59 protein-coding genes (2 of these 59 only partly in view) are annotated in these 54,289 nt (G+C 66.9%); 36 read left to right on the forward strand and 23 right to left on the reverse strand.

The window, feature by feature from the left end; genetic code table 11:
- Positions 1-2,202 carry the 5' portion of a Hint domain-containing protein gene (locus K1Y73_RS02405; protein ID WP_225026319.1) on the reverse strand. It extends 342 nt beyond the left edge of the window, so 2,202 of the gene's 2,544 nt are visible here — the first part of the coding sequence; its start codon is at positions 2,200-2,202; its stop codon lies off the left edge, out of view.
- A gap of 108 nt (positions 2,203-2,310) precedes the next feature.
- Between K1Y73_RS02405 and K1Y73_RS02410 the strand changes: the two genes are divergently transcribed.
- The 9 genes from K1Y73_RS02410 (at position 2,311) to K1Y73_RS02450 (ending at position 12,851) form a co-directional block, all read left to right on the forward strand.
- The gene (locus K1Y73_RS02410) at positions 2,311-3,339 is read left to right on the forward strand and encodes a LacI family DNA-binding transcriptional regulator (protein WP_225026320.1); all 1,029 of its coding nucleotides are present in this window, start codon (positions 2,311-2,313) and stop codon (positions 3,337-3,339) included.
- Between the two features lie 215 nt (positions 3,340-3,554).
- Positions 3,555-4,871 carry an ABC transporter substrate-binding protein gene (locus tag K1Y73_RS02415; RefSeq protein ID WP_225026321.1) on the forward strand — a complete coding sequence of 439 codons (1,317 nt, stop codon included), beginning with the start codon at positions 3,555-3,557 and terminating at the stop codon, positions 4,869-4,871.
- A 68-nt stretch (positions 4,872-4,939) separates the two neighbouring features.
- Positions 4,940-5,887, forward strand: coding sequence for a carbohydrate ABC transporter permease (locus K1Y73_RS02420; RefSeq protein ID WP_225026322.1), 948 nt, complete (start codon positions 4,940-4,942; stop codon positions 5,885-5,887).
- Positions 5,884-6,837 (forward strand): carbohydrate ABC transporter permease, encoded by a 954-nt coding sequence (locus K1Y73_RS02425; protein ID WP_225026323.1) that lies wholly within the window; start codon positions 5,884-5,886, stop codon positions 6,835-6,837. The genes K1Y73_RS02420 and K1Y73_RS02425 overlap by 4 nt, the downstream gene beginning before the upstream one ends.
- Positions 6,838-6,883: 46 nt before the next feature.
- Positions 6,884-7,072: a hypothetical protein gene (locus K1Y73_RS02430; protein WP_225026324.1), complete on the forward strand. Its 189-nt coding sequence runs from the start codon at positions 6,884-6,886 to the stop codon at positions 7,070-7,072.
- Positions 7,073-7,075: 3 nt separating this feature from the next.
- Entirely contained in the window at positions 7,076-8,173 is a 1,098-nt protein-coding gene (locus K1Y73_RS02435; protein WP_225026325.1) for an ABC transporter ATP-binding protein, read from the forward strand.
- Positions 8,166-9,173, forward strand: coding sequence for an ABC transporter ATP-binding protein (locus K1Y73_RS02440; RefSeq protein ID WP_225026326.1), 1,008 nt, complete (start codon positions 8,166-8,168; stop codon positions 9,171-9,173). The genes K1Y73_RS02435 and K1Y73_RS02440 overlap by 8 nt, the downstream gene beginning before the upstream one ends.
- Before the next feature lie 12 nt (positions 9,174-9,185).
- Positions 9,186-10,829 (forward strand): dihydroxyacetone kinase subunit DhaK, encoded by a 1,644-nt coding sequence (locus K1Y73_RS02445; RefSeq protein ID WP_225026327.1) that lies wholly within the window; start codon positions 9,186-9,188, stop codon positions 10,827-10,829.
- Positions 10,830-10,895: 66 nt separating this feature from the next.
- Positions 10,896-12,851: an AI-2E family transporter gene (locus tag K1Y73_RS02450; protein WP_225026328.1), complete on the forward strand. Its 1,956-nt coding sequence runs from the start codon at positions 10,896-10,898 to the stop codon at positions 12,849-12,851.
- An 8-nt stretch (positions 12,852-12,859) separates the two neighbouring features.
- Here K1Y73_RS02450 and K1Y73_RS02455 read toward each other — a convergent pair whose 3' ends face one another.
- Positions 12,860-13,951 (reverse strand): sensor histidine kinase, encoded by a 1,092-nt coding sequence (locus K1Y73_RS02455; protein WP_225026329.1) that lies wholly within the window; start codon positions 13,949-13,951, stop codon positions 12,860-12,862.
- Positions 13,952-14,141: 190 nt separating this feature from the next.
- Here K1Y73_RS02455 and K1Y73_RS02460 point away from each other — a divergent pair, with 190 nt between their 5' ends.
- Positions 14,142-14,708 (forward strand): hypothetical protein, encoded by a 567-nt coding sequence (locus tag K1Y73_RS02460; protein WP_225026330.1) that lies wholly within the window; start codon positions 14,142-14,144, stop codon positions 14,706-14,708.
- Positions 14,709-14,907: 199 nt separating this feature from the next.
- On the opposite strand, the gene K1Y73_RS02465 is transcribed toward K1Y73_RS02460, so the two are convergent.
- A complete protein-coding gene (locus K1Y73_RS02465; RefSeq protein WP_225026331.1) occupies positions 14,908-15,081 on the reverse strand; it encodes a DUF1328 domain-containing protein in 174 nt (57 codons plus the stop codon).
- A gap of 349 nt (positions 15,082-15,430) precedes the next feature.
- Here K1Y73_RS02465 and K1Y73_RS02470 point away from each other — a divergent pair, with 349 nt between their 5' ends.
- From K1Y73_RS02470 to K1Y73_RS02480, 3 genes are read left to right on the forward strand one after another with little or no spacing between them, the layout of a single operon-like run.
- Entirely contained in the window at positions 15,431-15,955 is a 525-nt protein-coding gene (locus K1Y73_RS02470) for an apolipoprotein A1/A4/E family protein (RefSeq protein WP_225026332.1), read from the forward strand.
- Positions 15,952-16,419, forward strand: a complete 468-nt coding sequence (locus tag K1Y73_RS02475) for a phage holin family protein (protein WP_225026333.1) — start codon at positions 15,952-15,954, stop codon at positions 16,417-16,419. Before K1Y73_RS02470 ends, K1Y73_RS02475 begins: the two co-directional genes overlap by 4 nt.
- Positions 16,394-16,990: a hypothetical protein gene (locus K1Y73_RS02480; protein WP_225026334.1), complete on the forward strand. Its 597-nt coding sequence runs from the start codon at positions 16,394-16,396 to the stop codon at positions 16,988-16,990. The genes K1Y73_RS02475 and K1Y73_RS02480 overlap by 26 nt, the downstream gene beginning before the upstream one ends.
- Positions 16,991-17,188: 198 nt before the next feature.
- Here the strand turns inward: K1Y73_RS02480 and K1Y73_RS02485 are convergent, their stop codons facing one another.
- The 4 genes from K1Y73_RS02485 to K1Y73_RS02500 form a co-directional block, all read right to left on the reverse strand.
- Positions 17,189-17,386, reverse strand: a complete 198-nt coding sequence (locus K1Y73_RS02485) for a CsbD family protein (RefSeq protein WP_225026335.1) — start codon at positions 17,384-17,386, stop codon at positions 17,189-17,191.
- Between the two features lie 97 nt (positions 17,387-17,483).
- A complete protein-coding gene (locus K1Y73_RS02490; protein WP_225026382.1) occupies positions 17,484-19,142 on the reverse strand; it encodes a sensor histidine kinase in 1,659 nt (552 codons plus the stop codon).
- A 130-nt stretch (positions 19,143-19,272) separates the two neighbouring features.
- Positions 19,273-19,857 (reverse strand): RNA polymerase sigma factor, encoded by a 585-nt coding sequence (locus tag K1Y73_RS02495; RefSeq protein WP_225026336.1) that lies wholly within the window; start codon positions 19,855-19,857, stop codon positions 19,273-19,275.
- Positions 19,854-20,000, reverse strand: a complete 147-nt coding sequence (locus tag K1Y73_RS02500; RefSeq protein WP_225026337.1) for a NepR family anti-sigma factor — start codon at positions 19,998-20,000, stop codon at positions 19,854-19,856. The genes K1Y73_RS02495 and K1Y73_RS02500 overlap by 4 nt, the downstream gene beginning before the upstream one ends.
- 193 nt (positions 20,001-20,193) lie before the next feature.
- Here K1Y73_RS02500 and K1Y73_RS02505 point away from each other — a divergent pair, with 193 nt between their 5' ends.
- Positions 20,194-20,970, forward strand: a complete 777-nt coding sequence (locus tag K1Y73_RS02505; RefSeq protein WP_318248213.1) for a response regulator — start codon at positions 20,194-20,196, stop codon at positions 20,968-20,970.
- A 95-nt stretch (positions 20,971-21,065) separates the two neighbouring features.
- Here the strand turns inward: K1Y73_RS02505 and K1Y73_RS02510 are convergent, their stop codons facing one another.
- The 8 genes from K1Y73_RS02510 to K1Y73_RS02545 all read right to left on the reverse strand — a co-directional run bounded on the left by K1Y73_RS02510 (position 21,066) and on the right by K1Y73_RS02545 (position 29,212).
- Positions 21,066-21,752, reverse strand: a complete 687-nt coding sequence (locus K1Y73_RS02510; protein WP_225026339.1) for a DUF1523 family protein — start codon at positions 21,750-21,752, stop codon at positions 21,066-21,068.
- A gap of 13 nt (positions 21,753-21,765) precedes the next feature.
- Positions 21,766-22,035: a hypothetical protein gene (locus tag K1Y73_RS02515; protein WP_225026340.1), complete on the reverse strand. Its 270-nt coding sequence runs from the start codon at positions 22,033-22,035 to the stop codon at positions 21,766-21,768.
- Positions 22,032-23,438: a DUF6638 family protein gene (locus K1Y73_RS02520; protein WP_225026341.1), complete on the reverse strand. Its 1,407-nt coding sequence runs from the start codon at positions 23,436-23,438 to the stop codon at positions 22,032-22,034. The genes K1Y73_RS02515 and K1Y73_RS02520 overlap by 4 nt, the downstream gene beginning before the upstream one ends.
- Positions 23,439-23,504: 66 nt before the next feature.
- Positions 23,505-23,858 (reverse strand): hypothetical protein, encoded by a 354-nt coding sequence (locus K1Y73_RS02525; RefSeq protein ID WP_225026342.1) that lies wholly within the window; start codon positions 23,856-23,858, stop codon positions 23,505-23,507.
- A 20-nt stretch (positions 23,859-23,878) separates the two neighbouring features.
- Positions 23,879-24,631 carry a hypothetical protein gene (locus K1Y73_RS02530; protein ID WP_225026343.1) on the reverse strand — a complete coding sequence of 251 codons (753 nt, stop codon included), beginning with the start codon at positions 24,629-24,631 and terminating at the stop codon, positions 23,879-23,881.
- Entirely contained in the window at positions 24,628-26,556 is a 1,929-nt protein-coding gene (locus K1Y73_RS02535; RefSeq protein WP_225026344.1) for an ATP-binding protein, read from the reverse strand. Before K1Y73_RS02535 ends, K1Y73_RS02530 begins: the two co-directional genes overlap by 4 nt.
- Positions 26,557-26,710: 154 nt before the next feature.
- Positions 26,711-27,838 (reverse strand): hypothetical protein, encoded by a 1,128-nt coding sequence (locus K1Y73_RS02540; protein ID WP_225026345.1) that lies wholly within the window; start codon positions 27,836-27,838, stop codon positions 26,711-26,713.
- A gap of 303 nt (positions 27,839-28,141) precedes the next feature.
- Positions 28,142-29,212, reverse strand: coding sequence for a coiled-coil domain-containing protein (locus tag K1Y73_RS02545; RefSeq protein ID WP_225026346.1), 1,071 nt, complete (start codon positions 29,210-29,212; stop codon positions 28,142-28,144).
- A 121-nt stretch (positions 29,213-29,333) separates the two neighbouring features.
- On the opposite strand from K1Y73_RS02545, the gene K1Y73_RS02550 reads away from it, so the two are divergent.
- Complete coding sequence (locus K1Y73_RS02550; RefSeq protein WP_225026347.1) at positions 29,334-30,614, forward strand: acetylornithine deacetylase/succinyl-diaminopimelate desuccinylase family protein; 1,281 nt, start codon at positions 29,334-29,336, stop codon at positions 30,612-30,614.
- A gap of 7 nt (positions 30,615-30,621) precedes the next feature.
- Here the strand turns inward: K1Y73_RS02550 and ribA are convergent, their stop codons facing one another.
- Positions 30,622-31,710: a GTP cyclohydrolase II gene (gene ribA, locus K1Y73_RS02555; RefSeq protein WP_225026348.1), complete on the reverse strand. Its 1,089-nt coding sequence runs from the start codon at positions 31,708-31,710 to the stop codon at positions 30,622-30,624.
- A gap of 251 nt (positions 31,711-31,961) precedes the next feature.
- Between ribA and K1Y73_RS02560 the strand changes: the two genes are divergently transcribed.
- The gene (locus K1Y73_RS02560) at positions 31,962-32,648 is read left to right on the forward strand and encodes a response regulator transcription factor (RefSeq protein ID WP_225026349.1); all 687 of its coding nucleotides are present in this window, start codon (positions 31,962-31,964) and stop codon (positions 32,646-32,648) included.
- Positions 32,649-33,099: 451 nt separating this feature from the next.
- Positions 33,100-33,888, forward strand: coding sequence for an exodeoxyribonuclease III (locus K1Y73_RS02565; protein ID WP_225026350.1), 789 nt, complete (start codon positions 33,100-33,102; stop codon positions 33,886-33,888).
- An 18-nt stretch (positions 33,889-33,906) separates the two neighbouring features.
- Here the strand turns inward: K1Y73_RS02565 and K1Y73_RS02570 are convergent, their stop codons facing one another.
- Entirely contained in the window at positions 33,907-34,458 is a 552-nt protein-coding gene (locus K1Y73_RS02570; RefSeq protein ID WP_225026351.1) for a TlpA family protein disulfide reductase, read from the reverse strand.
- A gap of 26 nt (positions 34,459-34,484) precedes the next feature.
- Between K1Y73_RS02570 and argH the strand changes: the two genes are divergently transcribed.
- The 5 genes from argH (at position 34,485) to K1Y73_RS02590 (ending at position 40,102) form a co-directional block, all read left to right on the forward strand.
- A complete protein-coding gene (gene argH, locus K1Y73_RS02575) occupies positions 34,485-35,888 on the forward strand; it encodes an argininosuccinate lyase (protein ID WP_225026352.1) in 1,404 nt (467 codons plus the stop codon).
- A gap of 32 nt (positions 35,889-35,920) precedes the next feature.
- Positions 35,921-36,046 carry a hypothetical protein gene (locus tag K1Y73_RS21975; protein WP_263626485.1) on the forward strand — a complete coding sequence of 42 codons (126 nt, stop codon included), beginning with the start codon at positions 35,921-35,923 and terminating at the stop codon, positions 36,044-36,046.
- Positions 36,047-36,053: 7 nt separating this feature from the next.
- Positions 36,054-36,203 (forward strand): argininosuccinate lyase, encoded by a 150-nt coding sequence (locus K1Y73_RS02580; protein WP_225026383.1) that lies wholly within the window; start codon positions 36,054-36,056, stop codon positions 36,201-36,203.
- A 144-nt stretch (positions 36,204-36,347) separates the two neighbouring features.
- Positions 36,348-37,616: a diaminopimelate decarboxylase gene (gene lysA, locus K1Y73_RS02585; protein ID WP_225026353.1), complete on the forward strand. Its 1,269-nt coding sequence runs from the start codon at positions 36,348-36,350 to the stop codon at positions 37,614-37,616.
- Positions 37,607-40,102 (forward strand): DUF4175 domain-containing protein, encoded by a 2,496-nt coding sequence (locus K1Y73_RS02590; RefSeq protein WP_225026354.1) that lies wholly within the window; start codon positions 37,607-37,609, stop codon positions 40,100-40,102. The genes lysA and K1Y73_RS02590 overlap by 10 nt, the downstream gene beginning before the upstream one ends.
- 54 nt (positions 40,103-40,156) lie before the next feature.
- Here K1Y73_RS02590 and K1Y73_RS02595 read toward each other — a convergent pair whose 3' ends face one another.
- On the reverse strand, positions 40,157-41,185 hold the full coding sequence (locus tag K1Y73_RS02595; protein WP_225026355.1) for a zinc-ribbon domain-containing protein: 1,029 nt from the start codon (positions 41,183-41,185) through the stop codon (positions 40,157-40,159).
- A gap of 168 nt (positions 41,186-41,353) precedes the next feature.
- On the opposite strand from K1Y73_RS02595, the gene K1Y73_RS02600 reads away from it, so the two are divergent.
- Genes K1Y73_RS02600 through K1Y73_RS02625 form a run of 6 tightly spaced genes read left to right on the forward strand, consistent with a single transcriptional unit; the run spans position 41,354 to position 45,168 of the window.
- The gene (locus K1Y73_RS02600) at positions 41,354-42,025 is read left to right on the forward strand and encodes a cell division ATP-binding protein FtsE (protein ID WP_225026356.1); all 672 of its coding nucleotides are present in this window, start codon (positions 41,354-41,356) and stop codon (positions 42,023-42,025) included.
- The gene (locus K1Y73_RS02605; protein ID WP_225026357.1) at positions 42,022-42,924 is read left to right on the forward strand and encodes a cell division protein FtsX; all 903 of its coding nucleotides are present in this window, start codon (positions 42,022-42,024) and stop codon (positions 42,922-42,924) included. The genes K1Y73_RS02600 and K1Y73_RS02605 overlap by 4 nt, the downstream gene beginning before the upstream one ends.
- 1 nt (position 42,925) lies before the next feature.
- On the forward strand, positions 42,926-43,651 hold the full coding sequence (locus tag K1Y73_RS02610) for a lysophospholipid acyltransferase family protein (RefSeq protein ID WP_225026358.1): 726 nt from the start codon (positions 42,926-42,928) through the stop codon (positions 43,649-43,651).
- A 22-nt stretch (positions 43,652-43,673) separates the two neighbouring features.
- A complete protein-coding gene (locus K1Y73_RS02615; protein WP_225026359.1) occupies positions 43,674-43,997 on the forward strand; it encodes a TfoX/Sxy family protein in 324 nt (107 codons plus the stop codon).
- On the forward strand, positions 43,997-44,602 hold the full coding sequence (locus tag K1Y73_RS02620; protein WP_225026360.1) for a pyridoxamine 5'-phosphate oxidase family protein: 606 nt from the start codon (positions 43,997-43,999) through the stop codon (positions 44,600-44,602). Before K1Y73_RS02615 ends, K1Y73_RS02620 begins: the two co-directional genes overlap by 1 nt.
- Positions 44,602-45,168 carry a hypothetical protein gene (locus K1Y73_RS02625; protein ID WP_225026361.1) on the forward strand — a complete coding sequence of 189 codons (567 nt, stop codon included), beginning with the start codon at positions 44,602-44,604 and terminating at the stop codon, positions 45,166-45,168. Before K1Y73_RS02620 ends, K1Y73_RS02625 begins: the two co-directional genes overlap by 1 nt.
- Here K1Y73_RS02625 and K1Y73_RS02630 read toward each other — a convergent pair.
- From K1Y73_RS02630 to K1Y73_RS02640, 3 genes are all read right to left on the reverse strand, one after another.
- Positions 45,165-45,662 carry a hypothetical protein gene (locus K1Y73_RS02630; protein WP_225026362.1) on the reverse strand — a complete coding sequence of 166 codons (498 nt, stop codon included), beginning with the start codon at positions 45,660-45,662 and terminating at the stop codon, positions 45,165-45,167. The two genes, K1Y73_RS02625 and K1Y73_RS02630, sit on opposite strands and share 4 nt — an antisense overlap.
- On the reverse strand, positions 45,659-46,618 hold the full coding sequence (locus K1Y73_RS02635) for an acetyl-CoA carboxylase carboxyltransferase subunit alpha (protein WP_225026363.1): 960 nt from the start codon (positions 46,616-46,618) through the stop codon (positions 45,659-45,661). The genes K1Y73_RS02630 and K1Y73_RS02635 overlap by 4 nt, the downstream gene beginning before the upstream one ends.
- Before the next feature lie 341 nt (positions 46,619-46,959).
- Positions 46,960-47,919, reverse strand: coding sequence for an L-malyl-CoA/beta-methylmalyl-CoA lyase (locus tag K1Y73_RS02640; RefSeq protein ID WP_225026364.1), 960 nt, complete (start codon positions 47,917-47,919; stop codon positions 46,960-46,962).
- Between the two features lie 157 nt (positions 47,920-48,076).
- On the opposite strand from K1Y73_RS02640, the gene dgcA reads away from it, so the two are divergent.
- From dgcA to K1Y73_RS02660, 4 genes are read left to right on the forward strand one after another with little or no spacing between them, the layout of a single operon-like run.
- Positions 48,077-49,039, forward strand: a complete 963-nt coding sequence (gene dgcA / locus K1Y73_RS02645; protein ID WP_225026365.1) for an N-acetyl-D-Glu racemase DgcA — start codon at positions 48,077-48,079, stop codon at positions 49,037-49,039.
- 3 nt (positions 49,040-49,042) lie between these two features.
- A complete protein-coding gene (locus K1Y73_RS02650; protein ID WP_225026366.1) occupies positions 49,043-49,900 on the forward strand; it encodes a D-amino-acid transaminase in 858 nt (285 codons plus the stop codon).
- 6 nt (positions 49,901-49,906) lie between these two features.
- Positions 49,907-50,608, forward strand: coding sequence for an AzlC family ABC transporter permease (locus K1Y73_RS02655; protein ID WP_263626487.1), 702 nt, complete (start codon positions 49,907-49,909; stop codon positions 50,606-50,608).
- On the forward strand, positions 50,608-50,904 hold the full coding sequence (locus K1Y73_RS02660; protein WP_225026367.1) for an AzlD domain-containing protein: 297 nt from the start codon (positions 50,608-50,610) through the stop codon (positions 50,902-50,904). The genes K1Y73_RS02655 and K1Y73_RS02660 overlap by 1 nt, the downstream gene beginning before the upstream one ends.
- Before the next feature lie 21 nt (positions 50,905-50,925).
- On the opposite strand, the gene K1Y73_RS02665 is transcribed toward K1Y73_RS02660, so the two are convergent.
- Together K1Y73_RS02665 and K1Y73_RS02670 are read right to left on the reverse strand one after the other, a co-directional pair.
- Positions 50,926-51,255, reverse strand: coding sequence for a DUF1244 domain-containing protein (locus K1Y73_RS02665; protein WP_225026368.1), 330 nt, complete (start codon positions 51,253-51,255; stop codon positions 50,926-50,928).
- Positions 51,252-52,025 (reverse strand): N-formylglutamate amidohydrolase, encoded by a 774-nt coding sequence (locus K1Y73_RS02670; RefSeq protein ID WP_225026369.1) that lies wholly within the window; start codon positions 52,023-52,025, stop codon positions 51,252-51,254. Before K1Y73_RS02670 ends, K1Y73_RS02665 begins: the two co-directional genes overlap by 4 nt.
- A gap of 166 nt (positions 52,026-52,191) precedes the next feature.
- On the opposite strand from K1Y73_RS02670, the gene pyk reads away from it, so the two are divergent.
- From pyk to rplT, 4 genes are all read left to right on the forward strand, one after another.
- Positions 52,192-53,637, forward strand: coding sequence for a pyruvate kinase (gene pyk / locus K1Y73_RS02675; protein WP_225026370.1), 1,446 nt, complete (start codon positions 52,192-52,194; stop codon positions 53,635-53,637).
- A 52-nt stretch (positions 53,638-53,689) separates the two neighbouring features.
- Positions 53,690-53,914, forward strand: a complete 225-nt coding sequence (locus K1Y73_RS02680; protein ID WP_225026371.1) for a hypothetical protein — start codon at positions 53,690-53,692, stop codon at positions 53,912-53,914.
- A gap of 110 nt (positions 53,915-54,024) precedes the next feature.
- Positions 54,025-54,225: a 50S ribosomal protein L35 gene (rpmI, locus tag K1Y73_RS02685; RefSeq protein ID WP_225026372.1), complete on the forward strand. Its 201-nt coding sequence runs from the start codon at positions 54,025-54,027 to the stop codon at positions 54,223-54,225.
- A gap of 13 nt (positions 54,226-54,238) precedes the next feature.
- Positions 54,239-54,289 carry the 5' portion of a 50S ribosomal protein L20 gene (gene rplT, locus K1Y73_RS02690; RefSeq protein ID WP_225026373.1) on the forward strand. Its footprint extends 312 nt past the window's final position, so 51 of the gene's 363 nt are visible here — the first part of the coding sequence; its start codon is at positions 54,239-54,241; the stop codon falls past the right edge of the window.

Here is a 54,289-nt window from a genome sequence, read left to right on the forward strand (position 1 = left end):
CTGGCGCGACACCTGCATCGCCCGCAGCGGCAGGCCGCCGCCCAGGGCCCCCGCCGCGATCCGCACCGGCTGCAGCCGCGGATCGGCGGCCAGATCGGCCGCGCCCAGCCGCTTGCGCCCGACCCAGCGGATCGGCTGCAGCCCATGGTCGCGCGTCATTACCCGGTCGCCCGCCCGCAGATCCTCGACCCGCCTTTCGCCCCCCTCGCAGGCGATCCGCGCGCCCGGGGTGAAACAGGCGATCACCTGCTCGATATTGACGAAGTTCATCGTGCCGGTCGGCTGGCCCAGACCGTTATAGAAGGTGACCGTGCCGTTTTCCGGGTTCTGCGGATCGTACAGCACCCGCAAGGGGCCCAGCCCGGTCAGATCCAGCACGTCCATGTCATCGACGTCTTCCGACCCGTCGACCACCAGCCCGGCCCCGCCAAGAAGCGTATCCGACCCGTCGCCGCCGATCAGCGTCGCAGCACCCGATCCCGTCAGCAGATCGTCGCCCGCGCCGCCATACAGCCGGTCGCCGGCGTCGCCGGTCAGCGTGTCATTGCCATCGCCGCCATACAGCGTGTCGGCCCCCGCGCCGCCCAGCAGCCGGTCATCGCCCGCCCCGCCCTCAAGCAGGTCATTCCCGGCGCCGCCCGACAGCGTGTCATTGCCCTCGCCACCGTAAAGCCGGTCATTGCCCTCGCCGCCGTCCAGACTGTCGCGCCCGGCACCGCCATACAGGCTGTCATCGCCGGCCCCGCCAGAGACCGTGTCATTGCCAGCGCCGCCCTCGGCCAGATCATTGCCGGCGCCGGCATCCAGCAGGTCATGGCCCTCATCCCCGGCCAGCGTGTCATCGCCCGCGCCGCCATAGACCGTGTCATTGCCGCTGCCGCCGTAAAGCGAGTCATTGCCGCCGCGACCATCCATCAGGTCATTGCCGGCCCCACCATAGAAGGCGTTGGTATAGACATCGCCCGACAGGCCCATCTCGTCATAGCCGATCAGCGTATCGTCGAAGGCGCTGCCGATCAGCCCGTCGATCCCCGACAGGACATCGCCCGTCGCATGGCCGCCGGTCGCGGTCCAGTCGGTCAGATTGACATTCACCGCCGCGTTCGAGCCGCTGTAATCGGCGATATCCAGGTCTTCGCCGCCGTAAAGCGTATCGGCCCCGGCCCCGCCCGCCAGCGTATCGTCGCCATCGCCGCCATACAGCAGGTCACGCCCGTCGCCGCCCGCCAGCAGGTTCTGCCCCGCATCGCCGGTCAGCGTGTCATTATAGGCGCTGCCGATCAGCGTCTCGATCCCCGACAGCGTGTCGCCCGCCGCATCCCCGCCGCTGCCCGTGCCGGTGGACAGGTTGACCGACACCCCCGCGCCCGAGCCGGAGTAATCGGCCGTGTCGCTGCCATCGCCGCCATACAGCCCGTCGCTGCCCGAGCCGCCGGTCAGCGTGTCATTGCCGGCCCCGCCATACAGCGCATCCGACCCGGACCCGCCCGACAGAAGATCGTCGCCCGCCCCGCCGTCCAGCGTATTGGCGGCGCCGTCGCCGGTCAGCGTGTCGGCAAAGTCCGTCCCGGTGACCTGCTCGATCCCCGACAGGACATCGCCCTGCGCATCGCCGCCCTGCCCGGTGCCGCTGGCCAGGTTGACAGACACCCCCGCGCCCGAGCCGGAATAATCGGCCAGATCGGTCCCCGACCCGCCATACAGCGAATCCGCCCCCGCGCCGCCGATCAGCGTGTCATCGCCGCCGCCCGCGTCGATCCGGTCATTGCCGGCCCCGCCTTCCAGCAGATTGGCCGACCCGCTGCCGGTCAGCGTGTCGGCATAGGCCGAGCCGACCAGGTTCTCGATCGAGCTCAGCTGATCGCCCTGCGCATCGCCGCCCGATCCCGTGCCCGTCGACAGGTTGACCGAAACCCCGGCGCCCGATCCGGAATAATCGGCCGTATCGGTGCCCGTGCCGCCATACAGCCGGTCATTTCCCGTGCCGCCGATCAGCGTGTCATTGCCGCTGCCGCCATAAAGTGAATCATTGCCCGCCTGGCCAGAGATAAGATCCGCGCCAGACGTGCCGGTCAGGGAATTGTTCCCCGAGTTCCCGGATAAAGTCGCCACCTGTACTGCCCCGATGACGCCGGATGCATGGCCCGGCGCCTTTTTCCCACTGTGGCAGGAAAAGGCGAAATTGTGGCAAAATTTAGTCATCCCCGTCTCATTTGGGCCCGGCCCGGGCGCCCGGGCGCGGCCCGGCGCGGGCGGGCTGTCTGATTGACGTACCTCAGATCCTGCGTCACTCTGCCGGCCGGAGGCGCCATGACCCGACCCACCGTCAACGATATCGCCCGCGAGGCCGGCGTCAGCCTGGCCACGGTGGACCGCGTGCTGAACGACCGGCCGGGGGTGCGCGCCAAGACCGTCTCGGCGGTGCAAGAGGCGGTGGCGCGGCTGGGCTATGTGCGCGACATGGCGGCGGCGAATCTGGCGCGGCAGCGCAGCTATCAGATGGTCGCCGCCCTGCCCGATGGCGACAGCCAGTTCCTGGCCGAGCTGGAACAGGCGCTGCGCGAAGCCGGATCGGGCGCCGCCCAGGCCCGGGTCGCGCTGCAGATCCTGCGCTATCCGGCCGAAGACGTGCATGCCCTGGCCGCCGCCCTGGCCGCCCTGCCCGACACCACCTCGGGCGTGGCGCTGATGGCGCCGGAAACCCCGGTGGTGCGCGACGCGCTGCGCAGCCTGCGCGCCCGCGGCATTCCGGTGATCGCTTTGGTCTCGGACCTGCCCAATACCGAACGCGACCATTTCATCGGCATCGACAGCCGCGCCGCCGGGCGCACCGCCGCGGTGCTGATGGGGCGTTTCTGTGGCGGATCAACGGGTTCGATCCTGGCCATCGCCCAATCCATGCATCTGCGCGACGCGGTCGACCGCCGGCGCGGCTTTGACGAGGTCATGCTGGCCGAGTTTCCCGGCCTGACCGTTCTGCCGACGCTGGAAACCCATGGCGCCGACAGCACCCTGCGCGCCGTGGTGACCGAGGCACTGCGCCACGCGCCCGACGTGCGCGGCATTTACCTGATGGGCGCCGGCCACCGCGCCCTGGCCGCGACGCTTGCCGATCTGGGCCTGACCGGGCGGATGGTGATCATCGGCCATGAGCTGACACCGCATACCCGCCAGGCGCTGCTGTCGGGCCATATCGACGCGGTGATCACCCAGAACATGGGCCATCTGGCCCGCTCGGCCCTGCGCGTCCTGCGCGCCCGGGCCGACCATGCCGCCATCGACGCGGCGCAGGAACAGCTGCGCATCGAAATCGTCATCCGCGAGAATCTGGCGCCCTGACAAGGGGATGCGACCCCCGCCGTCACCCCCGCGCCCGATGCTGCATTGCAGCTTGAGGTACGCACCTCAAAAAACGCTGGACAGGTCGAAAATCCCGCGCCTATCCTTCCCCCACAGAAGGCCCGGCAGCGGAGGAGGCTGCACGGGCCCGGCAGGAAGAAGCGTCCAAGACCCACTGTCCAACACGATCGCTTTTCGATCACCGGGAGGAACTCATGAAAGCTGGATACCTGGCTGCCGCGTCAGCCATGGCCCTGGTCTCTGCCGTGGCCGGCAGGGCAGACGCCGACGACCTTACCCTGTGCTGGGCCGCCTGGGACCCGGCCAATGCGCTGGTCGAGCTGTCGAAGGATTTCGAGGCGCAGACCGGCACCAAGATGAATTTCGAATTCGTGCCCTGGCCCAATTTCGCCGACCGCATGCTGAACGAGCTGAACTCGGGCGGCAAGCTGTGCGATCTGCTGATCGGCGACAGCCAATGGATCGGCGGCGCGGCCGAAAACGGCTGGTATCTGAAGCTGAACGATTTCTTCGCCAAGGAAAGCATCAGCATGGACGATTTCGCCCCGGCGACCGTCTATGCCTATTCCACCTGGCCCAAGGGCGAGCCGAACTATTACGCCCTGCCCGCCATGGGCGATGCCAATGGCTGGTTCTACCGCAAGGACTGGTTCGCCCGGCCGGAAATCCAGGCCGCCTTCAAGGAAAAATACGGCCGCGACCTGGCCGAACCCAAGACCCAGACCGAGCTTCTGGAAATCGCCCAGTTCTTCCAGGGCCGCGAGATCGACGGGAAGACCGTCTACGGCGCCTCGATCTTTACCGAGCGCGGGTCGGAAGGCATCACCATGGGCGCGACCAATGCGCTTTATGCCTTTGGCTTCAAATACGAAAACACGCCCGGCAAATATGACATGGAAGGGGCGGTGAATTCGCCCGACGCCGTGGCGGGGCTGGAATTCTACAAGGAGTTGTACAAGACCGCGACGCCGCCCGGCTATGACAATGCCTATATGGAGCAGTCGCTGGACGCGTTCAAATCGGGCCAGGTCGCCATGGCGATGAACTGGTTCGCCTTCTTCCCGGGCCTATACGCCGACCCGAATGTCGGCGGCGAGCATATCGATTTCTTCGTGAACCCGGCCCAGAAGGTTCCGGCCTCGACGCTGGGCGGTCAGGGCATCTCGGTCGTCGCCAATACCGACAACATGGATGGCGCGCTGGCCTATATCAAATGGTTCTCGCAGCCCGATGTGCAGCAGAAATGGTGGTCGATGGGCGGCTATTCCTGCCACAACGCGGTGTTGAACGATCCGGGCTTCAAGGACAGCGCCCCCTTCGCCGGCGATTTCCTTGAGGCGATGGCGAACGTCCAGGACTTCTGGCAGGAGCCGGCCTATGCCCAGCTGCTGCTGGCCATGCAGGAACGGCTGCACAATTACGTCGTCGCCGATCAGGGCACGGCGCAAGAGGCGCTGGACGGGCTGATCAAGGACTGGACCGAAGTCTTCGAAGATGAAGGCAAGCTCTGACCCTTGTGGCCCAGGGGGCGCGCCGGTTCCTTCCCCCGGCGCGCCCCTTCCCAGTCCGGAACACGCAGATGACCCCAACGCCCCTCGACCGACTTGCGCGGGCCACCCCGCCCTCCATGGCGCGCAGGGTGCGCGGCCTGTCCGACCGCACCATCGCCTGGCTGTTCGTGGCCCCCACGATCGCGCTTCTCCTGGCGATCAACATCTTCCCGCTGATCTGGACGGTGCGGCTGTCCTTCACCAATTTCGCCGCCAACAAGCCCAATGCCGAGGTGAAATGGGTCGGCCTGCGCAATTATGAACGCATCCTCACCGATGACGGCATCTGGGCGACGATGCAGACCACGGCGCATTTCCTGTTCTGGACGCTGTTCTTCCAGGTGCTGATCGGCTTCACCCTGGCCTGGCTGATCAACCGAAAGTTCAAGGGCAACGATCTGCTGACCACGCTGATCGTCCTGCCGATGATGCTGTCGCCCGCCGTCGTCGGCAATTTCTGGACCTTCCTGTATCAGCCGCAGATCGGCCTGGTGAATTACATGGTCGAACTGCTGACCGGCACCCCCGCTTCCAGCTTCTCCATGCTGGGCCCCGGCGGGCTGGCGCCCTGGTCGATCGTCATCGTCGACACCTGGATGTGGACGCCCTTCGTGATGCTGATCTGCCTCGCGGGCCTGCGCTCGATCCCCGATTACATCTATGAGGCGGCTGAAATCGACCGTGCCAGCAAGTGGCGGCAGTTCTGGACCATCACCATCCCGATGGTTCTGCCGTTCCTGATGCTGGCGGTGCTGTTCCGCGGCATCGAGAATTTCAAGATGTTCGACATGGTCACGCTGTTGACCGGCGGCGGGCCCGGCAATGAAACCCTGCTGACCTCGATCGACCTCAAGCGCGAAGCCTTCGAAAAATGGCGCACCGGCTATAGTTCGGCCTATGCGATCATCCTTTTCGTCACCGTCTTCGGCCTGGCCTCGATCTATGTGAAAGCCCTGAACAAGGTGAAGGAAAGATGAGCGGCGTTTCGTCAAGCTGGTCGGTCACCGAGCCGTCGAAACTGTCCAAATGGCTGGCTGCGACGCTGGTGCTGGCCTATACGCTGATCACCCTGCTGCCCTTGCTGTGGATCATCTCGACCGGGTTCAAATCCGGCCCGGATTCGATTTCCTACCCGCCGAAAGTGGTCTTCGAGCCGTCGCTGGAAGGCTATGTGAACCTGTTCACCACCCGCACCCGTCTGGGGGCCGAGGCCTTTGCCGCCCTGCCCCCGCCCGAAACCTGGTATGACCGGATCGTGCGCCAGTCGGGCATGGTGATCGCCGGGCCAAGCCGCTTTGGCGAACGCTTCCTGAATTCGGTGATCATCGGCTTCGGCTCGACCGCGCTGTCGATCTTTCTGGGCACGCTGGCGGCCTATGGCTTTTCGCGCTTCAAGGTGCCGCTGAAGGACGACCTGCTGTTCTTCATCCTGTCGACGCGGATGATGCCGCCCATCGCCGTCGCGATCCCGATCTATCTGATGTACCGCCAGCTGGGCCTGTCGGACACGCATCTGGGCATGATCCTTCTCTACACCGCGGTGAACATCAGCCTGGCCGTCTGGCTGCTGAAGGGCTTCATCGACGAGATCCCGCGCGAATATGAAGAAGCGGCGCTGATCGACGGCTACACCCGCTTTCAGGCCTTCCGCAAAGTCGTGCTGCCGCAGGCGGCGACCGGCATCGCCAGCACCGCGATCTTCTGCCTGATCTTCGCCTGGAACGAATACGCCTTCGCGGTGCTTCTGACCTCGGGCAAGGCGCAGACGGCGCCGCCCTTCATCCCCACGATCATCGGCGTCGGTGGCCAGGACTGGCCCGCCGTCGCGGCAGGCGCCACGATCTTCCTTTTGCCGGTGATGATCTTCACCATCCTTCTGCGCAAGCATCTGTTGCGCGGCATCACCTTCGGCGCGGTGCGGAAATGAGGAAGACGGAAGGAAGACAGACGGAAGACGAAAGGAAGGTGCCGAAATGACCCGTTTTCTGACCGGCCTTGCCACCCTGCGCCGTGGCCCCTGGGAGATGCTGGCCACGATCCTGATCGGCCTTGGCGTCTTCATGCTGATGCAGCCCTTCTTCCTCTGGGCCTTCACCTGGTCCTTCCTCGTGACCCTTGCCGGCACGGTGATGTTCATCGTCGCCAGCCACTTCCCGGAGTAGACCTTGGCCGAGATCGTCATCCAGAACCTCCGCAAGGAATTCGGCGCCTTCATCGCCGTTCAGGGCTCCAGCTTCACCATTGGCGATGGCGAGTTCTTCATGCTGCTTGGCCCCTCGGGCTGCGGCAAGACCACGACGCTGCGAATGATCGCGGGCCTTGAAATCCCCACTTCGGGCCAGATCCTGATCGACGGCCAGGATGTCAGCCGCCTGCCCGCCAGCCAGCGCGACATTGCCATGGTCTTCCAGATGTTCGCGCTGTACCCGCATCTTAACGTGCGGAAAAACATCGCTTATCCGCTGGTCAGCCAGGGCGTTCCGCGGGCCGAGGTCGCCCGCCGCGTGGCCGAAGTGGCCCGCATCCTGCAGATCGAACACCTGATGGACAAGGGCGTCGGCGGCCTGTCGGGCGGCGACCGGCAGCGGGTGGCCCTGGGCCGCGCCATCGTGCGGCGCCCCAAGGCCTTCATGATGGACGAACCCCTGGGCGCGCTGGATGCCGAGTTTCGCGAAACCATGGCCGAGGAATTGCGCGCCCTGCATGACCGGATGGGGGCGACCACGGTCTATGTCACCCATGACCAGCTGGAAGCCATGCAGATGGGCGACAAGATCGTCGTGATGAATCATGGGGTTGTCGAACAGTTTGGCACCCCGCAGGATATTTACGACCACCCCGCCACCCTGTTCGTGGCCGATTTCATCGGCTCGCCGGCAATGAACTTCCTGCCCTTCGAAGGCGGCTTCGCGCCGGGTGACGTCTCGGTCACGCTGGGCGGCGCCCAGATCGCCGTGCCCCGCCTGCACGAGGCGACCGAGGGGCGCAAGCTGGTGCTGGGCGTGCGCCCCGAACATGTGACGCTGGGCGAAACCGGGGCGCTGCGCGGCCGGGTTCTGGCCAGCGAATATCTGGGCACCAGCCAGATCATCACCGTCGAAACCGCGCATGGACCGATCAAGGCCCGCGCCCCCTCGGGCCAGCCCGCCCGGCTGGGCGAGCCGCTGGCCCTGTCCTTCGCCGGGCCGCGGCTGACGCTGTTCGACCAGTCCACCGGCCGCGCCTTCCTGACCGATGCCAATGCGGGGGTCCATCATGGCTGAGGTCGTTCTGACAGGCCTGTCAAAGACTTATGGCGCAACGCAAGCGCTGAAGGATGTCACGCTGACCATCCCTGACGGCGCTTTCGTGGTGCTTCTGGGCCCGACCGGCGCCGGCAAGACCACCACGCTGCGGCTGATCGCCGGGCTTGACCAGCCCGATGCCGGCGATATCGCAATTGGCGGTGCCTCGGTTCTGGCCGAAACCCCGGCGCAGCGCGACATCGCCATGGTTTTCCAGCAATATTCGCTATACCCGCATCTGACGGTGCGCGACAATCTGGCCTTCCCGCTGCGTTCGCCCATGATCGCGATGCCGGAAGACCAGATCGCCGCCCGGGTGGCCGAAGTGGCGCAGGTGCTGCGCATTCCGCACAAGCTGGACAACAAGGCCACCGCGCTGTCGGGGGGCGAGATGCAGCGTGTCTCGATCGGGCGGGCGCTGGTGCGCAATCCGCGCATCTATCTGATGGACGAACCGCTCAGCAGCCTGGATGCCAAGCTGCGCGCCGATCTGCGGATCGAGTTGAAGCGCATCCATTCCGATCTGGGCGCGACCTTCCTGTATGTGACGCATGACCAGATCGAGGCCATGACCATGGCCACCCATATCGGCGTGCTGGATCAGGGCCGGCTGGTGCAATTCGGCCCCCCGCGCGAGATCTATGAAAACCCGGTCTCGACCTATGTTGCCAGCCGCCTGGGTCAGCCGCGCATCGCGCTTTTGCCGGCCGATGCCTTCGGGCCGCCGGCGCAGTTCGGCGCGCCCGAAGGGGCGGCGCAGATCGGCCTGCGCCCCGAGCATATCCTTCAGGGCGAAGGTCCGTCCGCGCTGGTTCACCGGCTGGAGCATCTGGGCGACCAGACCCGGCTGCATCTGGATCTGGGCCCGCATCGCATCGTCACGCTTGCCGATCCGCATACGCGGCTGGGCCCGGGCGACACGCTGCTGATCCGGCCGCAAAGCCCGCTTTGGTTCGATGCCCAAGGTCAAAGGATATAAGGGAAATCCGCCATGCAGCAATTCATGAACCGCAGGGATGCGCTGGTGACCGAGGCGATTGACGGGCTGTTGCGCAGCGCCGCCGGGCGCGCCGCGCGGCTGGACGGCTATCCGCATATCAAGGTCGTGGTGCGCACCGACTGGGACCGCTCGAAGGTCGCGCTGGTCTCGGGCGGCGGCTCGGGGCATGAGCCCAGCCATGCGGGTTTCGTGGGCCAGGGCCTGTTGACGGCGGCGGTCTGTGGCGACGTTTTCGCCAGCCCTTCGGTCGATGCGGTTCTGGCGGGGATCCTGGCGGTGACGGGCAGGCCGGGCTGCCTGCTGATCGTCAAGAACTACACCGGCGACCGGCTGAATTTCGGCCTGGCCGCCGAACGCGCCCGGGCCTTCGGGCTGAAAGTGGCGATGGTGGTGGTCGATGACGATATCGCCCTGCCCGACCTGCCGCAGGCCCGCGGCGTGGCCGGCACGCTGTTCGTCCACAAGATCGCCGGCGCCCTGGCCGAGGCGGGCGAGGATCTGGACACCATCGCCGCCGCGGCGCAGGGGGTGATCAAGGGCGCGATTTCCATCGGGATGAGCCTGGATACCTGCACCGTGCCCGGCAGCCCGAAAGAGGACCGGATCCTGCAGGGCCATGCCGAGCTGGGCCTGGGCATCCATGGCGAGGCGGGGGTCGAGCAGGTGGCCTTTGAAGGCGCGCGCGAGGCGATGGCCATGGTCACCGCCCGGCTGGCGCCGCATATGGGCAAGGGCGACCATGTGGCTTTGCTGAACAATCTGGGCGCAACCACGCCCTTGGAAATGTCGGTTCTGGCCGAGGAACTGGCGCGCTCGTCGCTGGCGTCGCGGATCAAGTGGATCGTCGGGCCGGCGCCGCTGATGACCTCGCTGGACATGCATGGCTTCTCGCTGTCGCTTTTGCCGATCGACGCGGCGCGGGTGCAGGCGCTTTGCGCGCCCGCCGCGCCGATGGCCTGGCCGGGCTGTCTGCCCTTTGGCGAGGTGCCGGTGCGCCCGCTGCCCGACGGGCTGGCGCCGATCCAGCCCCTGCCCTCGGCCCATCCGGCGCGGCGGGCGCTGCTGGCGCGCTGCTGCGCGGCGCTGATCGCGGCAGAAGCCGATCTGAACGCGCTGGACGCGCGCTCGGGCGATGGCGATACCGGCAGCACGCTGGCCGGGGCGGCGCGGGCGCTGGTGGCGGCGCTGGACCGGCTGCCGCTGGCCGATCCGACCCAGCTGTACCGCGCCGTGGGCAATGAGCTGAGCCAGACCATGGGCGGATCGTCCGGCGTGTTGCTGGCGATCTTCTTTGCCGCGGCGGGCGATGCCTCGGCCTCGGGGCGCGACTGGATCGGGGCGCTGGGGGCGGGGCTGGCGCGGGTGATGCAGGTGGGCGGCGCCGGGCCGGGCCACCGGACGATGATCGACGCGCTGGCGCCCGCGCTGGCAGCCCTGCCGCAGGGCCTGGCTGCCGCGGCCGCGGCGGCGCGGGCGGGCGCCGATGCGACCGCCGGCATGAGCCGCGCCCGGGCGGGCCGCGCCAGCTATCTGACCGCCGAGCGGCTGGCAGGGTTCAACGATCCCGGCGCCGAGGGTGTGGCGCTGCTGTTCGAAGATCTGGCCCGCGGATCGGCGGCAGGGCCAAAGGAATAGGCGCCGGTCGGGGAACCCTGATCACCCCGCCCGCGTTTGCCTGGATTGGTGCAGGGGGCGGATATCGTGGCAGAGGCAGGTGCGGCGGCAGCGACGGGCGGGGCAACGGCGCCGGGCGAAGATCCGGGCATTGCCCGCAGCGTCACGCTGAAGACCCTGGCCGCGGCCACGGTCATCACCGCCGTTCTGCATCTGGGGCAGGAGATCTTTCTGCCGCTGGCCTGCGCGGTGCTGATCACCTTCGCGCTGGCGCCCACCGTGGCCTTCCTGCGCCGCCGCGGCGTGCCGCGCATCCTGTCGGTTCTGGCGGTGGTGACGCTGGCCTTCGCGCTGATCGGCGTCTTCCTTCTGATCACCGTCAGCCAGATCGGCACGCTGGCGCAGCAATTGCCCAGTTTCCAGTCCAACATCGTGGCCAAGCTGGACGCGCTGCAGCAAGAGAATTCCGGCAACCGCCTGGTCGCGCAATTGACCCGCATGGCGACCACGATCAACAGCGAAATCGGCTCGGGTCTGGGCACCGGCGATGCGGCGGGGGCCGAGGGCCTGCCGGTGCAGGTCGAACTGATCGAGCCGCGCAATGCCTTTCAGATGCTGAGCGATCTGGTCATGCCGCTGGTCCGGCCGATCGGAACGGCGGGGCTGGTGGTCGTGGTGGTGATCTTCATGCTGCTGGAGCGCGAGGATCTGCGCGACCGCTTTCTGCGCCTGGTCGGGTCAAGCGACATCCACCGCACGACGCAGGTGCTGGAAGATGCCGGCAGCCGGGTTGCGCATTACCTGCTGACCCAGCTTCTGGTGAACACGATCTATGCCGTCCCGATCGGCATCGGCCTGTGGCTGATCGGCGTGCCCAATGCCGCCCTTTGGGCGATGCTGACGCTGGTGCTGCGCTTCGTGCCCTATATCGGCTCGGCGCTGGCGGCGGCCTTCCCGCTGTTCCTGGCCTTCGCCGTGTCGCCCGACTGGTCGGCGGTGCTGTGGACGGCGGCGCTGTTCCTGGTGGTCGAACTGGTGACCTCGAACCTGATCGAACCCTGGCTTTACGGCACCCGCACCGGGCTGAGCCCGCTGTCGATCATCGTCGCCGCGATCTTCTGGACCTGGATCTGGGGGCCCCTGGGGCTGGTTCTATCGACGCCGCTGACGGTGTGTCTGGTGGTGCTGGGCCGGCACATCCCGCAATTCGCGCTGTTCGACATCCTGTTCGGCGACCGGCCGGTGCTGGCCGATCACACCCGGCTGTATCAGCGGCTTCTGGTCGGCGATCTGGCCGAAAGCAGCGCCCGCGCCGGGACCGAGCTGGAGACGGTCTATGTCTCGGATTACCACCGCGACGTGACGCTGCCGGCGCTGCTGCTGGCGCAGTTCGATCTGGCGCGCGGGGCGCTGAAGCCCGGGCAGGACCGGGCATTGGCACAGGCGGCGCAAGAGTTTCTGGTCTCGCTGGAACCCGCCGTCGCCGAAGAACTGTCGGAAGCCGCGGCCGAAGGCGAAGCGGCCGGGGACGGGGCAGGGCGCCGTCTGCTGGTGATCGGCGGGCGCTCGGCGCTGGATGATGCGGGCGCGGCCGTCGTGGCCCAGGCGGCCCGCACCGAAGGCGCCGAGGCCGAGGCGCTGTCGCATCAGGACCTGACGCCGGCGCGGTTTGCCGCCGTCACCGGCACGGCTGCCGATTGCGCCCTGCTGACCTTCCTTGATCCCGAACCCGCCCGCGGCGCGGTGCTGCAGCTGCGCCGGATCAAGCGCGCGGCGCCGGGGCTTCGGGTCGGCGTGCTGCTTTGCCCCGCACCCGACAGTCTGGAAGGGGGCGCGCCGCTGCGGCCAAGCGCTGAAACGCAAGAAGCGATCCTGGCCACGGGCGCGGATTTCTGCGCCCTCTCGCTGGACGAAGCCCTGGCCGAGGCCTTCCGCAGCGCCGAACCGCGTCCGCTGCCGGCCGCCCCGCGCAAGCCGCAGCGGCGGCGCATTCTGGCGCCACCCGGCCCCATCCCGGCCCCGGCGGCGCTGACCAGCGCCTAAACCAGCGTCTAAAGCGGAAATTCCAGCCGCGACCGCACGCCCCCGGCGGGGCCGTTTTCCATCACCAGCTCTCCGCCCAGCTGCTGGGCGAATTGCCGCGCGATCGACAGGCCCAGGCTGGGCGAGCGCTGCAGGTCGAACCCTTCGTCCAGCCCCTTGCCGTTATCGGTGACGACAAGCTGCGCCCATCTTGCGCCGTCGCGATCCTGCGCGGTCAGCGACAGGGTGATCTTCGGCATGCCGCCGTCCGGCGCGCCATGTTCCACCGCATTCATCAACAGCTCGCTGGTGATCAACCCCAGCGGCACGGCCTGATCGGGGCTTAGCCGCAGCGGATCGACATGGGTCAGCACATCGGGGCGGCGTTCCATATGGCTGGCTTCCAGCGTGTCGGTCGCCAGGTTCTTCAGGAAGACCGGCGCCTCGACATCCTGCAGATCGGGCGAATGCAGGCTGCGCTGCAGGCGCGACACGGTCTGGATGCGCTGGGTCGCCTCGTTCAGGGCCTTCTTCACCTCGGGGTCGGTGCTGCGCCCCGACTGCATGCGCAACAGCGCGGCCACGGTCGCCAGGTTGTTCGACACCCGGTGCTGCAGTTCCGAGAACATCAGCTCGCGCGATCGCGCCACTTCGGCCTGGCGCTGCTTGGTCGCATCCAGCACCCTCAGCGCTGCCACGGTGGCGGTGAAGAAGAAGATCTCGACCCCGGTGATCGCGAAATAGAAGCCCATCGCCAGCATCGTGCCGGGCGCGAAGGAAAAGCCGGTGCCGGGGGGCACGAAAAAGCGCCAGGCGATCAGCCCGCAGACCAGCGCCACCACGATCCCCGCCCGCGCCCCGGCAAGGACCAGCGTCAGCAGAACCGCGGGGAAGAAGGTCAGGAACGGAAAGCCCAGCGGCAGAACATGGTCCAGCCCAAAGCGCAGCAGGCTGGAGCCGGCGACCATGACCAGGATCACCAGGCCGGAATACAGCTGCGAATGGCGGCGCAGCAGCAGCCGTCCGAACCGGCCGAACAAGGTTGCGCTCTCGGGGGCCTGCTCGGCCGTCGGGGGCCGTACCGCAACCGGGGTCACGATTTCCTGCAGGATGGATCGCATTCCGTTCCGCCTCTCCTAGGGCAATGGACCGGCCGAAGGGGCCGAATCAGCGCAGGCCAGCATATGGGTTTGCAGGCTGCAGGATAGGGGCGATCTGGGCCGCAGCGGGCAGGCCCTGAACCGCCCGGAACAAGCGCCGGGGGGAACCCCTGGCCTCTTCGTGCGTTGGTAGCGCAAAAGGGGGGCTGCCATGACTGTTACCATGATGGACCGGCCGCTGGCCGAAGGCAAGGGCGCGCTGGCGCAGGCCATGGCGCACCCTGCGCCGCGGGTTCTGGTGACCACCGCGGCCCTTTCTTTGCCCGAAGTGGCGCTGCTGCATGATGCCGGCGCCCGGCTGATCCTGGCCGGTGATGATCCGCTGGCCTTCGCCCTGGCCGATCTGGTTCTGCCCGGCGCGCTGCAGCTGCGCCTGAATCTGCGCCAAAGCGCCGAGATCGCAACGCTGCGCAACCGCGTGCAGGCTGAAGGTCCGCTGGACCGCCTGATCCTGGCGCCGCCGTCCAGCGACCCGGTCGAAACCCTGGCGCTGATGCGGCTGGTTCTGGCCTTCCTGCCCGGAATGCGCACCAGCGGCACCCGCCGCGCGCCGGGGCAGATCGCCCTTCTGCCGCAGGACGGCGCGGCCGAAGCCACGCTTTGCGCCTTTGTCGCGGGGCTACGGCCGGGCCTTGCCGCGGCGGGCGGGCCGGTCCTGACCGTGCAGCCCGCCGGCACCGCCGCGCCGTCCCGGCGCCTGGCCACGCATCTGGTCTGACCCGCAGGGCCACCTTCGCCCTTCGCTTCCCCCCGCACCCAGCCGGCCCGCCCCTTCAGGCGGTCCGGCTTTTCGCTGGCCGCCCAAGGGCGGAGTTTCTGCGTCTGCGGCACCATCCGCACGGGCATGAAAAAAGGCCGCGGGGCGCAATGCCCGCGGCCTCAAGTCGGCTCCTAGGGACAGGGAGCAGGGACAGGGATCAGAGCGGCGGCTTGCCGCGGACAGCGCGGGCGATCAGCGAGATCACGAACAGCGCCAGGAAGATGAAGAACAGGATCTGCGCGATGCCGGCCGACGTGCCGGCGATGCCGCCGAAACCAAGAGCCGCAGCGATCAGCGCGATGACCAGAAAGGTAAGGGCCCAACCGAGCATGGTATTCTCCTTTGAAATCAGGCACCTGGGGAAGGTGCGCCTGAAGGTTGCAACGGGCGCCGCAGCGCCGGGTCGTTCTGCAGGGACAACGCCGTGCCCCGCCGCCGGTTCCCTGGATCGACAGGCTTCCCGATCGGCCGGTAAAAAAATTGTCCCGGGGCGTCTCGCTCATCGCCGCGCGCGCGGCCCTTGAAGCATCTGCGCGCGCCTGCCCGATCAGATGCCCGATCAGATGCATCGCGCTGGAACTTTCGTCGCAGTTCGGCGTTGACCTGGCAGAACCGGAACGGGCCCCGGTGCCATCGCACAAGGCCCGCATCCCGACCGCCTCATTCACAGGAGAGTTCCGATGAACACGCCCACCACGCTGAAGAGCAAGGCCGATGCCACCATGGATGCCGCGCGCGACACGGCAGACAAGGCGCGTGACACGGTCGAGACCGCCGCCGATCTGGCGACGGACCGCGCCGAAAGCTCGATCGAACAGGCCGGCACCAAGCTGCGCCAGTTCGGCTCGGAAGCGGCCCAACGCGTTTCGGAAACCACCGGCGCCCTGCGCGATGCCGCGGCAAGCCGCATCGACGGCGCCCGCGGCGCTTTGGCCGATGCCGGTGACCGTCTGGCCGGGTCGCTGCGCGAAGCGGCTGACCGTTCGGCCGACCAGCCCTCGCTGCAATCGCGCACGCTGGCGGCGATGTCCGATGGCGCCGCGACGGTTGCAGACACGCTGCGCGACCGCAGCTTTGTCGAGATGGCCGGCGACGTGAAGGCGCTTGCCCGCCGCCACCCCGCCGCCTTCGCGACCGGCGCCGCCGTTCTGGGCTTCATGGTGGCACGGATGGTGCGCGCCAACCGTCGTGGCGCGGAATCGTGACGGCAGACCCGCATCTGCCGCCGCGGGAGCCGTCGATCATGGGCCTTCTGGCCGAGGTGATCGGCGGCTTCACCCGCCTGACCCGGGGAGAGCTTGCTCTTGCCCGGGCCGAGGCGCGCGAGGGGCTGCAGCACAGCCTGCGCGCCGCGATCAGGATCGCGGTCGCGGCGGTGCTGGGGCTGGTTGCGCTGCATGTTCTGGCCGGAGCCGCGGTGGCGGCGCTGGTCGCCCTGGGTCTGGGGCCGGTCTGGTCGGCCCTGGCGGTGGGGCTGGCCCTGCTGTTGCTGGCGGTCATCTTCCTGCAGACCGGGCTGGGCCTCTGGCGCCGGCAGGGGATCCTGCACTGGCCGCGCCGTCGGGCCCAGGCGCTACGCCAGGATCTGGCCGCGGTTGCCGAAGGATTGGGAGCCCGCGATTTCGCGACGGAAGGACTGCGACATGACCCATCACAACGGCCGCATTGACCCGGCCCCGCCTCTGGCCGCCCGCCCGGTCGAAGACCTGGCCGACCGCCCGTCTGACGAGATCGCGGCCCGGGTTGCCCATGACCGGGCGCATCTGGCCGCCAGCATGACGGCGCTGCGCGCCCGGCTGCGGCCTTCGGCCCTGGCCGAAAGCGCCGGGCGGGCCGTGCTTGAAAAGATCGGAGTGCCTGCAACCGAGCGGCCCCGCCCCTCGGTTCATGCCGCGATGGGCGTCGTGCCCCCCGCCGCCCCGGCCGAGCCGCTTGAGCTGCCGGGAGCCGAGATCGTGCGCCGGCATCCGCTGCTGGCGGGTGCGGCGCTGCTGGCCGCCGGGGCTGCCCTGGCCAAGGTGCTGCCGCAGGGTGAAACCGAACGCGGCTTCGTGCGCGACACCGGCGCCGTTGCCGGCAGCCGCCTGCGCCAGGTGGTGATCGACGAAACCATGATCCTGGCCGAAACCGCCCTGGCCGCGGTAGCCACCGGCATCGCCACGGGCCTGGCCGCCGCCGCGGCGGAAACCGACGCCCAATCCGCAGCGCCCGGTGCCCCGCCCGCTCCGCCCTACGCCTGAGCCCGCTTCCCCTGCCCTCCTGCCCCCGGCGGCGACCGATCCCCTCGGTCGCCGCCGGTTTCCATTCGGACATCCCCTGCTGCGCCAAGGCCTTGCGCGCAACGATCGCCTTTCCGCCCAACGAAAAGGCCCGCACCTTGCGGTGCGGGCCCTTGCCTTGCCGAAGCGGCGCTTCGGCGCGGGCAGATGTCAGACGGATCAGAGCCGTTTCAGCCAGTCATCGACCTTGCGTTCGGCATCGGCCTTTTCGTCACCGTACTTCTTCTGGATCAGGCCGATCATCTGATCGCGCTTGCCGGCGACACGATCCCATTCGTCATCGGTGATGTCGCCCCAGGTTTCCCGGGCCTTGCCCTTCAGCTGCGTCCACCGGCCTTCGATCTGGTCCCAGTTCATCGCGCTTCTCCTTTGCAGGTTCAGGTTTCTGTCGCTGAACCAACCCGCAGAAGCGCCTGAGGTTCCGAAGAAATTCCCCGCGCAGGCGATCAGGCGCCTAGGAATCGCGGATCAGGAAGGTCACTTCGGCCACCACCTCGCCCGCATCGCCGGTGATGGTGAACTCGCCGCCCAGCTGGCTGACGAAAGCCCGGATCAGCCGCGCCGCGATCTTCGTGGGCGCATCGAAGCTTTCCCCCGCCAGGATCGCGCGCGCGCTTTCCGGCCCCGAAATCCGCATCCTGGCCGAGCCTTCGTCGCAGCGGTCCAGCGTGACCCGGATCGGCGGATCGTCGGGCCGCGCATCGCTGGACGGGAAGCAGGACAGCACCTCGGCCAGCAAAAGCGCCAGCGGCACGGCCTGTTCGGTGGCCAGAACCAAAGGCCGCAACTCGGCCTCGATCGAGCCGGCCCGGGCGTAGCGTTCGTGAATGGCGCTGACCTTGGCGATCACGTCGGCCATCAGCTCATGCACCGAAATGCGCGATTCCCCGGCAATCCGATACAGGCTGAGGTGAACGGTCGACAGCGACATCACCCGCGCATGCAGGTTTTCCAGGATCCGCCGCGTCGCATCGTCCAGCTGTTCGCGCAGATGCATGCGCAGCACCGAGGCGATCAGCTGCAGGCTGTTGCCGGTGCGGTGATGCACCTCGCGCAGAAGCATGTCCTTCTGGTGAACCAAGTTCTCCAGCTCGGCCTCGTCGCGCAGGATCGTGGCGGTCATGGTACGATAGGCTTCGGCCAGATCCTCGATCTCGGCCGGGGGATTGCTGAGATGCAGGGCATAGCGGCCGCGATTGCCGCGCGCGAAGGCCAGCATCGCCTGCGAGATCATCCGCACATGCCGCGTCACCAGATACTCGGCGGCGAAAACCGCCACCGCCAGCGCGGCCAGCCACATCAGGCCGGGCAGAAGATAGGGCGCGATGTCGGGATCGACCAGGGTTTCCTCGGTGCTGCTGCGCCAGACCCCCAGCAGATAGACATCGCCCGCCAGCGGCACGACCGAGAACAGCCGCCGATTGCCGCTGACAGACTGGCCGGCAAAGCTTTGCACCTGATTGCGGGCCAGATCGGACAGGCCGCGGTCGCGCGGCAATTGCAGCACCGCCTGGTCAAGCCCGGTATCCGCCGTCAGCAGGTTGCCCGCGCCATCGAAGGTGATCAGCGCCACCGGGCGCGACGCGGCCAGATCGGCCGAGGCCTCGTCCGCCTGGCTGACGGCCTCGTGTCGCAGCGACAGCGAGACGATGCCGATCTGCATGCCCAGCGCGTTGAAGACCGGATGGACGATGCCCAGAACCGCCGTTCCCGAGACCGGCCCCTGCGGATTGACCACGATCATCGGCTCGGGCTTTTCGATCAGCCGCTGGAACAGCGGATTGCCGGCGAAATCGAAGCGGCTGCCATCCGAGCCGCAGGTCATCTGCCCCGAAAGCGGCGTATAGGCGACCAGCGCCGCCGCCGGTTCGGTGGCCTTGATCTGGTCCATGATCCGGCGGCAGGCGGCATCGTCGGCGACAAAGGGCTCGATGATCGCGGCCAGGGTGGCGACGCTGGCCTGGCCGCGCTGGATCAGCCGGATCTGCGGCGCGGCGGCGCGCACCGTCGCGCCCATCGCCGCCATTTCCGCATTGCGGCTGACTTCGCGCGTGACCGAGGCCGTCTGCTGCATCGACAGCAGGCCCAGCGGCATCAGCGTGATCACGATCATCACGGCAAGACGCCGTCCGACACCCCAGTGCCTGACCGCCGAAGCCGCTGACGCGGCGTCGTTCGCTGTCTCGCCTTCACTCATCGGATCAAGCCGTCCGGCACCCTCCGCCTGTTCTGCCTGGCCCCGTTCACGCAGCCGAGGGAACGGAACGGCTCATCACGGCCGCGGTCGCCCCATCGGTTCCCGAGAACAAATCTTCGCCATCGGCCAGATGCATCAATTCCGCCAGGCGCTTGCGTGCCCGGTTGGCGCGGCTTTTCACCGTTCCCACCGCGACACCCATCATGCCCGCCGCCTCTTCGCAGGAATAGCCCGAGGCGCCGACCAGGATCAACACTTCGCGATGTTCGGGCGACAGCACATCGAAGGCGCGCTGGAAATCGCCGAAGGCAAGGCGCCCGTCATGGGCCGGCGCCGAGACCATGGTCGCGGCATAGCTGCCATCGCTGTCGGCCACTTCGCGCCGCGTCTTGCGCAGCGAGGAATAGAAGGTGTTGCGCAGGATCGTGAACAGCCAGGCTTCCAGATTGGTCGCGGGATCGAACTTTTCGATGTTCGACCAGGCCTTCAGAATGGTTTCCTGCACAAGGTCATCGGCCTGCGAGCCATTGCGGCACAGGCTGATTGCAAAGGCACGCAGGCTGGGCAGATGGCCGGCCAGCCGGTCGCGAGGGGATCGGGTGTCGGTCGTCCGCTCGGCCACTGCGGTCATTTGCTGTCATCCTTGATGGGATCGCCCTGACGCTGGTCCTGAGCCTGCAGCTGTGCCAGCAGATCCCGGAACCGATCCGGAACGTCCTCGGAAAGCGCGGCCTGATAGACCCGCTTCAGATTCTCGTCGATCTGCGCCTTCATCTGGGCGTTCACGGCGCCGCCTGGCGCGCCTTTGATCGGTCTTGAGTGCTGCATTTTTTTCGTCACCTTACGATCCTATGGGAACCGAACGCGGCTCTTGGCGTTTGGTTCCGTGGAAACAGGGAAATGAGAGGTTTTTTTCATGTCAACTTCGGAAGGCCAGACCCAGGGGGGTTCGGGGGGTGTTTCGGGGATGGTGGCTTCACAGCTTCCCTATCTGCGCCGCTATGCGCGGGCGCTGACCGGAAGCCAGGGCTCGGGCGACCGCTATGCCGTTGCCACGCTGGAAGCCGTGCTGGCCGACCCTTCGGCCATCGCCGGGGCAAGTGATCCGCGCGTGGCGCTGTTTCGGGTGTTCCATTCCGTCTGGGGCAGTTCCGGTGCGCCGGTGGCCGAGGCGGAAGACCGGCTTGCCGCCCGCGCACAGGCGCATCTGGCGACGCTGACCCCGAATTCGCGCGAAGCCCTGCTGCTGCATTCGATCGAAGGCTTCAGCCTGGCGCAGATCGGGGAAATCATCGACACCGACGAGGCCGAGGCCGGCGAATTGGTCAACCATGCGCTGCGCGAGATGGAAGCCTCCGTCGCGGGCCGCGTTCTGGTGATCGAGGATGAGGCGATCATCGCCATGGACATCTCGGGCATCGTCGAGGGGATGGGCCACAAGGTCACCGGCATCGCGCGCACCCATGCCGGCGCGGTGGAACTGGCCGCGCGCGACAAGCCCGACCTGATCCTGGCCGATATCCAGCTGGCCGACAACTCCTCGGGCATCGAGGCGGTGAACGAGATCCTCGGCCAGTTCGACGATATTCCGGTGATCTTCGTCACCGCCTTCCCCGAACGGCTGTTGACCGGCGACCGGCCCGAACCGGCCTTCCTGATCAACAAGCCCTATACCGAGGAACAGGTCCGCTCGGCCGTGAGCCAGGCGATGTTCTTCGCCTCGACCGAAACGCTGGCGGCCTGAGGCCACTTCAGGGTTTTCGTGACGAGTGATCGGCCCGGCCTGTCCCCCAGACGGCCGGGCCGACTTTTATCCGCGGTCCTGCCGGGCCAACCCGCCTATCGGCGCGGCTTGGCCTTCCAGGTGTCAAGCCAGGCGGTGAACCGCCCCCATCTGCCGCGGGCGCGGGCGCGGGCCACGCTGCCTTCGGCCTCGACCCGGTCCCAGGCCTGTTCGGCCCGGTCGATCGCCGGATCCAGCGCGCGTTCGCGGAACTGCAGCCAGATCCGCCGGATCATGAACACCACGAAGGCCAGCATCGCGAGGATCACGATGTTCAGCCAGGGGATCAGCGTCACATCCGGCCCCGCGACCGGGGTGATCTTCACCGCATTCGGGAAGATCGAGATCATCGGGATGCGCCAGCCGTAATGGGTGACCGCAACCCAGGTCGGGTTGGCCTTGTCGGTCTTGTAATTGGTGGCCTCGGCCTGCAGGTTCGAGCTGTCCCATTTGAAATAGGGCGGCCAGATCCAGCCGGTATCCTCGTTGCGGTAAACCATCACCGATTTGCCATCGGGATAGACCGCCTCGATGAAGCGGATGTCGCGGGTGGTCGAGGTGGTCTCGACCCCGGTGCCGCTGTCTTCCATCGAGTAGAACATCCAGTTCGACCCGATCGGCGTCAGCTTGTTATAGGTGTTGATGATCTGCACCACGTCGCGCTGCGGCAGGGTGTAATGCAGGAACAGCCCCACGATCAGCAGCAACAGCAGCCGCAGGCTCCATTTGATCTTGGTCCACATCGGTGCGGCGCCCCTAATTCCAGTTCACGACGTAGATGGTGGCCAGGAAGGCCAGCATCGGCAGGATGTAGATAAGCCACAGAAGCCGGCGTTTCAGCCCCTTCTCATAATCCTTCATCCCCTTTTCGATCCAGCCCTCGCGGTCGCCCTCTAACCCCTCGGACACCCAGCGCTTTTCCAGCTTCTCGCGCCGGACCGAGCGGGAATAGATCGCCGCGATGAAATAGACCACGGTCAGCCCGACCAGGGCGAACAGTCCAAGCCTGAGCCAGCCCAGGATCATCTGCGCCCCCCAGCCTCGCCCCAGGGGCCTGCCACGGCGCCCCGCGCCCCCGCGCCCGCCCCGCCCCAGGGCCCGGCCACCGGGCGCGCGGGTTTCGGGCCGGCCTTCATCTCGGGCCGCATCAACTCGTCCATCCGCGGCTCGGGCCCGAACAGCGCCTCGCGCGCGCCTTCCCGGTCGACCTGATATTCGCGGGCCAGGAAATCCGCGACATAGGCCTGCTTGCGCGGCGACCAGGTCGCATAGGCTTCGTAGAAGCGCTCCTTGTGGACGATGAACATCTGCCGCACATCCATCGGCGCCAGTTCCGACAGAAGCATGTTCACCAGATCGCGGTCGCGCCCCGGCCGGGCCCGCAAGGTGTAGAAATAGGCCGGATGCGCGCTGGAGATCTTCGGCCAGGCGCCGGCGCCTTCCACCCAGCGCAGCATGGCGGCCAGGCCCTGGAATTCCTCGGGCAGCGCCGATCCCAGACGATAGGCCACCTTGCGCAATTCGGTGCGCCGCCCGTCGCCCACCTCGATCCCCAGCTGGTCGGCGGCGTCGAGCAGGATGAAATCCATCTTCTGCCGCAGGATCGCCCCGGCATCGGCGCCGCGCGCCTGCACGATGGGTTCGACCAGCTGATTGCGCTCCAGCCAGTCGGCAATGTGGTTGCGATGGCTGAAATCCATCACCTGCGGGATCGGCAGCTTGCCCAGGGTCCCCACCGGCTGCCGCGCAATCGCCGCCGGAAACTTCACGTCACGGAACACATAGATGCCGCCGAACAGGCTGGTCCACAGGTTCGCCGCCTCGAATGTCATCGTGGGCAGGCTGATCGGCACCCGCGTCACATCGCCGGTGCGCTTCGCCAGCCCGATCATCTCGGCAATCAGCGCCTCGTCCCGCCAGCCATCGGGTTCGCGCCGGAACCTGTCGATCAGCCCGGCCAGCTTGCCCGCATCCGCCACATGCCCGCCGATCGTATCGGCCTCGACCGTGACCTGGCGGTAGTCGAACAGCTGCGCCGGCGTGTCGACCGCATAGACCGAGCCTTGCAATTCCCCCGCCACCGCGTCGCGCGCGGTCAGCGCGAACAGCTGCGCCTCGTTCTTCTCGATAAACTGGGTCAGGATACTGCGTGAGGTCGAGAAGCGGATGTTCAGCAGCGGCGCCTCTTTCTGCTGGGTGGACAGCAGGATGAACTGCCGGTTGGCGCCGTTCGGGTTCAGGTAATAGTCATCTCCGAACTCATCGCCGATCTCGGGCGAATAGCCCGACAGGTCGATGTGGAAATCGGTCAGCGTGGTTTCCTTGCCGATCAGATGCTTCAGCGCGCGGTTGTAGCGGGTGACAAGCTGGGGCGAGGACACCTCGATGAGGTTCCCGAACATCAGCCCCTTCTCGATCAGCCGCTTCATGCCGCCCCCTTTGTCCTGGCCCATATCTGGCCCCGAATCCGATGCAGATGCCAGCAGAATACGCCCCTACCGCCCATCCCCGCGCCCCATCGCCAACCCCTTGCGCCGTTCAATCCCCTGCGCCCGGACGAGCCACACCAACGCAAGCAAGGGCCCCCAGAACATCGCGAACCAGACGGAGCGTGCCAGAAATTCCCCCACGCGTGAGGCTTCCGGCACAGAGCCCTGCAACCGCCACCCCTCGAACGCCAGCCACAGCGCCCCCGCCGCAAGGGCTGCCAGCGCGGTGAAGGCAATGGCCCCCGCCAACCGGGCCTGTGAGAGCGACCCGCTCATCAGGGCCCAGGGCAGCAGGAGGACCAGGGCCATGAGCAGGCCGAGGGGGAGAAGGGTGTTTTGGAACGTGATGGCCTCGGGCATCAAGTAGGCACCGCTTTCGATCAACAATAGAAGAGCGGAAGGTAGTCCACTCCACTTTTGGCCACGAGCCTGCCCGGAGCGCGCAAAACTTCTTCCTCAAGCAGCTTCCCACGAACATGTGGGAAGATAAATTCCTCAAATACATCAGCATGCATTTTCTTGAGAAGCGAAATCACCCCCATAGTCCACTCGACCCAATCACCATGATCCTGCTCGCTGACAATGGCGTGCTTTGCTCCGAGTTCTGCTTTTTGAAGGGCCGTTTCGAAAACGACTTGCTCTCCTATTGGGTAGAATGCGTTTCCATCCGTCCCACCAAGATATATGTTGCAGTCTATATGCCCTCCACCAAAACGTGTCGCAGCTACCGCGCTCCGGAAATCGAGATGAAACGCCATCTTGTTGCGGATGCGCTCGGAAATATCCCTTCCCTTCCTAGGCGAAAGCTCCTCGAAAACCTTGCTTTGGTTTGCGCAAACTTTCCGCACATCCGGATCCTTCGCCCGCTGCGACCCGCTCTTTATGAATTGCCCCGCTTCAAAGCACTTTCCAGATATTACTCGAATGAGAGAATTGCTTTGAATTCTCGCCGCAAGTTCTAGTGCGGGTTGATCAGGGAATATCTCAAAAGACATCAGAGCCAGTCTTTGGAAGACATTTAGCTCGCTGACAACGTAGCTAAGCGTTATATAGAGAGCCTTTTTCTCAATCGCAACCTTGTCAATATCCGCCCATGACAACGGCAGCATCGAAATATTAATTGCGTCGCTCACCCCTTCCCCTCCAGATACCGCCGCTTCGCCTCTTCCGCCCGCTGCATGTCCCGCACCATCGCGGAAATCGCCGCCTCGTCCGACTTGTCGGCATAGCGGAATTCGCTGTCGGCGTAGCGGTTGATCTCCTGGATCACCATCTCGACCGTGATCGGGCTCATCAGCCCTTTGATCATCGAAAGCTTCTCGTCATAGGGCTTGAACAGGAACAGGTCGGGGTTTTCCATCCATGCGTCGGGCAATTCGAAATCCATCGCCCGGACCTTGACCGCATCGGTGATGTTCTTGATCGCACGCCCGGTGAACCGCGCATCGGCCTCTTGGATCGCCTTCAGATAGGCGCCGATCTTGGCCAGACTATCCAGCCGCCCCGTCTCGGCCTCGACCCGCTGCCACACTTTCACCAGCCCTTCTTCATGCGGGCGGGAATGGCCTTCGAAACTGGCGGCAACGGCCTTCTTGATTTCCTGCGCGGCGAAAAGCTGGTGGTCGCCCAAGGGGATCTGGTGGTTCTTGCCCAGAAGCAGCGCCAGAATGTCGATGTAATCGTCCTTGGTCTGCGGCCCATCCACCAGGAACCGCGCGCCGGCCCGCTGGCGCAGGGCGTCGTCGACATTCTCGGGGTAGTTGGAAAACATCCCAAAGGTGCAATTGCCGCGCACCACCGTGCCCGCCCCGGCGAAGGCGCCCATGAACACCGCCGTCACCTCTTGCTGGCCGGCCGAAGACTGCCGGTCGCCGCGCTTGCCCGCCACCTGGTCGATATCGTCGATCGTGCCGAAACCGATCACGCCAGGGTCCACAACCGCGTCGATGAAGGCCTTGGCGTTCTGGCCCGACTTGCCCTGATAGCTGTCGATCTGGTCGATACTGAAATTCCGGTACAGGAACGGATAGCCCGCCACCTTGCAGTAATCGTTCAGCAAGCCGGCCATCATCTGGATCAGCGTGGTCTTGCCGGTGCCCGGCGCGCCATCGCCCATGAAGGTGAAGATGAAGCCACCCAGTTCGGCGAACGGGTTCAACCGGCGCTCGAAATCATAGGCCATCAGCATCTTGGCCAGCTTCATCGACTGGTACTTGGCGATGTGGTTGCCCACCACCTCATGCGGGGACTTGAAGGCCATGGTCAGCGCGCCGCCCTTGGCCGCCCGCGCCGGGGTGAAGCCGGAAATCGTCAGCCCCTCGGCCTCGACCTTCCAGCTGGCGGTCTTGAACGGCCCGACCCGGGCCGCGGCATCGGCCCGCAGGGCGACCTTCTTCATCAGCGCCTCGCAGAAGGCCATGACCGTGGCCACCAGCCGGCCCTCATCCGCGGCGAAGGTGGCGATGTCCTGGTCCAACTCCCACAAGGCGCCCTGCAGGGCCAGGGGCGGATTGTCGGTCAACACCTCCTCGACCTCGCCGATCTCGACCGTGACGGATCCCATGTGCCCGGCCAGAAGATAGGCCGTCGCATTGGCAAAGGTGAACAGCACCGCCAGCGCCTCGGCCGCCAGCAATTCGGTGAATTCGGCGCGCCGCCCCTCGGGCAACCGCCCCTCAAGATTGGCCTTTTTCAGCTCGGCCAGCCCCGATTGCGCCGACAGCTGCTCGCCCAGCGCCAGCGCAATCGCCAGCCCGCGCCGCAACCCGCCCAGGACCGAGGCCTGCAGCGGCGAGACCAGCCCGTCCCCCAGCCCCTCGACCCGCTCGGCCAGGCGCACACCGCCCGGCCGCGCCGTCGACCGCGCCGCCATGCCCACGACGGTTGACCGGAACCGCGGCCGCGCGCCGATGCCGGGCGAGCGTTCCACCCCTGGCTCGGGCGCCGTCGCGGTGGCCAGCCGCGGCGCATGGTCGAACCCGGTCAGCAACCCCAGTGCGGCGTCATACTGCGCCCGGATCGCCTCTTCCTTCAATTCCATCGTGTCGCGCGTGTTCATCGAACCCTCCAGCCGGTCGCCCGGCACAAACCTTCGCCTCCGGCGGGGATATTTTCACAGAGAGGAAGGCCGAACCCGATCTTGCCGGCTGCCTTCCTCTCTGCCCAAATATCCCGGGGTCCGGGGCAGCGCGCCCCGGGGCTTTCCACCCATGTCAGCGGGCGGGAATAAGCCGACCCCCCGCCCCCACCACGAATTTCCGGATCCCCCGCAGCCCGGCCGGGTCCTGCTCCACCAGCACCTGATAGGGCCGTTCGGGCAGGATGATCATCCGCTCCAATGTCGTCGTCCCGGTATCCGCGCCGGTCAGCGGGTCCAGCTTGTAGACCTGCCGCGTGCGCGACGAGAACCAGCCGTCCTTCACCGCCTCTTCCCGGTCCGAGACCAGATCCTCGACCGTCCAGACCAGGGCCCAGTCCTGCCCCTCGGGCGCGCGGGCATCTTCCAGCACTTTCGAGATCGGGCCGGATTGCAGGGTGAAACTGGCCGAATACATCGGACCCAGGGTGATCCGTCGCAGGCGTTTGGGGTGCAACCCCTCGAAATCCTGGTCAAAGCCGGTGGCGATGGTCAGCAGTTTCAGCCCGCCCAGCGACTGGGCCAGCAGCTTCTGCTGCACGGGGGGCCAACGGTAATCGTCATTCGGCAGGGGCTTCTTGCCGGAATCCTCGACATCCATCAGATAGACGACCGGCAGGTTGACCTGGGCGTCCCAGACCGCCCAATGCACCAGATAGCGCCGCCGGTCGCCCACCTGCGCAATCCATTGCGCATCCGGGTCATTCCTGGCCCAGAAGATGCCGCCCGCCTTCAGCGCCTCGAAATACAGCCGTTGCGACAGGGCGTATTGCAGGCCTGCGGGCAGTTTCAACTCGCCCACGATGGTGCGGATCATCCGGTCCTTCAGTTCCGCTTCCGAGGCCATCCCGGCCAGATGCTTGTCGGCCTGCGCCGCGTCCAGCGCCATGACCATCAATTCCTGCGCGACCGGAAAGCCCGATTCATGCCGGTCGATGGTCAGCCGCGGCGCGCCCTCGGCCCGGCCGGTCATGAGGTATTTGTGGTTCAAGGCCCGGAAGGTGCCGATCACCCCGGCCAGATAGCTGCCCAGCACCCGCGCCTCGCTGCGGCTGAGCGCGCCTTCGCCCTCGATCTCGGCCGCGACGCGGCCCAGATAGGAACCGATCTCGGCGAATTTGGCGAAATATCGCCGGGCCAGCTCGGGCTCGTAAAGCTCGGCATGATCCGACGTAAGTTGCTCCTTGACCGAATTGTCAGACATCAGTCAGCGCTCGGGGGGGTGACGTACCAGCACTCATCGGTTGTTTCGGCAGATGATGCATAGAGTGTGCGTCGGCAGAGCAACCGCCGCGCTTCTGTTTCAGAATGCCACGAAGTTTGCAGGTACGGCCTTTCCGTCTTGGAGTAGACATAGGCATAGAGGCCCTGCTTCCAGCCAAATTTCTCGGCTGTCTGAGAAGTCAAAACATCCGGTGCCTTTTCCCGCTTTGCAGGTTCGGCTGCGGCGCAGCTGCAGGTCGACAGGAACGCGGCAGTCACTGCGAGGGCTCGCCGACCTCGCATTTCATTCCCCATAGGCGTTCTTGTCATGCTTCTCGACGATCTGGGCAAAGCGGCGGGCGAAGCGTTCATCCGCCTTGGCCTTGTCTTCCAGGATCTTGCGGGCAAAGACCATGTGCCCCTCATGCGCTTCCAGCATGTCGGCCATCTTGGCATTGGTGGCCGCACCGATCCCGGCCATGGCGGCCTGCGCCTCCTGGTCGGTCTTCACCCCGATCTCGTTGATCCGGTGCGCGACATCCTGCTGCTGGGCCGTCTTCAAGCTGCTGCTCAGCGCGTCATACAGCACCACCCGCTGCTTGGTGTCGGTCTGCAGCTTGTTGATCAGCACCAGCTGGGTCGCGGCCTGATTGGTCAGGCTGTCAACCCAGGTCTTGCCCTTTTCGATATAGCGCTCCAGCGTCTGGCTGCGCGCCAGCTTCACCTGTTCATCCTGCACCAGCGCATTGTGCTTGGCATTCAGGGTAGCCAGTTCCGTCTCAAGCTTCGTCCGCGCCGCGGCATCCATCTCGACCGAGATCTTGTTCTCCAACTCGATCAGCTGGGGGTCCATCGCGGCAATCTCCTTGCGCACCGCTTCCAGCGCCTCGACCGTCGCCTCGCGGTCGGACAAGGTGCCCGAAAGGTTCGCCTCGACCCGCGATTTCTGCACGTTCAGCATTTCCAGCTGGCCCTGCAGCAGCTTCACGATCACATCCGATTTCGAGATCAGATCCTGCAGCTTGTCGTCGATGCTGGCATCGCGCAGCCGTTCCTGCCGCATCGATTCCGCTTTCGCGCCCGAGAAGATGCCGACGAAGCTTTCCCAGCCGGTCTTCGTCCGCATCTCGTCGAAATCCTTGGAGAAGGCGGCGGTCACATCGTCAAGCCCCATGATCAGCTCGGCGATATTGGCGTTCATCACTTCGGTATGCTTGTGCACATCTTCCAGCGTGGCGTTTTCCACATCCAGCGTCACGCCTTCATCCGCCCGCAGCCGGGCCGCCTCGATCGTCGCGGTGATCGAGGAAATCTTTGCCTGCGCCGCCTGGACCTGCTTTTGGCTTTCCAGAATCTGTGCCTCGAAATCGGCCATCGCGCCCTCCTGAGCTGCGGGGTCACCCCTAAATCGCATCTTGATGTAATATCGGGTTACATCCGTTCCAGTGGGGAATTCTGATTGCCTGCGCCCCCTTGCGCAAGGCAGAATCGGGATCATGGACGATGCCCCCCTGCTTGCCGAAATCGCCCGGCGGCGCGATGCGCTGGTCGGGCTGACCCAGGATCTGATCCGCATTCCCACCGTGAACCCGTCGGGCCGCGACTATCGGCGCATCTGCGACTATCTGGCCGAACGGCTGCTGGCCCAGGGCTGGGACGTGCAGCTGATCCGCGCAACCGGCGCGCCCGGCGATTGCGAGGCTTTTCCGCGCTGGAACATGGTGGCACGGTTTCAGAACGGACCCGGGCCCTGCCTGCATTTCAACGGCCATCACGATGTGGTCGAACCCGGCCAGGGCTGGAGCCGCGATCCGTTCGGCGCCCAGATCGAGGGCGACCGGATCTATGGCCGCGGCGCCTGCGACATGAAGGGCGGCCTCGCCGCCGCCGTGATCGCGGCCGAGGCCTTTCTGGCCACCTGCCCCGATTTCCGCGGCGCGGTGGAAATCTCGGCCACCGCCGATGAGGAATCGGGCGGCTATGGCGGCGTGGCCTATCTGGCCGAGCAGGGGTTTTTCGCGCCCGACCGGGTCAGCCATGTCATCATCCCCGAACCCCTGCACAAGGACCGGATCTGCCTGGGCCATCGCGGCGTCTGGTGGGCCGAGGTGGAAACCAAGGGCCGCATCGCCCATGGCTCGATGCCCTTTCTGGGCGATTCCGCGATCCGGCATATGGGGGCGGTGCTGGAAGAGATCGAGGCGCGGCTTTACCCGCTGCTGGCCAGCCGGGTGACCGCGATGCCGGTGGTGCCGGAAGGCGCGCGGCACTCGACGCTGAACATCAACTCGATCCATGGCGGCCAGGTCGAGCCGCAGCCGGGCGACACCTCGCTGCCCGCGCCCTGCGTCGCCGACAGCTGCCGGATCGTGCTGGACCGCCGCTTCCTGATCGAAGAGGGCCTGGGCCAGGTGAAATCGGAAATCCGCAGCCTGCTGGACGGGATCGCCGCCCGGCGGGCGGATTTCCGCTATGAGATCCGCGATCTGTTCGAGGTCGAGCCGGTGATGACCGATCGCGAGGCGCCAGTGGCTGCCGCGACCGCGCGGGCGATCGCCCGGGTTCTGGCCCGACACCCGCAATTCGTGGCCTCGCCCGGAACCTATGATCAGAAGCATATCGACCGGATCGGGCGGCTGAAGAACTGCATCGCCTATGGGCCGGGCCTGCTGCATCTGGCGCATCAGCCCGACGAATGGGTGGGGATCGGCGACATGATGGACAGCGCCCGGGTCATGGCGCTGGTGCTGGCCGACCTGCTGGCGCCGGCCCGGTAGGCCCCGGCTACAGAAGATGCCCCGATTTCGCGGCCTTGACCGCCAGATAGGCGGCATTCTCGGCCGTCCGGCCCACTTTCAGCGGCACCCGCTCCACCACCTGCAAACCGCAGCTTTCCAGCATCGCCACCTTGCGCGGGTTGTTGGTCAGAAGCCGGACCGAGGTGAAGCCCAACCGGCGCAGCAACTCGGCGCCGATGCGGAAATCGCGCTCGTCATCTTCAAAGCCCAGCCGGTGATTGGCCTCGACCGTGTCGAACCCCTGATCCTGCAGGCTATAGGCGCGCATCTTGTTGGCCAGGCCGATGCCGCGGCCTTCCTGGTTCAGATACAACAGCACGCCCGCGCCTTCCTCGCCCATCTGTGCCAGGGCGGCATGCAGCTGCGGGCCGCAATCGCATTTCAGACTGCCCAGCACATCGCCGGTGAAACAGGCCGAATGCAGCCGCGCCAGCACCGGCCGGGCCCGGTCGGGACTGCCCACCTCGATCGCATAATGCTCGTCCCCGCCATCGTCGGGGCGGAAGATATGCACCCGGCCCTGCCCCGCCAGCGCCATGGGCAGGCGGGCGGCCACCACCTCGTCCAGGGGCGACAGGCGCGCCAGTTCCGGGGCGATCTCGTCCAGCGTCAGCAGGGTCAACCCATGGCTTGCCGCCTGGGCCAGCGGCGCGTCGATGCGCACCAGAACCGCCGCCGGCAAAAGCCGTGCCGATTTCGCCAGGGCCAGAGCGGCGCGATGCAGCGCCGGGCTGCCGTCGCGGATCGGGCGCAGGGGGCCCTTCAGCGGCACGCGCAGATCATCGGCCGGATCGGCCAGCGCGGTCAGCCAGTCGACGCCCACGCCCCCCGGCACCGCCGCCCGCAACAGATCGCCGTCATAGGGCGGGGTCTTCAGCGTCTCGGCCCGCCGCGCCGTCACCGCCAGCTCCACCGGACCCAGCGCCCGCAGCGCCGCCAGCCGCTCGGGCGCCAACGCCTCGACCGCCACGGCCAGCACGCCACCGCCCTCGCCCGCCAACACGACCGGCACGCCCATGCGCAGGTCGCCCCGCGCCCGCGCCAGCCGTTCCACGATGCTCAGACCCAATCCCAATGCGCACCTCTCGCTTTCCCATCTAAGCCCTTCCGTCCCGACAGGGAACCGGGCTGGCCTTCCTCTCTGTACAAATATCCCGGGGGGGGCCGCAGGCGGGGGGCAGCGCCCCCCTTCTGCCGCCGCCGATGACAGAGCTGAAACAAACCCCCTCGCCCCGACACGAGCCTGTGAGAAGCCTGTCGCAAATCTTGCGCGCTTCGTGAACGGGGCGCATCTCCAGCCCAGGACCGAAACCTGGAGGCCCGAAGATGGCTCAGCTGCGCAAGATCCTGCTCGTGGACGATGACGACGACCTGCGCGAGGCGCTGTCGGAACAATTGGTGATGACCGAAGATTTCGATGTCTTCGAAGCGCGCACCGGCGCCGAGGGAATGGAAAAGGCCAAGGCCGCGATCTACGATCTGGTGATCCTGGATGTCGGCCTGCCCGACACCGACGGGCGCGAATTGTGCCGGCGGATGCGGAAATCGGGGGTCAAATGCCCGATCATGATCCTGACCGGCCATGACACCGATGCCGATACGATCCTTGGCCTTGATTCGGGCGCCAATGACTATGTCACCAAGCCCTTCAAGTTCCCGGTGCTGCTGGCCCGCATCCGCGCCCAGCTGCGCACCCATGAACAATCGGAAGACGCGGTCTTCCAGCTTGGCCCCTATACGTTCCGCCCCGCCCAGAAACTGCTGCTGGACGAGAAGGAAAAGAAGATCCGCCTGACGGAAAAAGAGACCAACATCCTGAAATTCCTGTATCGCGCCCAGACCGGCGTGGTGGCGCGGGATGTGCTGCTGCATGAGGTCTGGGGCTATAATGCCGGCGTGACCACCCATACGCTGGAAACCCATATCTACCGCCTGCGCCAGAAGATCGAGCCCGATCCTTCCAATGCGCGGCTGCTGGTGACCGAAAGCGGCGGTTACAGACTTGTTGCCTGACCGTCAGAGTTCTGCTGGATTCACCGGCTATTAACCGCTTGCGACGACACTGTGGGCAGGTTGCTCAGCCGTCCTTTCTTTGCCATCCCCTTGCCGTGTCGGGGTCATGACACGGCTCCTCCCTGTTGGACTGGCCGGGCCTCGTGCCCGGCCGTTTTTTTTCGCGGTGCGCAAGGGGGCGGCGCGAATAATCAATCAAGGGTTGTGGCATAAAATCATCGCTGCATCAGAATTGCGCAGGCCCCTCTGCTGTGACCGCCAATCCATGTTATCTTTTCCGGACCTCCCTGTTGGACTAGCCCGGGTCGTGCGCCGTAATTCGTGCGCCCCCGGGCTTTCTTTTGCGCAGGCCACGGCGCCGCGCCCCAACACGGCCGCATCCGGGGCTTCCCTTTTGCCGCCTGCCTGCCTAGGGTCGCGGCCCCGACCGCCCTTGCCAAGGCCCCTGCTCATGCCCTTCACCCTTGCCACCTGGAACATCAACTCGGTCCGCCTGCGCGAGCCGATCGTGCAGAAGCTGCTGGCCGAGGAAGCGCCCGACATCCTGTGCCTGCAAGAGATCAAGACCCCGGTCGACAAGTTCCCGACCGAAGGCTTCGCGGCGCTGGGCTATCGCTACATGGTGGCGCGCGGGCAGAAGGGCTATAACGGCGTCGCGATCCTGTCGAAACTGCCGATCGAAGACGCGGGCGACCGCGATTATGCCAAGCTTGGCCATGCCCGCCATGTGGCGGCGCGGCTGGAAAACGGCGTGACGATCCACAATTTCTATGTGCCGGCCGGCGGCGACATTCCCGACCGCGAGGCCAATATCAAGTTCGGCCAGAAGCTGGATTTCCTGACCGAGATGCGCGACGCCTTCCATGCCGATGCGCCGCAGAAGGCGATTCTGGTGGGCGATCTGAACATCGCCCCGCGGGAAGATGACGTCTGGTCGCACAAGCAGCTGCTGAAGATCGTCAGCCATACCCCGATCGAGGTTGACCACCTTGGCGCCGCGCAGGACGCGGGCCGGTGGGTCGACATCACGCGCCAGGACATCCCTTCGGGGCTTCTCTATAGCTGGTGGAGCTATCGCGCCGCCGATTGGGATGCGGCCGACAAGGGCCGGCGGCTGGACCATATCTGGGCCACGCCCGACATTTCCAACGCCGCCCATGGCAGCCGCATCCTGCGCGCGGCCCGCGGCTGGACCCAGCCTTCCGACCACGCGCCGGTCTTCGCAAGCTTCGATCTGTAAGGCCCCGCGGCGCGCGGCTCAGCCGGCCTCCATCAGCGCGGTCAGCACGGCGCGGGCATCGTCGGAATTCCAGTCGGCATCGCCGATCAGCCGGCCGACCTCCTGGCCCTCGGGGTTCAGGATCACCGTCACCGGCAGGCCGGCAATGCCCATCTGGCGCGACAGTTTCGATTTCGGATCGCGCAGCACCGGCAGCGATTTCACCCCGGTCTCGTCATAGAAGCGCTGGATCGCCGCCGGATCGTTGCGGCCCGTCGCCACCGGCACCACGGCAATCTCGGGCATGGCCTGCTGCAACGCGTCAAGCGAGGGCATCTCGGCCCGGCAGGGCGCGCACCATGTGGCCCAGAAATTCACCACCACCCATTTGCCGCGATAGGCATCCAGACTGGCCGGCGCATCGTCCAGCGTCACCAGATCGGCCTGCGGCAGGTCGACAGGTTCGCTGAGCGTCAGCTTCTTCATGTCGCCTTCCAGCAGCGCCGAGGCATCCTGCGCCAGCGCCGCCGTCGCCCCCGCGTTTGCAGCCAGCGCCAAGGCCGTATAAAGCACCACATCAAGCAGACGCACGGCATTCTCCATCCGACAGGCACCCCATGACCGCTGATCCGAAGTCCAAAGCCGCCAACCAGATGTGGGGCGGGCGTTTCGCCGAAGGGCCGGATGCGATCATGCAGGCGATCAATGCCTCGATCGGATTCGACAAACGGCTTTACGCGCAGGACATTGCCGGCTCGCGGGCCCATGCCGCGATGCTGGCGGCGACGGGCATCCTGAGCAGTAGCGATGCCGAGGCGATCGGGGAAGGGCTGCTCACGGTCTTGTCAGAGATCGAGGCGGGGCAGTTTCCGTTCCGGGTCGAGCTGGAAGACATCCATCTGAACATCGAAAGCCGCCTGACCGAGATCGTGGGCGAGGCCGGAAAGCGGCTGCACACGGCCCGGTCGCGCAATGATCAGGTCGCGGTGGATTTCCGGCTTTGGGTGCGCGATCAATGCGATGCGGCGATTTCCGGGCTGACGGCGCTGATCGGGGCCTTTCTGGCCCAGGCCGAAGCGGGCGCCGATTGGGTGATGCCCGGCTTCACCCATCTTCAGACCGCCCAGCCGGTGACCTGGGGCCATCACATGCTGGCCTATGTGGAAATGTTCGCCCGCGACCGCGCGCGCTTTGAAGATGCGCGCAAGCGGATGAACGAATGCCCGCTGGGGGCGGCGGCGCTGGCCGGCACGGGCTTCCCGATCGACCGGCACATGACGGCCGCGGCGCTGGGCTTTGACCGGCCGACCGCCAACAGCCTTGATTCGGTGTCCGACCGCGATTTCGCGCTGGAATTCCTGTCCTCCGCCTCGATCTGCGCCATGCATCTGTCGCGCTTTGCCGAGGAGTTGGTGATCTGGTCTTCGGCGCAATTCCGCTTCGTGCGCCTGTCGGACAAATGGACGACCGGCTCGTCGATCATGCCGCAGAAGAAGAACCCCGACGCGGCCGAACTGCTGCGCGCCAAGATCGGCCGGATCCTGGGCGCGACGGTGGCGCTGTTCACGGTGATGAAGGGCCTGCCGCTGACCTATTCCAAGGACATGCAGGAAGACAAGGAACAGGTCTTCGACGCGGCCGACAGTCTGATGCTGGGCCTGGCCGCGATGACCGGCATGGTCGGCGACATGACCGCCAACCGCGAAGTGCTGAAGGCCGCCGCCGCGTCGGGCTTCTCGACCGCCACCGATCTGGCCGACTGGCTGGTGCGCGAACTGGGCCTGCCCTTCCGCGAGGCGCATCATGTGACCGGATCGCTGGTGGCGCTGGCCGAGAAGAAGGGCTGCGACCTGCCCGACCTGTCGCTGGCCGAGATGAACTCGGTCCATCCCGGCATCACCCAATCGGTCTATGCGGTGCTGGGCGTCGAGAATTCGGTGAATTCGCGCCAAAGCTATGGCGGCACGGCGCCCGCGCAGGTGCGCGCGCAGATTGCACGCTGGAAGGAAAACGTGAGGTGACCTCGGCGGCCGGGCAGGGCATGACAGGGGCCATGTGCCGCCTTGCCCTTGTCCTGAGCCTGCTGCTGCTGCCCGCCTGCGCCGATCCGGCGCTGGATGCGGGTGTCACGGTCGGCACCGGCGACGATGGCGGCGGCGAAATCTCTCTGTCGTTCTGAGGCCAAGATGACCCTGATCCGCGTCCCCCTTCTGCTGTCGCTGCTGACCCTTGCCGCCTGCGGCGCCGACGGCCCGCCGGTCGCGCCCAGCCAGTCTGCGGCCAAGCCCGGGCTTGCGCTGGAAGGCCGGGCCGAGATCGGCATCGTCGGCCGCTGATCGCAGGGAAGCGGAGTTTTCGAAAACTCCGCAGCGGAGCCTTCAAAGGCTCCGGACCGATTTCTTCGAAGAAATCGGCCGTTTGCGCTGCAAACCGGCTGGGTCTATACCGCCTGCCGAAGCCCCCTCCCGAAGGATCCCGCGATGGACCATTTCCTCTACAAATCCGGCATTCTTCATGCCGAGGATGTGGCCCTGTCAGACATTGCAACCGCGGTGGGCACGCCGTTCTACGTCTATTCCACCGCCACGCTGACCCGGCATTTCCGCCTGTTCACCGAGGCGCTGGCGCCCCTGCCGCATCTGGTCTGCTTCGCGATCAAGTCGCTGTCGAACATCGCCGTGCTGAAGACGCTGGGCGATCTGGGCGCGGGCATGGATGTGGTCAGCATGGGCGAATATCTGCGCGCCCGGGCCGCGGGTGTGCCGGGCAGCCGGATCGTCTTTTCCGGCGTCGGCAAGACCCGCGCCGAAATCCGTGCGGCGCTGGAAGGCGGCATCCGGCAGTTCAACGTCGAATCGGAACCCGAATTGCGGGCGATTTCGGACATCGCCACCGCGCTGGGCGTGACCGCCCCGATCGCCTTGCGCGTGAACCCCGATGTCGACGCCAAGACCCATGCCAAGATCGCCACCGGCAAGTCGGAGAACAAGTTCGGCATCCCGATCGCCAAGGCCCGCGCGGTCTATGCCGAGGCAGCCTCTCTGCCCGGGCTGCGGGTCGTGGGCATCGACGTGCATATCGGCAGCCAGCTGACCGAGCTTGCCCCCTTCGAATCCGCCTTCCAGAAGGTGCGCGAACTGGCGCTGGCGCTGCGCGCCGATGGCCATGACATCCATCGGCTGGATCTGGGCGGGGGCCTGGGCATTCCCTATACCCGCTCGAACGAGGCGCCGCCCTTGCCGGTCGAATATGGCGCGATGATCAAGCGCACCCTGGGCGATCTGGGCTGCGAGATCGAGATCGAGCCGGGCCGGCTGATTTCCGGCAATTCCGGCCTGCTGGTCGCGCAGGTGATCTATGTGAAAGAGGGCGAGGGGCGGGATTTCCTGATCCTCGATGCGGCGATGAACGATCTGGTGCGTCCCAGCATGTATGATGCGCATCACGACATCCTTCCGGTGATCGAAGAGGCGCCCGGCGCGCCGACGCGGCCCTTCGACGTGGTGGGCCCGGTCTGCGAAACCGGCGACACCTTCGCTCGCGGCCGCGACCTGCCGGCCCGGCTGGCCGAGGGCGATCTGGTCGCCTTCCGCAGTGCGGGCGCCTATGGCGCGGTGATGGCCAGCGAATACAATTCGCGCCCGCTGATCCCCGAAGTGCTGGTTCATGGGGATCACTATGCCGTCATTCGGGAAAGGCCGACCTTTGACGAAATGCTTTCGCGGGATAGACTTCCGGCGTGGCTGTGACCCCCACGGCCCTGCGTGAGAGCTGGATGGCCGCCGAGACCCCTGAAAAGGCCCTGCAATCCCTTGCCGCCGCCCGGCGGCTGACGCTGATCGGGCTTTGGGCCGAACGGCTGTCGCGCGCCTTCTGGCCGCTTTGGACGCTGCTTCTGCTGGTGTTTTCCGCCGTGGCCTTCGGGCTGCAGGATCTGGGCCCCCTGCTGTGGGTGCAGATCGGCGCCGGTGGCGCGGGTCTGGCGGCGCTGGTCGCGTTGATCTGGGGCCTGCGCCGGTTCCGCCGTCCAACCGGGGCCGAGGCGCTGGCGCGGCTGGATGCCGCCATGCCGGGCCGCCCGATCGCCGCCCTGCAGGATGCAATGGCCATCGGCCGCGACGATGCCGGGTCCGAAGCGGTCTGGCAGGCGCATCGTGCCCGCATGGCCGCCCGTGCCGCCGCAGCGAAGCCCGTGGCGCCGAACCTGCAGCTGGCCAGCCGCGACCCCTATTCGCTGCGCTATGTGGCGCTGACCGCCGCGGTGATGGCCGCGCTGTTCGGCAGCCTGTGGCGGGTGACCGAAGTCACCGGCATCGCCCCCGGCCCGGCCGTCGCCATGCCCGGCGGGCCGGTCTGGGAAGGCTGGGCCCAGCCCCCGGCCTATACCGGCAAGCCCACGCTTTACCTGAACGAAATCACCGCCGACAGCTTCGAAGTGCCGGTCGGCACCCGGATCCAGATCCGCTCTTATGGCGACAGCGCCGTGACGGTGGATCAGACCGTGGCCCAGGTCGCCCCGCCCGGCGGTCAGGGCGATGCGGCCCTGCCAGTCGCGACCCCGGGTGTCACCGATCTGACCGTCAGCCAATCCGGCCGGCTGGCGATCGAAGGCCCCGGCGGGCGGGAATGGCAAATCGTCGCCCTTCCCGACGGGCTGCCGGCGGTCGAGGTGTCGGGCGATATGGGCCGCGAGGCCAAGGGGCGCTTCAAGCAAAGCTTCAAGGCCAGCGACGATTACGGCGTGACCGGCGGGCGGGTGACGATCACGCTGGATCTGGCCAAGGTGACCCGGACCTATGGTCTGGCGGTCGAGCCCGAGGCGATCGCGCCGGTGGTTCTGGACCTGCCGATGCCGGTCAAGGGCAGCCGCGCCGACTTCACCGAACTGCTGGTCGATGACGTCTCGAAGTCGATCCTGGCCAATATGCCGGTGACGATGCTGTTTCAGGTTTCCGACGCGCCCGGCCAGACCGGCGCCGCCGCGCCCTATTCGGTCACCCTGCCGGGCCTGCGCTTCTTCGACCCGATGGCCGCGGCCGTCACCGAGATGCGCCGCGACATCCTGTGGAACCGCAGCAACATCGACCGCGCAAGCGACCTGCTGAAGGCGATCCTGTACCGGCCCGAAGACCTGTCGCGCTCGGAATCTGCCGTGCGCCGCCTGCGGGTGCTGGTGCGCGAGATCGACAAGATGGCCCGTCCGCTGACCACCGAACAGCGCGATGCGGTGGCCGAAGAGCTGTGGCAGATCGCGCTGATCTTCGAGACCGGCGATCTGTCCAGCGCGATGGACCGGCTGCAGCGCGCCCAGGACCGTCTGGAAGAGGCGATCCGCAATGGCGCCTCGCCCGAGGAAATCGACGAGCTGATGAAGGACATGCAGCAGGCAATGCGCGACTACACGCGCGAGCTGGGCGAAGAGGCGCAGCGCAATCCCGAAGGCATGCCGCAAGGCGGCGAAGGCCAGGAAATCACCGGCGATCAGCTGCAGAAGATGCTGGATGAAATCCAGCGCCTGATGGAAGAGGGCAAGACCGCCGAGGCGATGGCGCTGATGGAACAGCTGCGCCAGTTGATGGAGAACCTGCAGGTCACCCAGGGCCAGGGCGGCGAAGGCGGCGAAGGCAACCCGTCGATGAAGGATCTGGGCAAGACGCTGCGCGACCAGCAGGATCTGTCCGACGACGCCTATCGCGACATGCAGAAGGGCCGCAACGGCGAAAGCCCGGGCCAGGATCCGGGCGAACTGGCCGAGCGGCAGAAGGAATTGCGCGACCGTCTGGATCAGTTGCAGGGCGGCAAACTGCCGGGCGACGGCACGGAAAAGGGCGAATCCGGCCGCGAAGCGCTGGACCGCGCCGAAGAGGCGATGCGTCAGGCCGAACGGGCGCTGGAAGAGGGCGATCTTGGCAGCGCGCTGGACCACCAGTCCGAAGCCCTGCAGGCGATGCGCGACGGGATGAAGGATCTGGGCGAGGCGCTGGCCCAGGAACAGCGCGAGGGCCAGGAAAACGGCGGCACCCAGGAAGCCGGAAGGGCCGATCCGAACGGCAAGGATCCGCTGGGCCGCGAGCCGGGCGATGCGGCGCGGATCGGCTCGGACCAGAACATGGTGCAGAACGATCCCGACAAGCGCGCCCAAGATCTGCTGGACGAATTGCGCCGCCGCTCGGGCGAGGCGCAGCGCCCGGCGGAAGAGCTGGATTACCTGAAGCGGCTCTTGGATTTCTTCTGATCCTTTCCCGGCCGGACCGGCCGGGAAACGCAGGCCCCGATCAGCCCTTCCCGATCAGCCCTTGGGCGCGCCGGTCAGCGCCTGGGTGGCCTGGTTCATCACCCCGTCCAGCCAGGCGCGCAGCCCGTCGACGAAGATGACATAGGCGGCAAGCGGCGCCTGCAGCGCCGGCACGGCGGCCGACAGGCTGGGTGCGGCAACATAGACCGCCGCGGCGATCAGCGCGACAAACAGCATCAGCAGGAAGCCCGCGCGAAAGCTGGCCCGGCCCCGGGTCAGGTCGGGCAGCGCATCGGCCATCTCGTCGGCATCGTCTCCCGCCTCGCCCGGCCGCAGGGTCGAGGTCAGTTCCTCGACATTCGGCAGCAGGTCGCGCCGGGCCGGGGGCCGCGCAGGCTCGGGCGGCGCGGCATCGGGATCTTCGCCCTTCAGCATCGCCAGCCGGCGCTGCGTCGGCGACAGCGAGGGGCGCGGCGCGGGCGCGGGATCGGCCATGCCCAGATCGGGCTGGATCTGCATCTGACGCTCGGCCTCGGCCCGGCGGCTGTCGGCGCGCTGCGCGTCAAGCTGGGCCTCGTGGCGGCGCGCCTCGGCCTCGCGCTCGGCCTCTTCGCGCAGCACGGCCAGCACCGCCTCGTCCATGGCGCGCTTGGGCGCGGGCACGGGAGCAGGTTCGGGCGCCCGCTCGGACCCTGGGCCGGGCCCCGGGTCGTGCGCGGGGGGAAGATCCTCGATATAGTCTTCTTCGGGCACCGGGCCGGGGCGCTGCGGCGCACCCGGATCGGGCTGCAGGGCCGGCGTGTCGGCCATGATCCCCGCCAGGGCGGCGGTCAGATCGGCATCGGCATCGGCAGGCGCCGGCGGTGTCTGGGGCGCAGCCAGAGGCGCAGCGGCGGCGGCTGGCGCGGGCGCCGGCTCGTCGCCATACAGCGCGGCTTCCAGTTCCGCGTCCAACTCGGCCTCGGGGCGCAGCTGGAACCAGGCATGGCCACAGTTCGAACACTGCACATCGCGCCCCGCTTCGGGGATCGCGTCATCCGGGACTTCATATTTGGCATCGCAATTCGGGCATGCCAGCCGCATCTACGCACCCCTCGACGGAAGAAGACCCCGACCGCCTTGTAGCAATCAAGTTTGGGTGTTCCAAGGCTTTGTGACCCGCCCTTGTGCAATGGTTAAGCCTCGTGCGATTGAAAGCACAGGAATTGGGGTTCAGTCTGCCCCGCAGCAGGGAAAATCGGGACCGTCTTGGTGATCGCCTTCGAGAATGCGGCCTATAGTTACGGCGGCGGAGAGCTGCTGTCCGAAGTGTCGCTGCGGCTGGCACCGGGATCGTTCCATTTCCTGACCGGGCCTTCGGGCTCGGGCAAGACGACCTTCCTGAAGCTGGCCTATGCCGAGCTGATGCCGACCGCCGGCCATGTCACGATCTTCGACCGCGAGGTGAAAAGCCTGACCCGCGACGACATTGCCCGCACAAGGCGGCGGATCGGCGTTGTGCATCAGGATGTGCAGTTCCTCGATCACCTGCCGCTGGCGGCGAATGTGCAGCTGCCGCTGACCGTTTCGGGCCGGCGCAGCAATCCGCAGGACCTGACCGATCTTCTGGGCTGGGTCGGGCTTGGCCATCTGGCCGATGTGCGCCCGCCCTCGCTGTCGGGGGGCGAAAGGCAGCGCGCGGCGCTGGCCCGGGCGATCATCATGGGCCCCGATGTCATTCTGGCCGACGAGCCCACCGGCAATGTCGACTGGGAGATGTCGCTGCGCCTGCTGACGCTGCTGGTGGAACTGAACCGGATGGGCAAGACCATTGTCGTGGCCACCCATGACCTGAACCTGATCCGCCAGGCCAAGGCGCAGATTGCCGCCCGCGTGCTGCGCATTTCAAAGCGGCGCATCCAGCTTGCGGGGGCGGATCTGTGACCCTGCCGCCCGCGATTGCCGCCTTTTTCGACAGCACCCGCCATGCCGACCGCGTGGTGCCGCCCTCGGGCCATACCGCCTGGCTGACCACCTTCACCGCCGGCGCGATGACCTTCCTTTGCGTCTTCGCGCTGGCGCTGTCGCTGGCCTCGGGCCGGCTGGCGCATCGCTGGGCAGACGCGCTGGCGCGGACCGCGACGATCCGGCTTTCCGCCCCGCCCGAACAGCTGGAGCTGCAGACCCAGGCGGTGCTGGCGCTTTTGTCGGTGACGCCCGGCGTCGCCTCGGCCCGCGCCCTGTCGGATGAAGAAAACCGCAAGCTCCTGGAACCCTGGTTCGGCCCCGACCTGCCGGTGGCCGAACTGCCGCTGCCGCGGCTGATCGAGATCACCGAGGGCGATCCGGCCTATGACAGCGAGGGCCTACGCCAGCGTCTGGCGGCCGAGGCGCCGGGCGCGGTTCTGGACGACCATACCCGCTGGCGCCGCCCGCTCGCCGAGGCGGCGGGGCGGTTGCGGCTGCTGGGCTGGCTGTCGATCCTGCTGATCGGCACGACGATGGGGGCGATGATCACCCTCGCCGCCAATGCCTCGCTGGCGGCCAACGCTCAGGTGATCCGGGTGTTGCGGCTGGTGGGGGCGCGCGACAGCTATATCGCCCGCGCCTTCGTGCGCCGCTTTACCCTGCGCGCCCTGGCCGGGGCCAGTGCCGGCGCCTTTGCCGGGCTTCTGGGCGTGTTGCTGCTGCCCAGTGCCGATGCGGCGGGCGGCTTCCTGACCGGCCTTGGCTTTCAGGGCGCGGGCTGGCTTTGGCCCTTTGTCCTGCCGCCGCTGGCCGGCGCTGTCGCCTTTGCCGCCACGCGCCGCGCCGCTCTGCGCAAATTACGGGAGCTGACCTGAGATGATCGCGATCCGCTGGATCCTGTCGCTGATCTTCATCGTCCAGATGTATCTGGCGATGGCGGTCTTCGCGCTGGGCTTTGCGCCCTGGGCGCTGTTCTCGCGCCGGGGGGCCTTTGTCGCCTGCCATGGCTATGCGGCCTGGGTGATCTGGACGGCGCGCATTCTGTGCGGCCTGAAGGCCGAAATCCGCGGCACGCCCCCCGAGGGCGAGGTGATGGTTGCCGCCAAGCATCAAAGCTTCTTCGACATTCTGGTGATCTTCCACGCGCTGTCGCGGCCCAAGTTCATCATGAAACGCGAACTGATCTACACGCCCTTTCTGGGCCAATACGCGCTGCGGATCGGCTGTATCCCGGTGAACCGCGGCAAGCGCGGCGCCGCGATTTCAAAGATGAAGGCCGATGTCGTGCGCGGCACCGCCTATCCGGGCCAGCTGATCATCTATCCGCAGGGCACGCGCGTGCCTCCGGGCGAGAGCCGGCCCTACAAGCAGGGCACCGGCGTCTTGTATCAGCAACTGGGCCAGCCCTGCGTGCCGGTGGCCACCAATGTGGGCCTGTTCTGGCCCAAGCGCGGCATCCTGCGCCATCCGGGCACGGCGGTGGTGGAATTCCTGCCGGAAATCCCGCCCGGCCTGCCGATGGGCGAGTTCATGACCCGGATGGAACAGGCGATCGAGGTCAATTCGCAGCGGCTGATGGCCGAGGCCGGGTTCAAGGCCTAAAGGCGGCGCAGGGGGCAAGACGATGGCAAGCCAGAAGCAGACCGTGGATCACCTGATCGACACTCTGGCCCCTCTGCCCCTGACCAGCCGCAAGATGTTCGGCGAATATGCGCTGTATCTGGACGGCGTGGTCGTGGCGCTGATCTGTGACGACCAGCTTTGGATCAAGCCCACAGCGGGCACTGCCGACGCCCTGGCCGATTGCCCGCCGGGCGAGCCCTTTCCGGGCGCCAAGCGCTATCTCTGCGCCGATGCACTGCTGGACGAGCCGGAAGAGGCGGCCGAAGTGCTGCGCCAGATCGCCCGCGACCGCCCGCCGCCGAAGCCCAGGAAACGGAAAAGCTGATGGACTGGATCGAGACGCTTGAGGATCTGCAGGCGCTTTATGGCACGCCCGGCCAGGCGGCGCAGATCAAGGTCACGCCGATGCTGACCCCGGCCTATCGCGCCCATATCGAAAGGGCGCGCTTCTGCGTGCTGTCGACCGTGGGGCCCGAAGGCACCGACGGCTCGCCCCGTGGCGACGAGGGGCCGGTGGTCACCGTGTTGGACGACCGAACCCTGGCCCTGCCCGACTGGCAGGGCAATGAGCGGATCGACAGCCTGCGCAACATCCTGCGCGACGGGCGGGTCAGCCTGATGTTCCTGGTCGCGGGCTCGAACACCGCGATGCGGGTGAACGGCACCGCAAGGCTGACCGCCGATCCCGCCCTGCGTGCCCGCTTTGCCCGCAACGCCAAGCTGCCGCGCAGCGTGATCGTCATCGCCATTGCCGAGGTCTATTCGCAATGCGCCCGCGCGCTGATCCGCTCGGCCCTGTGGAGCGCGGGCGACCAGTCGGCCGGCCTGCCCAGCGTGGGTGACATGCTGCGCGAGATCACCGAGGGCCGCTTCGACGGCGCCGCCTATGATGCCGCCTGGCCGGCCCGCGCCAAGGGGACGATGTGGTGATGCGCGCGGCGGGTCTGCTGGCGCCCATCGTGCTGGCGCTGGCCCTGTCCGTGCCGGCACGCGCCGAAAGCCCCGGCCGGGATCAGCCCTTCGTGCTGGCGCTGATCTTCGACCATTGCCTGGCCTATGCGCGCGATGGCGCGACGCCCTTTCTGGGCATCGCAGCCCCCGCCCCGCTGGATCCGGCCCTGGCGGCGCTGGCGGCCGATTTTCCCGCTTCGGCCCGCGCCTTGCGGCTGACCGGCTGGGATTATCTGGCCTTCTGGGGCAGCGAGAACGGCCGCCGCTTCTGTGCGGTGGTCGAGGCCGGACAGGCCCCGCCCGACGGGCTGCGCGTGGGCCCCGATCTTTTCGACCAGATCACCGCCCAGGCCGCCGCCTCAGGCCTGGTGCCCGATCTGCAACACGCAGCCTATGACCGCCGCGACGGCCGCTGGCGGGCGGCGGAACAGATGGATGATCCGTTCCGGGGGCCGGTGATTTCCGTCTCGGTCGGGCCCCTGGGCGGCGCCACCGAGCATCTGCAGGCCCTGGGCGCCAGCGCGCCGGAACTGCTGGCCCATTAGCTGAGCGGACAATCCGTCACGTCCAGATCCAGCGCCAGCCGGGCCTGATCGTCGTAATGCAGGCCCGAGACGTTGATATACAGCGCCCCCCGATCGGTGAAGATGTCATCCTCGTCGACCGCCAGCGTGGTGGCGGCGCGATCGATTCGCCAGCCGGCGAACAGCGCGCATTCGGTTTCGAAACGCAGCACATAGCCGTTGAACCCGGCTTCGTAGAACGCGCCCGCTCCGGCCGCTTCGGGATAGGTGATCTCGACCCGCTGCGGCTGGATCTCCACCTCGACCGGCACGACATCCAGCCCGCCGGTCAGCCCCTCGGGGCCCAGGCCGAATTCGACGCCCTGGCCCACGGTCACCGTCTTGCCGCGCGCCTGCAGATAGGGCTGGGCGGGATCGTCCCAGGTCATCACGGTGAAGGTGACCAGCCGGCCCTCCAGCGTCCCTGCGGCCGCGGGTGCGGCGATCAGCAGGGCGCCAAGGGCCGCGCGGATCACGCAGCCAGGCCCTTCGTGCCCATATCAAGGTATTTCTGCCGCCGGTCCTTGATCAGCGCCTCGGGCTTCTTGCCGCCCAGGTCCTTCAGCATCGCCTCAATCGCCTTGCCGACCGCCGCCACCGCTTCCGACGGCGCGCGCTGGGCGCCGCCCACCGGCTCGGCCACGATCCGGTCGATCAGGCCCAGCTTCTGCAGATCCTGCGCGGTCAGCCGCAGCGCCTCGGCCGCTTCGCGCATCTTCTCGGCATCCTTCCACAGGATCGAGGCGCAGCCTTCGGGCGAGATCACCGAATAGATCGAATGTTCCAGCATCGCGATGCGGTTCGCCGTGCCGAAGGCCACCGCCCCGCCCGAGCCGCCTTCACCGATCACAACCGCAATCACCGGCACGCCCAGCGTCAGGCATTTCTCGGTCGAGCGCGCAATCGCCTCGGCCTGGCCGCGTTCCTCGGCGCCCTTGCCCGGATAGGCGCCGGGCGTGTCGATCAGCGTGATCACCGGCAGGCGGAAGCGATGCGCCAGATCCATCAGCCGGATCGCCTTGCGGTAGCCTTCGGGCCGCGCCATGCCGAAATTGTGCTGAATGCGGGTCTTGGTGTCATGACCCTTTTCATGGCCGATCACCACGACCGGCTTGTCGTTGAACCGCGCCAGCCCGCCCATGACCGCATGGTCATCGGCAAAATTCCGGTCCCCGGCCAGGGGCGTGTATTCGGTGAACAGGCCCTCGATGTAATCCTTGCAATGCGGCCGGTCGGGATGGCGCGCAACCAGGCATTTCTGCCAGGGGGTCAGGTTCTTGTAGAGATCGCGCAGCGCGGCTTCGGCCTTGCGGTCCAGCTGCTCGGCCTCACGCGTGACATCCATGCCAGAATCGGTGCGCGCCAATGCACGCAGCTCTTCGGCCTTGCCTTCGATCTCGGCCAAGGGCTTTTCGAATTCCAGGTAGTTCATCGGGCGGGCCCCCTTTTCGGATCGGCTCTATATGGCGGGGCGGGGGTCAAGATGCAACTCGGCAGGCAACAGCTTGCACAGGCCTTGCGCCAGATGCGCCGGCAGCGAAGTGCGCAGCCCCTGGGCCAGGCAGCCACGGCGCGCCTTCTGGCCCATCCGAGATCGCCAAAAACAGCAACGCCCCGCGGTGGTGACCACGGGGCGCGCGTCCTCCCGATATGCCGTGCGGGGCCTCCTCTCCCCATGTGTCACGGCCGGGTCCATTTCGAAGACCGCCCGAGAACGGTCTTTCCTTACGTCAAGCCTGCACAAATGGCAGGCACTCTGTCAACGATTCACTGTCATGAAGCTGTAATGATTTCGGCCTGGCGCACGATCACTTCGGCCTGGCGCATGCTGGCAATGTCGATCAGCCGGCCCTTGTAGGTGGCAGCACCCTGCCCCGCCGCCTTGGCCGCTTCCATCGCCGCCAGGATCTCGCGCGCTTCGCTTACCGCGGTGTCCGAGGGGGTGAAGACCTCGTTCGCCAGCGCCACCTGCTTGGGGTGGATCGCCCATTTTCCGACCATGCCCAGCGTGGCCGAGCGCAGGGCCTGCGCCTTGAACCCTTCGTCATCCGAGAAATCGCCGAAGGGCCCGTCGACGGGCAGAACCCCATGGGTCCGGCAGGCCGCGACGATCGCCGCCTGCGCCCAGTGCCAGGGGTCGGACCAGTATTTCTGGCCCTGCCGGTGCATATAGTAGTTTTCCTGCGTGCCGCCGATGCCGGTGGTCTGCATCCCCATCGAGGCCGCGAAATCCGCCGCCCCCAGGCTCATGGCCTGCAAGCGGGGGCTGGAAGCCGCGATCTCCTCGACATGGGCGATGCCCGCTGCCGTCTCGATGATCACCTCCAGCGCGATGGGCTTTTGCCGGCCCTTGGCGCGTTCCACCGCCGTCACCAGCGCATCGACCGCATAGACATCGGCCGCGCAGCCGACCTTGGGGATCATGATCTGGTCGATCCTGTCGCCGGCCAGTTCCAGCACCTCGACCACGTCGCGATACCAATAGGGCGTGTCCAGCCCATTGATCCGCACCGACAGATGCTTTTTGCCCCAGTCGATCTCGTTGATCGCCTGGATGATGTTGGCGCGCGCCTGCGGCTTGTCGCCGGGCGCCACCGAATCTTCCAGATCAAGGTTGATCACATCCGCCGCCGAAGCCGCCATCTTCTCGAACAAGGCGGGACGAGAGCCCGGGCCGAACAGCTGGCAGCGGTTGGGGCGGGCGGGGGCGGCGGGCTGGATGCGGAAGCTCATGCGTCTCTCGGAAGTCTTCGGGCAAGGATATTTCGCGACTCTGTTCGATACGGTTATTATATTGCGCGCCGCAGTGCAACATCCCTTTGCGACTGCAGCATGGCCGAAGAATGGATCGCGGCTTCCCGGCCGCCCGCCGCGCTGCTACCAATCGCCCATGATCACCGCATCCGCAGAAATCTTCGCCCTCCGCAATCCGTTCACCATCTCGCGCGGGTCGAAGACCGAGGCGCGGGTGGTGACCTGCACCGTCACCCGCGATGGCGCGACCGGACGGGGCGAGGGCCTGCCCTATCCGCGCTATGGCGCCACGGTGGAAGATACGATCGCCGCGATCCTGGCGCTGCCGCCCGACATCTCGCGCCAGGCGCTGCAACAGGCGCTGCCGCCGGGCGCCGCGCGCAATGCGGTGGATTGCGCGCTGTGGGATCTTGAGGCCAAGGCCACTGGCCGGCCGGTCTGGCAATTGGCGGGCCTTGCCCCGCCGCAGCCGGTGGAAATCGCCTTCACGATCTCGCTGGACACGCCGGAAAAGATGCGCGCGGCGGCGGCGAAGAACGCCCATCGCGCGATCTTGAAGGTGAAACTCGGCACGCCCGACGACATGCCGCGGCTTGGGGCGGTGCGCGCGGGCGCGCCGGGGGTGCGGCTGATTGTCGATGCCAATGAAGGCTGGACGCCACAGGTCTATACCGAGCTTGCCCCGCATCTTCTGCGCCTGGGCGTCGAGATGGTGGAACAGCCCCTGCCGCAGGGCGCCGATCAGATGCTGGCGGAAATCGACCGCCCGCTGCCGGTCTGTGCCGACGAATCCGCCCATGATGCGGCCAGCCTGGCCGCGCTGGTCGGGCGGTATGACGCGGTGAACCTGAAGCTGGACAAGACCGGCGGGCTGACCGAGGCGCTGCGCGCCCGCGACGAAGCCCGCCGGCTGGGGCTGAAGCTGATGGTGGGCTGCATGGTGTCTACCAGCCTGTCGATGGCGCCGGCCGTTCTGCTGGCGCAGGATGCGGCATGGTCGGACCTTGACGGTCCGGCCGATATGGCAGAAGACCGCAGCCCTGCGGTGATCTATGACGACCGCCGCATCCATCCGGCCTTGCCCGAGCTTTGGGGATGATCCATGCGCACCGTCTATCTGAATGGCGACTACCTGCCTGAAACCGAGGCCAAGGTCTCGATCTTCGACCGTGGCTTCGTGATGGGCGACGGGGTCTATGAAGTGACCTCGGTGCTGGACGGCAAGCTGATCGACTTTGCCGGCCACCTGGCGCGGCTGCAGCGCAGCCTGGATGCGCTGGAGATGAAGAACCCGCTGTCGGAATCCGACTGGCTTGAGGTGCATCGCCAGCTGGTCGCGCGCAATGGCGTGACCGAGGGCATGGTCTATCTGCAGGTCACCCGCGGCAATCCGGGCGACCGCGACTTCGCCTATCCCGCCGCGGATGTGGAACCGACCGTGGTGCTGTACACCCAGTCGAAGCCGGGCCTGGCCGACAATCCGGCGGCCAAGACGGGCCTGCGTGTCATCACCGTGGCGGAACAGCGCTGGGCGCGGCGCGACATCAAGACGGTGCAGCTTCTGTACCCGTCGATGGCCAAGATGATGGCCAAGAAGGCGCATGTCGACGATGCCTGGTTCGTCGAGGACGGCTTCGTCACCGAGGGCACCTCGAACAACGCCTATATCGTCAAGGGCAACAAGATCATCACCCGCGCGCTGAGCCATGATCTTCTGCACGGAATCACCCGCGCCGCCGTGCTGCGCTTTGCCCGCGACGCGCAGATGGAAGTCGAGGAACGCAATTTCACCGTCGACGAGGCCAAGGCCGCCGATGAGGCCTTCATCACCTCGGCCTCGGCCTTCGTGCTGCCGGTGGTGGAAATCGACGGCGTGGCGCTGGGCACCGGCAAGCCGGGCAAGGTGGCGGGCCGGCTGCGCGAGATCTATCTCGACGAGATGCGCAAGGCGGCCATTTAAGGCGCCATGACCGCGCCCTTTTCGGCAGCGGGTTTTCGACGCGGCGCCCGGGTCGGGCTGGCGCTGAGTGCGGCGATCTTCATCTATGGCCTGGCCTTCGGGCTGGTCGCCGCCCAGGCGGGCTTGAGCTGGGCCTGGGCCCTCGCGATGAGCGTGACGGTGTTTTCCGGCTCGGCGCAGCTGGCGGCACTGTCGCTGATCCAGGCGGGCGAGGCCACGCTGATGACGCTGGCCGCCACGGTTCTGGTGATGAATGCGCGCTACCTGCTGTTCGGCGCCGCGATCCAGCCCTGGCTGTCGCAGGCCGGGCCGCTGCGGGCCTTTTCCAGCCTGCTGTTGATCGGCGATGCGAACTGGATCGCGACGATGCGGGCGGCCGAGAAGGGCGAGGCGGACCGCGCCTTTCTGATCGGCACCGGCGTGCCGCTGGTCGGCGCCTGGCTGGGGGGCACGCTGGTGGGCGTGATCTTCGGCGCCGTCCTGCCCGACCCGCGGGCTTTCGGCGCCGATCTGGCCCTGCCGGCCTTTGCCGCGGCGATGATGGCCGCAATGGTGCGCAGCCGGGCGGCGCTGGTGCCGGTGGCGGTGGGTGCTGCGGCCGCGCTGGCCGTGGGGCCGTTTGCGGGCCCGGGCTGGGGCATCGTGGCCGCGGGCCTTGCCGGAGGCGCGGTGGCGGCGCTGACAGCCAGGCCGGGGGTGATCCGCTGATGCCCTCGATGACGCTGATGCTGCTGGTGATGACGCTCGCCGCGCTGTTCTGCCGGATGGCGGGCTATGTGGCGATGCGCTTTCTGCCCCCCTCGGCGCGGCTGGATGCGGCGCTGAAAGCCACGCCCCTGGCCGTGATGGCCGGGATCACCGCCCAGGCGCTGGCCGCGGGGGCGCTGGTCGAAAGCCTGGCCCTGGGCGCGGCGGTCGCGCTGTCTTTATGGACGCGCAACGATGTGGGCGCGGCGGTGGCGGCCATGGCTCTGGCCGCCGGGCTGCGCTGGGCGGGGCTTTAGCCGCACCGCCCAGGCCTGCGCCTAGGATTTGGCGGGGCCGACATTCTGCGCGAAAGCCACCTCGAAGGCGGCCTTCTTCGCCGCATCCGCCTCGGTCTGGTGCTGCGCCACCCAATCGGCATAGGGCATTCCATAGACGATCTCGCGCGCCTCGTCCTTCGACAGGTTCACGCCCCGTTCGGCCGCCGCTTCCTGATACCAGCGCGACAGGCAGTTGCGGCAGAAACCCGCCAGGTTCATCAGGTCGATATTCTGCACCTCGGGGCGCTTGACCAGCAGATGCTGCATCAACGCGCGGAAGGCCGCGGCTTCCAATTCAGTCTGCGTGGCCGCGTCGATCTTATCGGTCATTCCACATCCTCCCCCAGATCCTTCAATGCGCCCGCCAGGATCGGCGCCAGCCGCGCGGCCCAGGCCTCTTGCGCGGGTTCATCGCCGATCAGGTCGTTTCTGACTTCGATCAGGGTATTCAACCGCCCGGGTTCAAGGGCATGCCGGTCGATCGCATCGCCCGGAAGATGGCCCGAATAGGGTTCATTGTCGCCGATGCACAGATCGGGCTCGGCGATCAGCCGGGCGATCAGCGGGCGCGACAGGCGTTCGTCGCGATGCGAATACAGCACCCCCACATGCCAGGGCCGCGGCGGGCGGCCGTTCAGGCAGCGGGTGAAGCTGTGGATCGCCACGATCACCGTATCGGGCCGCCGCGCCGCCAGCCGGGCATAGGCGGCGTGATAGGGGCGATACAGCCGGTTCAGCCGCGCCTCGATCCCTTCGGCCCCGATCCGCCGATTGGCCGGCACCACCGAGCCGTCATAAAGCCGCATCACCAGGGTCGGGTCATCCTCGCCCCGGTTCGGGTCGATCACCAGACGCGAGAAGGTGGACAGGATCACCGGGCTGTCCAGATGCCGCCCCAGCGCCCGCGCCACGCCCGCAGCCCCCGGATCCCAGGCGATGTGGCGCGCCATGTCGGCCGCGGGCAGGCCCAGATCGCCGCCGCCGATCCAGGCCGGAACCGCGTTCGAGGCATGGTCGCAGGTCACCAGCCAGCGGCCGGGGCGCGACGCGCCCTCAATCAGGTATGCCGGGTCTTCGCTTTGCATTTCGGCCAAGGGCATAGCCGATCGCCGCCGCCAGGTCCACGCCCCGCACGGCACCCGGGCGGGCGCGGACAGACCCCGCGATCTGTTCATCCTTCGCCATTCCCGCAGTTGCCTGCCGCGGCGCTTTGCGCCATAAGGCGGGCGGCCCACCGCGAACACGATAACCTGCAAGGAGGATGGCATGCGCCGCCACCGCAACGTGAAGATCGTGGCCACTCTGGGCCCGGCTTCGAATGATTACGAAATGATCCGGGCGCTGTTTGTCGCCGGGGCCGATGTCTTCCGCCTGAACATGAGCCATGGCACGCATGACGACATTCGCGCGCGCCATGCGATCATCCGCAAGGTCGAGCAAGATCTGGGCCGGCCGATCGGCATCCTGGCCGACCTGCAGGGCCCGAAGCTGCGCGTCGGCGCCTTTGCCGCCAGCGCCCATGATCTGGAAGACGGCGACCAGTTCCGACTGGATCTGGACCCGACTCCGGGCGATTCGACCCGGGTGCAGCTGCCGCATCCCGAAATCTTCGCCGCCCTGGAAACCGGCAACACGCTTTTGGTGAATGACGGCAAGATCCGCCTGCGCGTCGATGCCTGCGGCGCCGATTTCGCCGATTGCACCGTGCTGGTGGGCGGCACGATCTCGGACCGCAAGGGGGTGAACGTCCCCGATGTGGTGCTGCCCTTGAAGGCGCTGTCGCCCAAGGACCGCAAGGATCTGGAATTCGCCTGCGAGATGGGCGTCGACTGGCTGGCCTTGTCCTTCGTGCAACGCCCCGAGGATGTGATCGAGGCGCGCGCCCTGGCCAATGGCCGGGCCGCGATCCTGTCGAAGATCGAAAAGCCCGCGGCCGTGAAGGCCTATGATGCGATCCTGGCCGTGTCGGACGGGATCATGGTCGCCCGCGGCGATCTGGGGGTGGAACTGCCGGTCCATTCGGTGCCGCCGATCCAGAAGCGGCTGGTGCGCGGCGCGCGCGCGGCGGCCAAGCCGGTGATCGTGGCGACGCAGATGCTGGAATCGATGATCGAGAACCCGATGCCGACCCGGGCCGAAGTGTCCGACGTGGCGACGGCGATCTATGAAGGCGCCGATGCGGTGATGCTGTCGGCCGAATCCGCGGCCGGGAAATTCCCGGTCGAGGCGGTGACGACGATGAACAACGTGGCGATGTCGGTCGAAAGCGACCCGACCTATCGCGCCATCGTCGATGCCAGCCGCTCGGCCAAGCGGGTGACCGTGGCCGACGGCATCGTGGCCGCCGCGCGCGAAATCGCCGAATCGACCGATATCAAGGCGATCACCTGTTTCAGCCAGACCGGCAACACCGTGGCGCTGGTGGCGCGCGAACGGCCGCATGTGCCGATCATCGCCCTGACGCCGCTGGTGGAAACCGCCCGCAAGCTGGCGCTTACCTGGGGCGTGCATTGCGTGATCGTGCCGGAACAGGAACGCTTCAAGGGGGCGGTAATCTACGCGATCCGCGCCGCGCGCGTCGATGGCTTCGCCGAGGAAAGCGACCATATCGTGGTGACCGCGGGCGTGCCCTTCAACGTGCAGGGCACGACCAACATCCTGCGTGTCGCGCCCTGCAATGAAAAGTTGATCTCGCGCGTCGATCCTGGCTAACCTTCCGGCATCCCCTTCCGCCCCCAAAGCCCCCCAACGCCAAGGCCGCAGCATGGACCCGGATCTGTTTCTGACCATCGGCATCGTGCTTGCGGTGCTGAGCCTGCCCTCGCTTCTGTCGGCCTGGACCGATGGGCGGGCGCCGCGCATGGGAGCGGTGATGCTGATCGTCGCGGGCGCGCTGGTCGTGGCCGCGCTGACCCAGAAACCCGGTGGCTATGGCTGGGGCGACGTGCCCCGGGTGATGCTGCAGGTCCTTGGCCGCTATATCGGCTAGTTTTCCGCTTGCACCCCGGGGCCCCTGCGCCTATAGGGCGGGCTTCGGAACGACCCGCGCGCTCGGGCGTATGTGGCATGCCTGGCGCGCGTTGAACACTGGAGAGTGAAATGCCCAAGATGAAGACCAAATCCGCTGCGAAGAAGCGGTTCACCTTCACGGCCAATGGCCATGTGAAGGCTGGCGTGGCCGGCAAGCGCCACGGCATGATCAAGCGTACGACGAAATTCATCCGTCAGGCGACGGGGACGATGATCCTCGACGATTCGGACGCGAAGATCGTCAAGAAATACATGCCGTACAATCGCTGAGAGGTAGACACAGATGTCCCGCGTCAAATCCGGCAAGGTTACCCACGCCCGCCACCGCAAGGTG

The organism is Xinfangfangia pollutisoli, from assembly GCF_020179405.1.
GTDB classification, from domain to species: domain Bacteria; phylum Pseudomonadota; class Alphaproteobacteria; order Rhodobacterales; family Rhodobacteraceae; genus Pseudogemmobacter; species Pseudogemmobacter pollutisoli.

What these genes read in the sequence shown, in the direction of transcription:
- K1Y73_RS02410 (WP_225026320.1), top strand. Translation starts at nt 2,311, where the DNA reads ATGACCCGACCCACCGTCAACGATATCGCCCGCGAGGCCGGCGTCAGC.
- K1Y73_RS02415 (WP_225026321.1), top strand. Translation starts at nt 3,555, where the DNA reads ATGAAAGCTGGATACCTGGCTGCCGCGTCAGCCATGGCCCTGGTCTCT.
- K1Y73_RS02420 (WP_225026322.1), top strand. Translation starts at nt 4,940, where the DNA reads ATGACCCCAACGCCCCTCGACCGACTTGCGCGGGCCACCCCGCCCTCC.
- K1Y73_RS02425 (WP_225026323.1), top strand. Translation starts at nt 5,884, where the DNA reads ATGAGCGGCGTTTCGTCAAGCTGGTCGGTCACCGAGCCGTCGAAACTG.
- K1Y73_RS02430 (WP_225026324.1), top strand. Translation starts at nt 6,884, where the DNA reads ATGACCCGTTTTCTGACCGGCCTTGCCACCCTGCGCCGTGGCCCCTGG.
- K1Y73_RS02440 (WP_225026326.1), top strand. Translation starts at nt 8,166, where the DNA reads ATGGCTGAGGTCGTTCTGACAGGCCTGTCAAAGACTTATGGCGCAACG.
- K1Y73_RS02445 (WP_225026327.1), top strand. Translation starts at nt 9,186, where the DNA reads ATGCAGCAATTCATGAACCGCAGGGATGCGCTGGTGACCGAGGCGATT.
- K1Y73_RS02455 (WP_225026329.1), bottom strand. Translation starts at nt 13,951, where the DNA reads ATGCGATCCATCCTGCAGGAAATCGTGACCCCGGTTGCGGTACGGCCC.
- K1Y73_RS02460 (WP_225026330.1), top strand. Translation starts at nt 14,142, where the DNA reads ATGACTGTTACCATGATGGACCGGCCGCTGGCCGAAGGCAAGGGCGCG.
- K1Y73_RS02465 (WP_225026331.1), bottom strand. Translation starts at nt 15,081, where the DNA reads ATGCTCGGTTGGGCCCTTACCTTTCTGGTCATCGCGCTGATCGCTGCG.
- K1Y73_RS02470 (WP_225026332.1), top strand. Translation starts at nt 15,431, where the DNA reads ATGAACACGCCCACCACGCTGAAGAGCAAGGCCGATGCCACCATGGAT.
- K1Y73_RS02480 (WP_225026334.1), top strand. Translation starts at nt 16,394, where the DNA reads ATGACCCATCACAACGGCCGCATTGACCCGGCCCCGCCTCTGGCCGCC.
- K1Y73_RS02485 (WP_225026335.1), bottom strand. Translation starts at nt 17,386, where the DNA reads ATGAACTGGGACCAGATCGAAGGCCGGTGGACGCAGCTGAAGGGCAAG.
- K1Y73_RS02490 (WP_225026382.1), bottom strand. Translation starts at nt 19,142, where the DNA reads ATGATCGTGATCACGCTGATGCCGCTGGGCCTGCTGTCGATGCAGCAG.
- K1Y73_RS02495 (WP_225026336.1), bottom strand. Translation starts at nt 19,857, where the DNA reads ATGACCGCAGTGGCCGAGCGGACGACCGACACCCGATCCCCTCGCGAC.
- K1Y73_RS02500 (WP_225026337.1), bottom strand. Translation starts at nt 20,000, where the DNA reads ATGAAGGCGCAGATCGACGAGAATCTGAAGCGGGTCTATCAGGCCGCG.
- K1Y73_RS02505 (WP_318248213.1), top strand. Translation starts at nt 20,194, where the DNA reads ATGGTGGCTTCACAGCTTCCCTATCTGCGCCGCTATGCGCGGGCGCTG.
- K1Y73_RS02510 (WP_225026339.1), bottom strand. Translation starts at nt 21,752, where the DNA reads ATGTGGACCAAGATCAAATGGAGCCTGCGGCTGCTGTTGCTGCTGATC.
- K1Y73_RS02515 (WP_225026340.1), bottom strand. Translation starts at nt 22,035, where the DNA reads ATGATCCTGGGCTGGCTCAGGCTTGGACTGTTCGCCCTGGTCGGGCTG.
- K1Y73_RS02520 (WP_225026341.1), bottom strand. Translation starts at nt 23,438, where the DNA reads ATGAAGCGGCTGATCGAGAAGGGGCTGATGTTCGGGAACCTCATCGAG.
- K1Y73_RS02525 (WP_225026342.1), bottom strand. Translation starts at nt 23,858, where the DNA reads ATGCCCGAGGCCATCACGTTCCAAAACACCCTTCTCCCCCTCGGCCTG.
- K1Y73_RS02535 (WP_225026344.1), bottom strand. Translation starts at nt 26,556, where the DNA reads ATGAACACGCGCGACACGATGGAATTGAAGGAAGAGGCGATCCGGGCG.
- K1Y73_RS02540 (WP_225026345.1), bottom strand. Translation starts at nt 27,838, where the DNA reads ATGTCTGACAATTCGGTCAAGGAGCAACTTACGTCGGATCATGCCGAG.
- K1Y73_RS02545 (WP_225026346.1), bottom strand. Translation starts at nt 29,212, where the DNA reads ATGGCCGATTTCGAGGCACAGATTCTGGAAAGCCAAAAGCAGGTCCAG.
- K1Y73_RS02550 (WP_225026347.1), top strand. Translation starts at nt 29,334, where the DNA reads ATGGACGATGCCCCCCTGCTTGCCGAAATCGCCCGGCGGCGCGATGCG.
- K1Y73_RS02560 (WP_225026349.1), top strand. Translation starts at nt 31,962, where the DNA reads ATGGCTCAGCTGCGCAAGATCCTGCTCGTGGACGATGACGACGACCTG.
- K1Y73_RS02565 (WP_225026350.1), top strand. Translation starts at nt 33,100, where the DNA reads ATGCCCTTCACCCTTGCCACCTGGAACATCAACTCGGTCCGCCTGCGC.
- argH (WP_225026352.1), top strand. Translation starts at nt 34,485, where the DNA reads ATGACCGCTGATCCGAAGTCCAAAGCCGCCAACCAGATGTGGGGCGGG.
- K1Y73_RS21975 (WP_263626485.1), top strand. Translation starts at nt 35,921, where the DNA reads ATGTGCCGCCTTGCCCTTGTCCTGAGCCTGCTGCTGCTGCCCGCCTGC.
- K1Y73_RS02580 (WP_225026383.1), top strand. Translation starts at nt 36,054, where the DNA reads ATGACCCTGATCCGCGTCCCCCTTCTGCTGTCGCTGCTGACCCTTGCC.
- lysA (WP_225026353.1), top strand. Translation starts at nt 36,348, where the DNA reads ATGGACCATTTCCTCTACAAATCCGGCATTCTTCATGCCGAGGATGTG.
- K1Y73_RS02595 (WP_225026355.1), bottom strand. Translation starts at nt 41,185, where the DNA reads ATGCGGCTGGCATGCCCGAATTGCGATGCCAAATATGAAGTCCCGGAT.
- K1Y73_RS02610 (WP_225026358.1), top strand. Translation starts at nt 42,926, where the DNA reads ATGATCGCGATCCGCTGGATCCTGTCGCTGATCTTCATCGTCCAGATG.
- K1Y73_RS02615 (WP_225026359.1), top strand. Translation starts at nt 43,674, where the DNA reads ATGGCAAGCCAGAAGCAGACCGTGGATCACCTGATCGACACTCTGGCC.
- K1Y73_RS02620 (WP_225026360.1), top strand. Translation starts at nt 43,997, where the DNA reads ATGGACTGGATCGAGACGCTTGAGGATCTGCAGGCGCTTTATGGCACG.
- K1Y73_RS02625 (WP_225026361.1), top strand. Translation starts at nt 44,602, where the DNA reads ATGCGCGCGGCGGGTCTGCTGGCGCCCATCGTGCTGGCGCTGGCCCTG.
- K1Y73_RS02635 (WP_225026363.1), bottom strand. Translation starts at nt 46,618, where the DNA reads ATGAACTACCTGGAATTCGAAAAGCCCTTGGCCGAGATCGAAGGCAAG.
- K1Y73_RS02640 (WP_225026364.1), bottom strand. Translation starts at nt 47,919, where the DNA reads ATGAGCTTCCGCATCCAGCCCGCCGCCCCCGCCCGCCCCAACCGCTGC.
- dgcA (WP_225026365.1), top strand. Translation starts at nt 48,077, where the DNA reads ATGATCACCGCATCCGCAGAAATCTTCGCCCTCCGCAATCCGTTCACC.
- K1Y73_RS02650 (WP_225026366.1), top strand. Translation starts at nt 49,043, where the DNA reads ATGCGCACCGTCTATCTGAATGGCGACTACCTGCCTGAAACCGAGGCC.
- K1Y73_RS02655 (WP_263626487.1), top strand. Translation starts at nt 49,907, where the DNA reads ATGACCGCGCCCTTTTCGGCAGCGGGTTTTCGACGCGGCGCCCGGGTC.
- K1Y73_RS02660 (WP_225026367.1), top strand. Translation starts at nt 50,608, where the DNA reads ATGCCCTCGATGACGCTGATGCTGCTGGTGATGACGCTCGCCGCGCTG.
- K1Y73_RS02665 (WP_225026368.1), bottom strand. Translation starts at nt 51,255, where the DNA reads ATGACCGATAAGATCGACGCGGCCACGCAGACTGAATTGGAAGCCGCG.
- K1Y73_RS02670 (WP_225026369.1), bottom strand. Translation starts at nt 52,025, where the DNA reads ATGCCCTTGGCCGAAATGCAAAGCGAAGACCCGGCATACCTGATTGAG.
- pyk (WP_225026370.1), top strand. Translation starts at nt 52,192, where the DNA reads ATGCGCCGCCACCGCAACGTGAAGATCGTGGCCACTCTGGGCCCGGCT.
- K1Y73_RS02680 (WP_225026371.1), top strand. Translation starts at nt 53,690, where the DNA reads ATGGACCCGGATCTGTTTCTGACCATCGGCATCGTGCTTGCGGTGCTG.
- rpmI (WP_225026372.1), top strand. Translation starts at nt 54,025, where the DNA reads ATGCCCAAGATGAAGACCAAATCCGCTGCGAAGAAGCGGTTCACCTTC.